Genomic DNA, 55,196 nt, shown 5'->3' on the forward strand with positions numbered 1-55,196 from the left:
TTGCGAAACACGCGTTAGCGGGCGCGGGCCGCCTTGGTGAACTTGCGGACCACCATGTCGCGCTTCAGCCGCGAGATATGGTCGATGAACAGGACGCCGTTCAGATGGTCGATCTCGTGCTGGAGGCAGGTCGCGAGCAGGCCGTCGGCCTCGACGCTGTGTTCGGCCCCCGTCTCGTCGAGATAGCGCAGGGTGATGCCGGCCGGGCGCTCCACCTCGGCATAATAGTCGGGGATCGACAGGCAGCCTTCCTCGTAGACGGAGCGGGCATCGGTCGTTGACAGGATCTCCGGATTGATGAAGACCTGCGGCGCCTTCGGCTCGCCTTCCTTGGCAAGGTCGATCACCAGCAGGCGCCGGGGCACGCCGACCTGGATCGCCGCGAGCCCGATGCCGGGCGCGTCGTACATCGTCTCCAGCATGTCGGCGGCGAGCGCCTTCACCTCCGCGTCGATCCGCTCGACGGGAGCGGACACCTGGCGCAGCACGGGATCGGGAAGGATGATGAGCGGCTTGATCGTCATTCCGGCTCCTTAGCCGATCTCGCCGCGCGTGGGAATTCGCAACCGCGGCTTTTTTTGCCGCTCACGGGCGCACGTCCTGCGACCCGCCACGGATGTTCATGGTTTGATCTCGATTTTCCCGTCGAAGACTGCTAGGCTCGTCTCATGTCCGATCTTGCCCTCCTTCTTGACCGAACGCTTCTCGTCGTCGGCGGCCATGCCGTCAGCACCGGCGCAGCCCTCCTTGCCGCGCTCGGCGTGCTGCTGCTTCTCGCCGGCATCGGCGCGCTCCGGCGGCGCGCGGGCGGCTCCCGGATCGACGCGATGCTGGCGCAGCAGGCCGAGTTGCAGGGCCGGCTCGCCGCGCTTGCCGAGGTTTTTGGCGCGCGCCAGTCGGAGCTGAACCGTTCGATCGGCGAACGGCTCGACGGCATGAGCGCCCATCTCGGCCAGTCGATGCACGAGCAGACCCGCGCCACCCACGACAATCTGAGGCGCCTGCAGGAGCGGCTCGCCGTCATCGACAACGCGCAGACCAATATCCAGGCGCTTGCCCGCGACATGGCCGGCCTGCAGGCGATCCTTGCCAACAAGCAGGCGCGCGGCGCCTTCGGCCAGTCGCGCATGGAGGCGATCATCGCCGACGGCCTGCCGATCGGCGCTTACGGTTTCCAGCAGCCGCTGTCGAACGGCACCCGTCCGGATTGCCTAATCCGCATGCCGAACGGCCAGCCGCCGCTGGTGATCGACGCGAAATTCCCGTTGGAGGCCTGGAACCGGATGCGCGAGGCGCGCGAGCCGGACGGGATCCGGGCGGCGCAGCAGCAGTTCCGCCGCGACATGGACGTGCATATCCGCGATGTCGCGACGAAATATCTGCTGCCCGGCGAAACGCAGGAGACGGCCTTCCTCTTCGTGCCCTCCGAATCCGTCTTCGCCGATCTCCACGAGCATTTCGAGCCGCTGATCCTGAAGGCACAGCGCGCCCGCATCGTCATCGTCTCGCCCTCGCTCCTGATGCTCGCCGTCTCGCTGATCCAGTCGATGATGCGCGACCAGCGCATGCGCGAGCAGGCACACCTGATCCAGGCCGAGGTGGCGCGGCTTTCGGAGGACCTGGCGCGGCTCGACGAGAGGGTGCGCAAGCTCGGCGGCCATTTCGCCGCCGCGCAGAAGGATGTCGACGAGATCCTCGTTACCACCACCAAACTGAAGCGCCACGGCGCGCGGATCGCGGCGCTCGAACCCGATGATGGCGAGGCACCGCCGCCGCGCGCCGAGGCCAGAGACCCGCGCGCGCCGTTGAAGCTTCGGGTGGTTGACGAGGACTGATCGGCCCGTCACTGTCCGCCGCGACCCACACGCGGATACGGAAGCCCCCATGATCACTGTCTTCGGCTCCATCAACATGGACCTCATCGCCAACACGCCCCGGCTGCCGAAGCCGGGCGAGACGCTGGCCGGCACCGGCTTTTCCACCGCCGCCGGCGGCAAGGGCGCCAACCAGGCGCTGGCGGCGACCAGGGCAGGCGCGCGCGTCGCCATGGTCGGCGCGGTCGGAGGGGATGCCTTCGCCGAGGGCGCCCTGGCGCTGATGCGAGAGGCTGGCACCGACCTTGCCGGCGTGCGCCGCGTCGGGGCCCCGACCGGCACCGCCCATATCCTCGTCGGCGGCGACGGCGAGAACGTCATCATCGTCGTCGCCAGCGCCAACGGCCTGGTCGACGCGGCGGACGCGGAACGGGCCGTTGCGGCGCTGACGCCGTCCGACACGATCATGCTGCAGCTCGAAGTGCCGGCCGAAGCGGTCGAGGCGGCGCTCTCCGCCGCCCGCCGCGCCGGCGTGCGCTCGATCATCAACATCGCGCCGCTGACGCCGGAGGCGGCCCGCCTTGGACGCCTCGCCGACATCGTCATCGCCAACGAGACCGAGTTCGAACTGCTGGCCGGACGGCAGGACCTCGACGCCGCTTCGCGCCGGGCGGCGATGCAGGCGCTGCACGACGAGACCGGGCGCACCGTCATCGTCACGCTCGGCGCGGACGGGGCGATCGCCATCCATGAGGGCGACGTCATCACCGCCGCCGGGCTTGCGATCGAACCGGTCGACACGGTCGGCGCCGGCGACACGTTCTGCGGCTATCTCGCCGCCGGCCTCGATGCCGGGCTCGACTTCGCCCAGGCGCTGAGGCGCGCCGCCGTTGCCGGCTCGCTCGCCTGCCTGAAGCCGGGCGCGCAGCCGGCGATCCCGCTTTCGGCGGATGTCGACGCGGCACTTCAAGGCTGAGCCGCGATCGCGGCCCCGTCAGATCGCCGCGAGCCGCTCGGTCAAGAGGTCGAAGAACCCCTGGTCGTCGATGAAGCGCATGACCCGGGCGTTTTTCGGCCGGTCGGTGACGTGCCACCAGTCGACGACCGTCATGCCGAGCGTCAGCGGCGAGGCGGTCTCGATCTCGACATTGCAGTCGCGGCCCTGAAACAGCTCCGGCTTCAGCAGGTAGGCGATCACGGTCGGGTCGTGCAGCGGCCCGCCGTCGGACCCGTATTTCTCCACGTCGAAACGCTCGAAGAATTCGAGCATTTCGGCGAGCGCCAGCGCCGGCTTCGAGCCGAGCGCGCGGATCTTCGCCACCCGGGTCTTCAGCGTCAGCACGCGATGGGTGAGATCGAGCGGCATCATCACGATCGGGATACCGGCGGCAAGCACCCTGGCCGCCGCCTCCGGATCGACATAGACGTTGAATTCGGCCGCCGGCGTGATGTTGCCGCCCTCGAAGAAACCGCCGCCCATCATCACCAGTTCGCGAATGCGCGCCGCAATGTCGGGCGCCTTTTCCAGCGCGAGCGCGATGTTGGTCAGGGGCCCGAGCGTGCAGAGCGTCACCGTTCCCTCCGGTTCGCGCCTCAGCGTCTCGACGATGAAATCGACGGCATGACCCTCGGCGAGCGGCATCGAAGGCTCGGCAAGCTCCGGGCCGTCGAGCCCCGTCTTGCCATGCACGTGCTCGGCAGTCACCAGCGGGCGGGCGAGCGGCCGGTCGGCGCCGGCGAAGACCCGGACGTCGGTGCGTCCGCACAGTTCGCAGAGGATCCGCGCATTGCGCGCGGTCAGCGCCAGCGGCACGTTGCCGGCAACGGTGGTGATACCGAGAATGTCGAGCTCCGCCCGGCTGCCGAAGGCGAGCATGATGGCGGCGGCGTCGTCCTGCCCCGGGTCTGTGTCGATGATGATCTTGCGGGGCGCGGCCATGTCCTGTCCTTCCTGGGTCTCTCGGCGCGCGACTATGATTTCAACCGCCCGATTGCGCAAGCGGCTTGCGATCGCTGCCGCGCGTCACCATATTGGCGCCGCCGGATGCTGCAGCGCGGGTCCGGAAACGGTCGCTTGGTTTGGCAAGGACGTGACGATGAGCCGGATGACGCCCTTCAGCAGCCCCCTTCTCGTGGGCTTCGACGCCATGGAAAAGACCCTCGAGCGCATTGCCAAGGGCAGCGACGGCTACCCTCCCTACAATATCGAGCGCATCCGGGCGGACCTGTCGCGGGGACTGCCGGAAAAACTCAGGATCACGCTCGCCGTCGCCGGTTTCTCCGAGGACGAGCTAGAGGTGACGACCGAGGAGAACCAGCTCGTCATCCGCGGGCGCCAGAGCGATGCCGGCGAGCGGGACTATCTGCATCGCGGCATCGCCGCGCGCCAGTTCCAGCGCATGTTCGTGCTGGCCGACGGCATGGAAGTGCTCGGCGCCGAGCTTCGCAACGGCCTTCTCTCTGTCGATCTCGTCCGTCCCGAGCCGTCGCGCATGGTGAAGAAAATTAACATTTCCGTCCCAGAGTAGGCCCATCGGCGGGGCAGATCCCGCCGGCTGCCACGGAGCGAGACTCATGGGATTGAAGGATGTCACCGCACCTTGTTCAAAGCGGGACCTGGCGCATCTCGGCGCTGGTGAAGTCGGATACATTCGCAAGATCAGCGGTGACGACGTCAGCCGCTGCTTTCCCGAGGCGCCCGACCTTGATCCGGGCATCGATCTCTGGGCGCTGTTCGGCGCCGACGGCACTCCGATCCTCCTGACCGACAACCGGTCGAGCACCTTCTTCAAGGCGGCGGAAGACGACCTTCGCACCGTCAGCCTGCACTGAAATTTCCCCGACAGTCAGATCCGCGTGAAGGTCAGATAGGCCGAAGCGCGGCCTTCCCGGCGCGCCTTGGCCTCGTAGCGCGTTCCAGGCCAGCCGGAAAAGGGCGTGCGCCAGTCCGCCGCACTTGCCGCGCGCCAGTCGAAGGCGGCGTGGTCGCGGCCATGCAGCAGCGTCCAGTTGACATAGGTGTCGATGTCGGAGGCGAAGCAGAACAGCCCGCCCGGCTTCAGCACGCGCGCGAAGCGATCGAGATTGACGGCGGAGACGAAACGGCGCTTCCAGTGCTTCCGCTTCGGCCAGGGGTCGGGGTAGAGAAGGTCGATCTGGTCGAGGCTTGCCGGCGGAAGCCAGTCCAGCACCTCGGTCGCGTCGTCGTCATGAACGCGGATGTTGCCCGGCGCCTCCGCCTCCACCCGCGCCACGAGCTTCGCCATCGAATTGACGAAGGGTTCGACGCCGATGAAGCCGGTCGAGGGCTCCAAGATGGCGCGATGCATCAGATGCTCGCCGCCGCCGAAGCCGATTTCCAGGCGAAAGCGCGCCATCGGGCGGTCGAACAGGGCATCGAGCGAGGCGGGTGCCGGCGCGGCAAGATCGAGCTTCAGCGCCGGCAGCAATGTCTGCAGGTTCGCGGCCTGCTGCTCGCGCAGCGGCTTTCCCTTACGCCGGCCGAAGAAGGCCTCGGTCGCTCGGCGTGCTCTCGTCTCGGTCATGTCTGTCCTGTCGCTCCCGGGCTTTCGGCCATCGCCGTCGAATAGGCGCCGGGCGCGGCGCTGTAAAGTCCCCGGGCCGGCTCGCGCCCCTGGGGACCTTCGATCGCGGGCGGCCGTCAGGCCGCCTTCAGCGCGTCCTTCAGCGGCTTGACCAGGTCGAGCTTCTCCCAGGAGAAGGAACCGTCGCGGCCGGCCTTGCGGCCGAAATGGCCATAGGCCGAGGTCTTGGCATAGATCGGCTTGTTGAGATCGAGATGCCGGCGGATACCCGACGGCGAGAGGTCGATCACCTTGCGGATCGCCGCCTCGACCTCGTCCTCGGAGACTTTGCCGGTGCCGTGCAGGTCGACATAGATCGACAGCGGCTGGGCGACGCCGATCGCATAGGAGAGCTGGATCGTGCAGCGCTCGGCGAGGCCGGCGGCGACGACGTTCTTGGCAAGGTAGCGCGCGGCATAGGCGGCCGAACGGTCGACCTTGGTCGTGTCCTTGCCGGAGAAGGCGCCGCCGCCATGGGGGGCGGCACCGCCATAGGTGTCGACGATGATCTTGCGGCCGGTCAGGCCCGCATCCCCGTCCGGTCCGCCGATGACGAACTTGCCGGTCGGGTTGATGTACCAGTTGCAATCCTCGGCAATGTCGAGATCGGCGAGCGCCGTACGGATATAGGGCTCGACGACGCTGCGCACGCGGGCCGAATCCCAGCTGTCGTCGAGATGCTGCGTCGACAGGACGATCGAGGTGACCTCCTTCGGCTTGCCGTCGACATAGCGCACGGTGACCTGGCTCTTCGCATCGGGCCCGAGCAGGGCGGCGTCGCCCTCGCCCTTCTTGCGGGCGGCGGCGAGCAGCTGCAGGATCAGGTGCGAATAGTAGATCGGCGCCGGCATCAGCTCCGACGTCTCGCGGCAGGCATAGCCGAACATGATGCCCTGGTCGCCGGCGCCCTCGTCGCCCTGCTTGTCGGCGGCGCTGTCGACGCCCTGCGCGATGTCGGCCGACTGCGAGTGCAGAAGCACGTCGATGCGGGCGGTCTTCCAGTGGAAGCCGGCCTGTTCGTAGCCGATGTCGCGGATCGCCTTGCGGGCCGCCGACTTGAACTTGGCCGGATTGATGACGTCGTTGCCGTTCTTGTCCTTCTTGAGCAGGCTCGGCGGCAGGCGCACCTCGCCGGCGATCACGACGCGGTTCGTCGTCGCCAGCGTCTCGCAGGCGATCCGGACGCTCCACGGATCGACACCCGTCTTTGCCGCCTCGCGATAGACCAGATCGACGATCTCGTCGGAAATCCGGTCGCAGACCTTGTCAGGATGACCTTCGGCCACCGATTCACTCGTAAACAGGTAATTGGCGTGCATGCGGGAGTTCCCTCAAAGAAGAATGGCCACGAAGTGGTAGTGATTCCGGCGCTGGAACACAAGCGAAGAACGACATAAATATATCTTTATGTCGTGATCGGACAACAGCGCATTCCGGCCACCTCCGGCACAAAAAAGGCGGCCACCGGCCGCCTTTTTCCAAGCGATGCTTGCGCGAAGCCTATTCCGCGTCGCCCTCGGCGCCGATCGCCTTGACCAGTTCGACGATCTTGCGACGGACCTTCGGGTCGGTGATCTTGACGAAGGCGCGGTTGAGCTGCAGCCCTTCCGAGGAGGACAGGAAGTCGACGACATAGTTCGAGCTCGAGGCCTCGGCCATGCCGGTCGCCACCGTTCCGGCCTCGCCCGGCGCATCCTCGAAGAAGAAGGAGACGGGAACGTTCAGGATGGCGGAAATGTTCTGCAGCCGGCTCGCGCCGACCCGGTTCGTGCCCTTCTCGTATTTCTGGATCTGCTGGAAGGTGATGCCGAGGCTCTCGCCGAGCTTTTCCTGGCTCATGCCCAGCATCGTGCGGCGCAACCGGATCCGACTGCCGACATGAATGTCGATCGGATTGGGTTTCTTCTTGTTCTCGTTCATGGCGTCGTCCTATCACGCATGGTTCACGTTCTGCCGTCACCCGGATGCCGCGCCCGCGGGCGCCACAATCTGAACATGCGGTCGGGCGAAAATCCCTGCCAACATAGGTGATGATCGGTTGCGGTCGCCACTATGCAATTTTAGGGGTTTTTGGTCAATTCTCCTTATAAATAAAACCAATGCGGGAAAAGATCGCAACCAAGAGCAGGATCACGCCGATCGCCAGCGCGATGCGATTGCGCGGTACACCGGAAAAATGCAGCGCCTGCCGGCCGGGGATCGCCACGTCGACATAGCCCTTGACGTCGAGGGCCAGCCCGTCGACCACCTCGCCGCGTCCGCCAAGGACGGCGGAGATGCCGCTGTTGGCCGCGCGCAGCAGCGGAAGCCCCGTTTCGACGGCAAGCAGGCGCGCCTGCTGGAAATGCTGGTACGGCCCGGGCGTGCGCCCGAACCAGGCGTCGTTGGTCACGTTCAGGAGCGCCGTCGCCGTCGCGGCGTCGTCGCCGATCTCGTTCGGGAAGATCGCCTCGTAGCAGATCAGCGGATAGAGCGTGCGCCCGCCCGGGAGCGTCAGCGGCGTGCGCGTCGCGGCCGGCGAAAAGCCGCCCGGCATGGCGACGGCATCGAGCCCGAGCGCTTTCAACCACGACGCGAGCGGCAGGTATTCGCCGAAGGGCACGAGATGCACCTTGTCGGCGGCGCCGATGATCTGGCCCTGGTCGTCGATGACGTAGATCGAATTGTAGTAGCGCGGCACCTGCCCTGCCCCTGCGTCCTCGGCGCGCACCGCGCCCGCGATCAGGATCTGCCCCTCGTCGAGGACATCGGCGATCCGCTGCAGGCCGCTTGGATTCTCGGTCAGGATGAAGGGGATCGCCGTCTCGGGCCAGATGATGATCGACGGCTTCGGCTGCCCCTCGGGCGGGGCGGCGGCGGACAGCGAAAGATGCGCCTCGAACACCGAGGCACGCTCGCCGTCGTCGAGTTTCTTCGACTGGTCGATGACGGGCTGGACGAGGCGCACGGTGACAGCCGGATCGGCGGCGGCGGGAGCCGCACTTTGCAATGTGTAGATCCCGTAGCCGACATGGGCGACCAGAAGCAGCGCCGCGAGGGCCAGCAGGCTCCGGCTCTTGCGGCCGCCGACGAGAAGGGCCGGCGCGGCGAAGACGAAGACCGCGAGCGTGTTCATCGCGAGCGAGCCGACGAGGCCGACGGACTGCATCAGCAACGGGCCGGGCATGGCGAGATGGCCGACGGCATTCCATGGAAAGCCGGTGAGCAGGATGCCGCGCAGCCATTCGAAAAGGCCGAAGGAGAAGGCGAGCGCCGCGATCCGCCCGGCACCGTCCGACCAGAGCAGGCGCGCCAGCGTGACGGCAAAGGCGAAATAGAGCGCCAGCAAGGCCGGCAGGCCGAGGACCGCGAGCGGCAGGGCCCAGGCGAAATCCTCCGCCTCCACCAGAAGCGCGTTGCCGAGCCACCAGAGACCGCCGAGGAAATAGCCGAAGCCGAAGGCCCAGCCGAGCAGAAGCGACGGCAGAAGGCGTCGCAGCGCACCGCCGTCGGGATCGCCCGACGCCCCGTCGATCAGAAACACCAGGAGCGTGAAGGAAACGAAAGGCGCGAGAAAGAGATCGACCGGCGGCAGGGCGAGCACGGCAAGGAGGCCCGCCAGGAAACCCACCAGGCAGCGCCCGCCGCCCGACATCAACATCAGCCTGCCCGAAAGCGATTCCATCAAAGCCCCTTGTGCCGCCCGGTCCGCTCCCGTCAAAAACGGAACCACCGGAGACGCTCCGCCCTTCGTCCCGACCGCCCTGCCCCGCACCGGCGCCCCTCACCGGACGTGTCGAGACCGATCACCCGTCCGGCGTCATCGCCGGGCGGTCGCCCGACAGGGAGACACGCGCCGGTCCGATCACCGAATCGGCCGCGCGCAGTCTTCCAAAAAAGCGGGCTCTTGTCGCGCGGCGTGACGCCTCTTTTCGCCTCCGGCGATTACCGCCACCGATTCAGGGCCTTTCAGGTTCGTTGCCGACCCGACAGGCTCTCCGCTTTGTTGGCGTCATCCGTCTTCTCGGGAGAACCGGACTCCGCTTATCCCGGCACACTCCGGAGCATGACCGACGGAGGCTGGTTCACCGGACCTGCTCTATCTCTCTGTTCTAACGTATTGTCCGGCGGTCAAGCCCGATCCGGACCTGACGGGAAATGTCCTAATGCGCGGACTGAGACGGTTCGTCGGCGATGGGCGGCACGGCGCTTTCGGCGACGTCCGGCGCGTCGGCACCCGGGCGGGACGTCCGGCGGCGGCCGAGCAGGCGCTTGCGGATGATGCGCACGCGCTTCAGGCGGCGCGTATCGGCATCGAGCACCTGGAACTCGAAGCCCGGCACGGCCTGCACCATCTCGCCCCGTGCCGGAATGCGGCCCAGCGTGGCGAAGATCAGTCCGCCGAGCGTATCGACGTCCTCGATCTGCTGGCTGACGTCAAAATCCGGGCCGACCACGGCGACGACATCTTCGAGCTCCGCCCGGGCGTCGGCGATGAAGACGTCCTCGGCGCTGCGGACGATGCGGACCTCGTCGTCGTCATGCTCGTCCTCGATGTCGCCGACGACCATCTCGACGATGTCCTCGAGCGAGGCAAGGCCATCGGTGCCGCCATATTCGTCGATGACGAGCGCCATCTGGATGCGGGCGGCCTGCATGCGCTGCATCAGGTCGGAAGCAGGCATCGACGGCGGGACGTAGAGGACCTGGCGGATGATGCCGGCCTCCTCGACCGTCAGCGACAGGTCGACCCGGGCGAGGTCGAGGCCGATTTCGGCGGTTCCCGCGGGGCCGCCGATCGCCTGCTTGGTGACGTAGCTCAGCAGGTCGCGGATATGGACCATGCCGCGCGGATCGTCGAGACTGTCCGAATAGACCGGCATGCGCGAACGCCCCGACTGTTCGAAGACACGCATCAGTTCCCCGAGGCTGATCTCCTGGTCGACCGCCTCGATGTCGGCACGCGGCACCATGACGTCCTCGACGCGCACGTCGCGCAGGCGCAGGATATTGTTGAGCATGGTGCGCTCGCCGGGGGAGAAGACGGTATTGCTCGCGGCATCCGTCATCAGGGCATCGGCAAGGTCTTCCCGCAGCGTCGCGGGATTGGCGCTGCGCCAGATGCGCGCCGCGCGGCCCCAGAAGGACAGTCCGTTCCGCGCGACAGGCGTCTCCGGCCTGTGCGCGGTGATACTACTGCCGCCCTCGTCCGCGGGCTGGTCCTCGGACCCGCCGCGATCAGCCGACACCGGCTGCGATCTCATCTCGTTCATCGTTCCAAACAATTCAATCGAACCGGAAGCAGGCTCGAAACACCCCTTCTCCGGCTCATCCGGGGAGCCGGCCGGACGCGCCTCCGGCCGATCTCGACGGCCCGGCACACGCCTTGGTGGGTGGCGCGTGCTAGTCCGCGTAAGGATCAGATAGACCAAGACCGGCCAGAATTCCAGTCTCCAGCCCTTCCATTTTCTCCGCCTCGGCCTCGTCCATGTGATCATAGCCGAAAAGATGGAGGAAACCATGCACCAGAAGATGGGTCAGATGCGCCTCGAACGGCTTGCCGAGCTCGTCGGCCTCGCGCAGCAGGGTTTCGCGCGCGAGGATGATGTCGCCGAGCATCGGGCCGGGCATGCCCCCCGGCGTGACAGGAAAGGCCGGGAAGGACAGAACATTGGTCGGCTTGTCCTGCTGGCGCCATTCTGCGTTGATGGCGCGGATCGAGGCATCGTCGGTGAAGACGAGCGAGACCTCCGGCGGCTGCGGCGGAAACGGTTGTCCCTCATGCGCCGCGATGTGCCGCGCGGCCGCGCCGAGCACGCGGGCGGCCAGCGCCTCCAGCGCCGCCTCGGGCGGCCAGCCTTCGGATTCGACGCTGATCTGGATGTCGAGCGCGGCCATGGTCAGCGGGCGCCCGGTCAGCGGGAACCGCTTTCGCCGTCGACCGGCACGGCGCCGTCGGCCTCGTAGGCGCGTACGATGCGCGCGACCATCGGATGGCGCACCACGTCCTGATCCTTGAAGCGCACCACCGAGACGCCCTCGACCTCCTTCAGGATGCGCAGCGCCTCCACAAGGCCGGACGTGACGCCGCGCGGCAGGTCGACCTGGGTCGGATCGCCGGTGATGATCATGCGGCCGTTCTCGCCGAGACGGGTCAGGAACATCTTCATCTGCATCGAGGTGGTGTTCTGCGCCTCGTCGAGGATGACGGCGGCGTTCGAAAGCGTGCGGCCGCGCATGAAGGCAAGCGGCGCGATCTCGATGACGCCGGCGGTGATCGCGCGCTCGACCTTGTCGCCCGGCATCATGTCGTAGAGCGCGTCGTAGAGCGGCCGGAGATAGGGATCGACCTTCTCCTTCATGTCGCCGGGCAGGAAGCCGAGCCGCTCGCCGGCCTCGACGGCGGGGCGCGACAGCACGATGCGGTCGACCGTGCCGCGCTCGAGGAGCTGGGCGGCATGGGCGACGGCGAGATAGGTCTTGCCGGTGCCGGCGGGCCCGACGCCGAAGACGAGTTCGGACCGCTCCAGCGCGCGGATATAGGCATCCTGCGTCGGCGTGCGCGCGGCGATCGTCTTCTTGCGGGTGGAGATCTGGGCGAGGTTCAATTTTGCCTTGCGCTCCATCGTCGGAAGCTGCAACTGGTCGTCGGCGGCGACCGCCATGCGGATCGCGCCTTCGACATCGGAAACGTCGATCGCCGCGCCGGCCTGCAACCGGCCATAGAGATAGTCGAGCGCCTTGCGTGCCTGGTTGGTCGCCAGCACGTCGCCGCTGATCGCGACCGAATTTCCGCGCGGCCGGGCATCGATGTTGAGCCGCTGCTCGATCAGCTTCAGGTTCTGGTCGAACTGGCCGAACAGCTCGCTGGCGAAGCGATTGTTCTCGAACGTCAGGACGAAATGGCTGGTCTCTGCGGCCGGGGATTTCGAAGGGCGCGATGAAGTCGATACCAATTCGTGTCCGTTCAAGCGGTCAGCTTTCCTTTTGCTGGGCTCCGGCGCTGACCACATCGGCGGACAGGCTGTTCGGACCGGCACCCGTGATTCGTACCCTGACAATGTCTCCGATTTGCGATGCTTTTGCATCAACAAACACGGATTGCAGCCACGGCGAGCGGCCGATCATCTGGCCGTCCATCCGCCCCGGCTTTTCGAGAAGCAGGTCGATCTCGCGACCGATGCAATCCCTGGCGAAGGCCTGCTGCTGCGCCATCAGCAGCGCCTGGAGCCGCTCGAGCCGCTCCGCCTTCACCTCTTCGGCGAGGTGGCCGGGCAGATCGGCGCCGGGCGTCCCGGGCCGTATGGAATATTTGAAGGAATAGGCTTGCGCGTAGCCGACCGCCTCGATCAGCCTGAGCGTCGCCGCGAAATCGGCCTCCGTCTCGCCGGGGAAGCCGACGATGAAATCGCCGGAGAGCGCGATGTCCGGGCGGGCGGCGCGGATGCGCTGGATCAGCGCGACATAGTCTTCGGCCGTGTGGCGCCGGTTCATCGCCTTCAGGATCCGGTCGGAGCCGCTCTGGACCGGCAGGTGCAGGTAGGGCATCAGCGTTTTAAGATCGCGATGGGCCTCGATCAGGCTGTCGTCCATGTCGCGCGGATGGCTGGTGGTGTAGCGCAGCCGCGCCACGCCCTCGATCCGCGACAGCCGGCGCAGCAGGTCGCCGAGGCCGAGCGCGCGTCCGCTTGCATCCGTGCCGTGCCAGGCATTGACGTTCTGGCCGAGCAGGGTGATCTCGCGCACGCCGGCGGCGGCGAGCCGCTCCGCCTCCGCCACGACCTGGTCGAGCGGCCGCGACACTTCCGCGCCGCGCGTGTAGGGAACGACGCAGAAGGTGCAGAACTTGTCGCAGCCTTCCTGCACCGTCAGGAAGGCGCTGACGCCGCGCTGGCGCGTGACGGCGGGCGCTGCCGCCGGCAGGTGCTCGAACTTGTCCTCCGGCGGATACTCGGTCTCGACCACGCGCTCGCCGCCCCGCGCGCGCTTCAGGAGATCCGGCAACCGGTGGTAGGTCTGCGGGCCGACCACGAGATCGACGGAGGGCGCGCGCCGCAGGATCTCCGCGCCTTCGGCCTGGGCGACGCAGCCGGCGACGCCGATCGTCATTTCCCGGCCGTTCGCGGCGTTAAGCTTCTTCAGGTCGCGCAGGCGTCCGAGCGTCGAATAGACCTTCTCCGCCGCCTTCTCGCGGATGTGGCAGGTGTTCAGCAGGACGAGGTCGGCCTCCTCCATCACCTCGGTCGGCTGGTAGCCGTCCTTCGCCAGCGCGTCGCCCATGCGCTGGGAATCGTAGACGTTCATCTGGCAGCCATAGGTCTTGATGAAGACCTTGCGGTTCAACGACGCGGCCTGACGCTCGACGAGAAGGGTGGACATGTCCTTTGTCATAGCGGTTCCATAGAGCAAAGACGCTCGGATTTGAAGCGGTTTTCGCCCGCTCACCAGCCGCCGCGCAGCATGCGCAGGAGCATCATACGAATGCGCGCGGCGACCGTCTGGCTGAGGTCCTTGCGCTTCGTCTCGGCGCGGCAGTCGACGGCCTCGCCGAAGGACACGTCGACGTCGATCGCGCCGGTCCTGAGCAACCCCATAAGATGGGGCACGAGCGGCACGTCGCCCGGCCAGCCGGCGAGCGGCCGGTGGTAGCGCCCCATCGCCATGCCGTGCACGCGGGTATAGGCGATCGCCACAGGCTGGACATGGACGACGCCTGCGGGCGACAGCGGCACGGCGGCCGCGGCCGCGCCGAAAAGCGAGGTCTTGACCTCGAGCAGGCGGTTGCCGTCGGAGGTCGTCCCCTCGGGAAAGAGCACGACGACCTCGCCGTCGGCAAGCCTGCGGCCGATCTCGTTCACCTGGGCGCCGGTGGCGCGCCGCTGCTCGCGTTCGATGAAGATCGAGGCCTGGAGCCGGGCGAGGATGCCGAAGACCGGCCAGTCGCGCACCTCCGACTTGGCGATGAAGACGACGTCGAGGATCGCGCCGAGCACGATGATGTCGATCCAGGCGACATGGTTGGCGGCGATCAGCAGCGGCCGGCGCGGGTCGGGGACGCCGTGCATATGGACGCGGATGCCGAGGAAGACGCAGGCGAGCCTGTGCCACCAGCGGGGCAACAGGCGCCGCGCCTTCAGATTGAAGCGCAGGAAGACGAGCTGGAAGGGCAGCAGCAGCAGGGTCCAGACGAGGAGCGCGGCGCCGGTGAGGCAGGCCCGGAGCACGAGGATCACCCGCGCCCTCCCGTACCGCCGGCACTCGACCCCGCGTCGTTCAACGCTCGTCCTTCTTCAGCGGCACGCCGTAGAGTTCCAGCCGGTGGTCGACCAGGCGGAAACCGTGCTCGCGGGCGATCCTTTCCTGCAACGCCTCGATCTCGGCGGAGCGGAACTCGATGACGACGCCGGTCTTGAGGTCGATCAGGTGGTCGTGATGCTCCTCCGGCACGGTCTCGTAGCGCGAGCGGCCGTCGCGGAAATCATGGCGCGCGATGATGCCGGCATCCTCGAACAGTTTCACCGTGCGATAGACGGTGGAAATCGAGATGCGCGGATCGATCTTGACGGAACGGCGATAGAGCTCCTCGACATCCGGATGGTCGGCGGAATCCTCGAGCACGCGCGCGATCACCCGGCGCTGTTCCGTCATCCGCATGCCGCGCTCCAGGCAGAGCTCCTCCAATGTCTTGTCGCCGTCCGCCGTCACGAGACCGGTCTCCCTTCGAAGCGCCTTCCGCATCGCAACTAGCGAAGATCGTGCCGCATGACAAGCGCCGCCGTCCGGGCGCCGCCGGCCCCGGCATAATAGGCCCGCCGCCGCCCCGCCGTCTCGAAACGCAGGCGCCCGTAGAAGGCGATCGCGCCTGCATTGGTCTCGTCGACCTCGAGGAAGATCTCCTCGGCATTGCGCGCGCGCGCCTCGCGCATCGCCGCCAGCATCAGCCGCCAGCCAAGTCCGGTGCGCTCGACGCGCGGATCGGTGGCGATCGACAGGATCTCCGCCTCGCCGGCAACCGCGCGCGCCAGCACGAAGCCGCCGGTCATGTCGTGGAGGATGGCGTTGGTCTGTCGGGCGACGAAGCCGAACACCGTCTCCTGCGACAGGAGCCCGTGCAGTTCGTCCTCGCTCCAGCCGCGGGGAAAGCGCGCATGGTGCAGCGCCGAGACCGGGCCGACATCGACGGGGCGCATGGCGAAGACGTCGAAGACCGGCTTGCGGATGAAATAGTCGGTGACCGCCATCGCCTCAGGCCCGCGCCACGGCGAAACCGTCCTGCGGCCGGGCGTCCGGCCCGCGCAGGTAGAGCGGCGACGGCCGCGCCTCCGCCGGATCGGCGAGCGCGCCGAGCCTTGCGACGGCGGCGATGTCGAAAATGTCGGGTTCGCGCCCGTCGGCAGATGCAGCGCCCGCCATCAGCGCCGCTCCGGAACCCGTGATCACGCCGTCGAAGCCGGAATAGGCCGCGCGCGCCGCCTCGACCGGCAGGAGGACCGCATCGCTTACGGGACGGCCGGCCGGATCGAAGGCCTGGCAATAGAGTTCGGCGCGGGCCGGATCCATGACCGCAAGGACCGGCCGCGCGCCCTGGGCCTGCCGCGCCATGTCGGCCAGCACGGCGAGCGTCGTGACGCCGACCACGGGAACGCCGAGCGCGACGCCGAAGCCGCGTGCCGCCGCGACGCCGACACGGATGCCGGTGAAGGAGCCCGGACCGACGGTGACGGCGATCCGGCCGATGGCCGACAGCGTCAGCCCGGCATCGGCCAGCGCCGCCTCTATGAAGCCCGTCAGCATCTCGGCATGGCCGCGGCCGATCACCGCGCCGTGCTGCGCAAGGATGCGGTTGCGTTCGGTGTCGTGGACGGCAGCGAAGCAGCCGGGGCCGGACGTGTCGAGGGCGAGAAGACGCATGGCGGTGAACGAAGCGGGGCGCGATCCGGTCCGAAACCCGATCCCCGCCCCCAGACTTTCCTGTTGGATCCTCTTGGCCGGTGTATCGTCCCGGCCGCGCTCCCTGCTCTAGCCGAGGCCGGGGCGGCCTGTAAACCGCCCCGGCACGGATGTCAGACGGCTTCGACCGTCTGCACTTCCGGAATGAAGTGGTGCAGGAGGTTCTGCACGCCGTGCTTCAGCGTCGCCGTCGAGGACGGGCAGCCCGAGCAGGCGCCCTTCATGTTGAGGAAGACCGTGCCGTTGCGAAACCCCTTGAAGGTGATGTCGCCGCCGTCCTGGGCGACCGCCGGGCGCACGCGGGTTTCCAGCAGTTCCTTGATGGTCGCGACGATCGATTCGTCGCCGGCCTCGAAGAATTCGCCTTCCGCGTCGAGCGCGTCATGGCTGCCGCCGGCACCGCCCATGATCGGCGCGCCGGACATGAAATGCTCCATGATCGAACCGAGGATCGCCGGCTTCAGGTGATGCCACTCCTGGGCCTCCTTCGTCACGGTTATGAAGTCGTAGCCGAAGAACACGCCGGCGACGCCCGGAACGGCGAAGAGCCGTTCGGCGAGCGGCGACTCCTCCGCTTCCTCGACGCTGCGGAATTCGGCCGTGCCCTCTTCCATCACCACCTTGCCGGGCAGGAATTTCAGCGTGGCGGGGTTCGGCGTCGCTTCGGTCTGGATGAACATGATGGTCTCCGTGTCGACCGGCGCGCGGGATGGGGCGCGGTCATTTAGAATAATTCAAAACTATATATAGACCCAGGCGCGGCCGACATCAAGGTGGCGGCGACGCGGCTCAGCTCAGCGCGTCGATGTCTTCGTCCGTCAGCTGGTCGGGGATGACGGTGACGGGGATCGGGAAGGCGGCGGCCTTGCCGGAGAGCGAGGAGACGAGCGGCCCCGGCCCGTCCTTGGCCGAGCCTGCGGCGAGCACGAGGATGGCGATGTCGCGATCCTCCTCGATCAGCGCGTGGATCTCCTCCAGCGCGCCGCCCTCGCGCACGACGGTTTCGGCCTCGATGCCGATCGTCTCGCGCACCGTCTGGGCGATCTTGGCGAGCGTCGCCTCCGCCTCGTCCATCGCCTCGGCGCGCATGATTTCCTCGACCCCCAGCCATTGCTGGAAGTCGCCATTGGCGATGACGTAGAGCAGGACGAGGCCGCCGCCGGAATTCTTCGCCCGCATGCCGGCATAGTGGACGGCGCGTTCGCATTCCGGCGTGTCGTCGATCACCGCCAGGAATTTCCGGCGGTGACCTTCCAGTCGCGAGAGTCGGGTCGATACCATGCGGGCGAGATTTACACCGCCGCCCGCCGCCCGCAAGGCCTCTTTTTCGCCATCATCTCAGAAAGCCGACGATGTCGCGCACCTCGTTCATCGTCTTTTCCGCCCGCGCCCCGGCGCGCTCGGCGCCGTCGCGCAGGATGGCGTCGATATGGCGGGTGTCGTCCATCAGGCGGCGCATCTCGGCCGTGATCGGCGAGAGCGTGGCGACGGCGAGATCAATCAGCGCCGGCTTGAAGACGGAGAACTGCTGGCCGCCGAATTCGGCGAGCACGTCCGCCTTGGTCCGGTCGGAGAGTGCGGCATAGATGCCGACGAGATTGTCGGCCTCGGGACGGCCGGCAAGACCCTCCGTCTCGCCCGGCAGCGCGTCCGGATCGGTCTTGGCCTTGCGGAACTTCTTCGAGATCGCGTCGGCATCGTCCATCAGGTTGATGCGCGACAGGTCGGACGCATCCGACTTCGACATCTTCTTCGTGCCGTCGCGCAGGCTCATGACACGCGGCGCCGGCCCGCCGATCAGCGGCTCGACCGGCGGGAAATAGGCATGCACCGGCTCCTCGCCGACGACGATGTCGACGCCGAGGCCGGTGCGGCGGATGTGCTCGGAGAAGTCGATGTTGAACTTCTGGGCGATGTCGCGCGTCAGTTCCAGATGCTGCTTCTGGTCGTCGCCGACCGGCACATGGGTGGCGCGGTAGACGAGGATGTCGGCCGCCATCAGGCTCGGATAGGCGAAGAGACCGAGCGAGGCGTTCTCGCGGTCCTTGCCGGCCTTGTCCTTGAACTGGGTCATCCGGTTCATCCAGCCGATGCGGGCGACGCAGTTGAAGATCCAGGCGAGCTCGGCATGCTGCGGCACGGCCGACTGGTTGAAGACGATGTGCTTCTTCGGATCAATGCCGGAGGCGATGAAGGCGGCGGCGATCGAGCGGATCTGGCCCTTCATGTCCTCGTGGACGAGCTGCGCCGTCAGCGCGTGCAGGTCGACGACGCAGTAGATGCAGTCGTGCTCGTCCTGGAGCGCGACGAACTTGCGGATCGCGCCGAGATAGTTGCCGAGATGAAGGTTGCCGGTCGGCTGGACGCCGGAAAAGACCAGCGGCTGGAACTCTGCCATGATGTCCTCGTCAGGCGTGGGGGCGGGCCGCTCCCCGGATGATGCTGGCGGCGCTTATGCACGGCCCCCTTGGCGCAATCAAGGCCCTTCGGGCTCCGCCGGTTGAAGCAGGTCCCAATGATTGCCGAAGGGATCGGAAAAGACGGCGACGCTGCCATAGGCTTCGTGGCGCGGTTCTTCGAGGAAGCTGACGCCGCGGGCGCGCATCGCCGCATGGTCACGCACAAGATCGTCGGTGAACAGGAAGAAGCCGACGCGGCCGCCGGCCTGCCGGCCGATCGCCGCCTCCTGTTCAGGCCCGACCGCCCGTGCCAGCAGCAGCGCCGTCTCGCAGGCACCCTTCGGCCGGACGACGACCCAGCGCTTTCCTCCGCCCATCTCCGTGTCCTCGAGAAGATCGAAGCCGAGCGCGCCGCAATAGAAGGCGATCGCGGCATCGTAGTCGGGCACGAGCAGCGCGACGCGGGCGATCCTCTGCCTCATGCGCCCGCCGCCGGATCGGCGGGTTCCGCCGGCCGGGCCTTGCGCTTCAGGTTGCGCCTCAGCATCCGCGCATCGGCGGCCCCCGTCAGGAAGCAGAGGCCGAAGTAGAAAACCATGGCACCGCCGATCAGCGCCATCAGGGCGGCAAGCTGCGTGACGAGCGAGGCCTCGGGCGTCAGCCAGCCGGAGAGCCGGCCGGAGGCGTATTGCAGGGCGAACGCCATGGCGACGGTGACGGCGAGCATGCGCGCGACCCTGCCGGCGAGCGCCGCCTCCCATTGCCAGTGGCCGCGCTTCACCAGCATGACAAACAGCGCGATCGCCGTCAGCCAGCCGGACGCCGCCTCCGCCGTGGCAATGCCGCGCTCGGCGAAAAGGGGAAAGAGCGTGACGGCGAGCACGCAGTTGACCGCGACCGAAAGTCCGGTGATCACCATCGGCGTGCGCGTGTCCTCGCGGGCGAAGAAGCCCGGATTGAGCGCCTTGATCGCGACGAAGGCCGGCAGGCCCATGCCGTAGATAGCGAGCGTCCCGCCGACGACGGCCGTCGTCTCGACGCCGAAGGCGCCGCGCTCATAAAGCACGCGGACGATCTCGTCGGAGATCACCCAGAGCGCGCCCGCCGCCGGCAGCGTCAGGAACAGCACGAATTCCATCGAGCGGTTCTGCAGGTTTTCCGCTTCCCTGACATGGCCCGCGCGCAGGGTGCGCGCCAGTTCCGGCAACAGCACGACGCCGACGGCGATGCCGACGACGCCGAGCGGAAGCTGGTAGATCCGGTCGGCATATTGCAGGGCCGCGATCGCGCCGTCCTTGGTCGAGGCGATCATCTGGCCGATGATCTGGTTGATCTGGGTGATGCCGCCGGTCGCCGCCGCCGGCAGCGCCAGCCAGAGCAGGCGCTTCACGTTCGGGGTCATGCGCGGCCGGCGAAAGCCGATCGACATGCCGGCCTGGCGCACGCCCGCATAGAGCACCGCCATCTGCAGCAGGCCGGCTGCGAGAACGCCGAAGGAGAGATACCAGGCGGTCTGCAGCGGATCGGCGCCGGTCCAGAGCCCGTAGCCGAGCGCGCCGATCAGCACGAGATTGAGGAAGACCGGGGCGACGGCAGCAGCAAAATAATGCTGCAGCGAGTTCAGCATGCCCGACAGCATCGCCGTCAGCGACATGCAGGCGAGATAGGGAAACATCACCCGGGAGAGCGCGACGGTGACGTCGTATTTCTCCGGATCGCCGGCGAAACCGGGCGCGATGATCGTCATCACCAGGAGCGGCATCGCCAGTTCCATGAGGATGGTGAGGATCAGGAGCACCGAGAAGAGGACGCCGAAGACCTCTTCCGAGAAGCGTTTCGCGCCGTCATGCCCGTTCGCCTCGATCTCGCGGGCGAAGAGCGGCACGAAGGCGGCGTTGAAGGCGCCCTCGGCGAAGAGCCGGCGAAAGAGGTTCGGGAAGCGGAAGGCGGCATAGAAGGCGTCGGCATAGGGACCGGTGCCGAGCGCGGCGGCCATCAGCGTCTCGCGGCCGAAGCCGAGCAGGCGGCTGCCGAGCGTCGCGCCGCCGACCGTCATGAATTTGCGGACGAGGCTCATCGGCGGCCCTTCACTCGTCGGCCCTCGCCCGCTTCTGCGCCGTCCGCGCCGCTGCCTCCGGGGCGATGACGCCGGAGGGCATCGACTCGCGCGCCGCATCCGCCTCGCCCGCCATCACATGCCGCAGCCGCGCGGCGATATGGCCGTGCCGCGTCTCGCCGATGACCTTCTGGCCGAGGAGATCGGTGACGTAGAAGGTGTCGATCACCTTCTCGCCGAAGGTGGTGATGTGGGCGGAGGCGATGTCGAGCGAGAGGTCGGAAAGGACGGCGGTGATCTCGGACAGGAGGCCGGTGCGGTCGAGGCATTCCACCTCGATCACGGTGAACTTGTTGGAAAGCGTGTTGCTGATCGTCACCGCCGGCGGCACGACGAAGGCGCGCGAGCGCTTGCGGTTGCGCGCCTTGCTGGCGATCACGTCGGGAAGCCGCTTGCTGCCGGAGAGCACGTCCTCGATCATCTTGCCGATGCTCGCCGCCCGGCGCGTCTCGTCCTCGTCGACGGAAAATTCGCGGGTGACGAGGATCGTGTCGAGCGCGCGGCCGTCGCAGGTGGTGAAGATCTGCGCGTCGACGATGTTGGCCCCCGCGGCGGCACAGGCGCCGGCGATGACGGTCAAGAGCCGCGGATGGTCCGGCGACAGAACGGTGATCTCCGTGATCGCGTGGAACTCGTGGGTCCTGACCATGGTCGAAAGCGCCTTGCCGGCCTTGTCCGCCTCGCGGATGAAATGGGCGTGGCGGATCTGGTCCTCCAGCGGCACGGAGAGCAGGTAGGGCTGGTAGTGCAGCTTGGTGTAGGTCTTGCGGTCCTTCTGGCTCCAGTCGCGCAGCGCGCCGTAGAGCAGTTCGGTCGCGTGCTTGGCGCGCTCCTTGCGCGGCACTTCGGAAAAGCCGCCGGAGATCATCAGCTCGGTTTCATAGTAGAGCGTGCGCAGCAACTGGCCCTTCCAGCCGTTCCAGACGCCGGGACCGACGGCGCGGATGTCGCAGACGGTGAGGATCAGCAGCATCTTCAGCCGGTCGAGCGACTGGACGCGCTCGGCGAAGTCGACGATCGTCTTGCGGTCGTTCAAGTCGCGGGTCTGCGCCACCATCGACATGGTGAGGTGCTCCTGGATCAGCCAGGCGACCATCTCGGTCTGCTTCGGCGTCAGGCCGAAGCGCGGGCAGAGCTTTCGCGCGACCCGGGCGCCGCCGGTCGAGTGGTCCTCGGGCCGGCCCTTGGCGATGTCGTGCAGCAGCACGGCGACATAGAGCACCTCGCGGTCCTCGACGCCCGGCATCAGCTTGACGGCGAGCGGATGGGCCTCCTGCTCCAGCCCCTGGTCGACCCGCGACAGCACGCGCACCGTGCGCAGCAGATGCTCGTCCATCGTATAGTGATGGTACATGTTGAATTGCATCAGCGAGACGATCTTGCCGAAATCCGGGAGAAAACGGCCGAGCACGCCGGACTCGTTCATCCGCCGGAGGATCAGCTCCGGATCGCGCCTCGACGTCAGGATCGACAGGAAGAGGCGGTTCGCCTCCTCGTCCTCGCGCAGTTCCGCATTGATGAGGCCGAGGGAACGGGTCACCTGCTTCAGCGCCTGGGGATGGAATTCCAGCTTGTTGATGTCGGCGATGTGGAAGAAGCGGATGAGGTTGACCGGATCGCGCCGGAAGACATCGGGGCTTGCAAGCGCGATGCGGCCGCGGTCGTCGATGAAGTCGAGCGTGCCGGCGATCTTGCGGGCGCGGTTGGTGAAGCGGCTGATCACGCCCGTCAGGCCCGGCAGGTCCTTCGCCTGCTGGTCTTCCAATGCCGCGCAGAAGATGCGGGTCAGGTCGCCGACATCCTTGGCGACGAGGAAATAGTGCTTCATGAAGCGCTCGACCGCGGTCAGGCCGGGATGGTCGTTGTAGCCGAGCGCCTCGGCGATCTCGCGCTGGATGTCGAAATGCAGCCGCTCCTCGGCCTTGCCGGTCAGGAAATGCATGTGGCAGCGCACCGCCCAGAGGAAATCGTCGGACTTCATCAGGAGCCGGTATTCCTGCTTCGACAGGACGGCGAGCTTGACGAGGTCGGCGGAATCCTTGACCCGGTAGAAATACTTGGCGATCCAGAACAGCGTGTGCAGATCGCGCAAGCCCCCCTTGCCCTCCTTGACGTTCGGCTCGACGAGGTAGCGCGTGTCGCCGGCCTTGCGGTGGCGCTCGTCGCGTTCCGCGAGCTTCGCGGCGATGAATTCGGGGCCGGAATGGCGCACGATGTCGTGGTCGAAGCGCGCGACAAGCTCGTCGGCAAGCGGCCGCGCGCCGCAGATGTAGCGGCATTCGAGGATCGAGGTGCGGATCGTCATGTCGCCGCGCGACAGGCGGATGCATTCCTCGATGGTGCGGGTGGCATGGCCGACCTTGAAGCCGAGATCCCAGAGAACGTAGAGCATGAACTCGATCGCCGGCTCGGCCCAGGGCGCCTTGGCCTGCGGCAGCAGGAACAGGAGATCGATGTCGGAGCCGGGCGCCAGCGTGCCGCGACCGTAGCCGCCGACGGCGGTGACGGCGATGCGGGCCGCGGCCGGCGCATGGGCGGCATCGAAGACATGGTGGAGGACGAAATCATGCAGCACCGTGATGAGCTGGTCCTGCAGCCAGGAGATCCGCTCGGCGCAGAGCAACCCGCCGCCGTCCTCGAAGAGGAGCGCGCGGGCACGGGCGCGGCCCTCGAGATTGGCCTTGCGCAGCGCCTCGAGCAGCGCCTTGCGCATCGGGTCGCGCTGCTCGGCATGGGCGGACGCGATGAAATCGCATTGCGCGCGCAGGGCGGCGATGTCGATGATGGCGTGTTCTGACGTCTGCGCTTTCGTCATCGGGGGACGACCATGATCCTGTGCCAATGGCTTGGCGACCCGCTGCGTCTGCATGGGCTTTCAACCTTGATGCCGGAGGAAGTGCGCCTGACTTAGGCGCAGACGGCGAAAAATGCGACCCCTTCCGGGAAAGAAGGCCGCATCTTTCCTATAGCCCTCAAGGATTGCCAAGTTGTTTCTTCAGCGCGTAAAGGGCGTCAAGCGCCGCGCGCGGCGTCATCTCGTCGGGATTGAGGGCGGCCAGCGCCGTCTCCACCGGCGAGGGTCCCTTCGGCGCCGGCGTTTCCTCCCGCCGCGCGGCGACCTGGAACAGCGGCAGGTCGTCGACGAGCCGGCGTGCCGGGTTCTTGCGTCCCGCATCCTCGAGCATGGCGAGCACGTCGCGCGCGCGGGCGACGACGGAGGGCGGAAGCCCGGCAAGGCGGGCGACCTGGATGCCGTAGGAGCGGTCGGCGGCCCCGGGGCCGACCTCGTGCAGGAAGATCACCTCGCCGTCCCATTCCTTGACCCGCATCGTCACGTTGGAAAGGCGGGCGAGCTTTTCCGACAGTGCCGTCAATTCGTGGAAATGGGTGGCGAAGAGCGCGCGGCAGCGGTTCGCCTCGTGCAGGTGCTCGACCGCGGCCCAGGCGATCGACAGGCCGTCGAAGGTCGCCGTGCCCCGGCCGATCTCGTCGAGGATGACGAGCGAGCGGGCGGTCGCCTGGTTGAGGATCGCCGCCGTCTCGACCATCTCGACCATGAAGGTCGAGCGGCCGCGCGAAAGGTCGTCGGAGGCGCCGACGCGGGAGAAGAGCCGGTCGACGATGCCGATATGGGCCTCGGCGGCGGGCACGAAGGCGCCCATCTGGGCGAGGACCGCGATCAGCGCGTTCTGGCGCAGGAAGGTCGACTTGCCGCCCATGTTCGGGCCGGTCAGCAGCCAGATCGCCCCTTCCGCCCGGCCGCTCGCCGGCGTCAGGTCGCTGTCATTGGCGACGAAGGCATGGGCGCCCTGCCGTCGCAGCGCCTGCTCGACCACCGGGTGGCGGCCGGAAGCGATGCGGAAGGCGGTGGAGCCGTCGACGACCGGACGGCAGTAGTCCTCGTCGGCGGCAAGCACCGCGAGCCCGGCAGAGACGTCGATGACGGCGAGCGCGCGCGCCGCCGCCTTGATCGCGCCGGCGTGCCTGCCGACCGCGCCGGAAAGCGCCTCGAACATGTCGAGTTCGAGCGCCAGCGCCCGGTCGGCGGCATTGGCGATCTTGGTTTCGAGCTCGCTCAGCGCCGTCGTGGTGAAGCGCATCGCATTGGCCATCGTCTGACGGTGGATGAAGCGGCCGGGATTGCCGGTGACCGCCTCGGCATTGCCGGCCGTCACCTCGATGAAGTAGCCGAGCACGTTGTTGTGCTTGATCTTCAGCGAGCGGATGCCGGTCTCCTCGGCATAGTCGTTCTGTAGGCCCGCGATGACGCGGCGCGAGCGGTCGCGCAGCGCCCGCATCTCGTCGAGCTCGGCATCGGCGCCCTCGCGGACGAAGCCGCCGTCGCGCTTCAGGAGCGGCAGGTCGTCGGCAAGCATCGCGCCGAGCGTTGTCCTGAGGTCGTCCGGCAGCGCGCGGATTTCGGCAAGCGCCGCGTCGATCTCCGCCGGCGGCTCCGACCCGTCGAAACGGGCAAGCACCTCGGCGGCGGCGTCGAGGCCGGCGCGGATGGCGCCGAGATCGCGCGGCGAGCCGCGCCCGAGCACGATGCGGGAAAGCGCCCGCGGCATGTCGGGAAGGCGCTTCATCGCGTCGCGCAGGTCGCCCCTCAGCCCTGCCTCGCCAAGGAACCAGGAGACGCTGTCGAGGCGTGGCGCGATCGCCGCCGGATCGGTCAAGGGCGACATCAGCCGCTCGGTGAGCAGCCTTGCGCCGCCGCCGGTGACGGTGCGGTCGATCGCCTTCAGCAGCGTGCCGTTGCGGTCGCCGGAGGCGGTGCGCACCAGTTCGAGGCTCGCCCGCGTCGCCGCGTCGATGAAGAGCGTCGAGGCGCCGCTTTCGCGCTCCGGCCGGCCGAGGGCGGGACGGGCGGCGATCTGCGTCTTCTCGACATAGGCGATCGCCGCCGAGGCCGCCGCGATCTCGGCGCGCGAGAAATTGCCGAAGCCGTCGAGCGTCGCCACGCCGAAATAGCGGGCGACGCGGCCCTCGGCCGAGGCGCTGTCGAAGATGACGGCCGGCTGCGGCACCGCCGTGCGGCCGAGCATGTCCATCACCGGGCGCAGCTCCGGGTCGTGGAAAAGGCTGTCGGCAAGGATCAGCTCGCGCGGCTCGATGCGCAGGATGTCGGAGAGAAGGCGGCCCTCCGCCGTCTCGGCGAGGCGGAAGATCCCGGTCGAAATGTCGATCCAGGCGAGCGCGAGCTGCGGCTCCGCGCCGCCGCGAATGCGGGCGAGCGCCATCAGATAGTTGGGCTCGGCCGGCGAGAGCAGCTTTTCCTCGGTGATCGTGCCGGGGGTGACGAGGCGGACGACGTCGCGCTTGACCACGGATTTCGAGCCGCGCTTCTTCGCCTCCGCCGGATCCTCGATCTGCTCGCAGACCGCGACGCGGAAGCCGAGGACAATCAGCTTCTGCAGGTAATCGTCGGCGGCATGGACCGGCACGCCGCACATCGGGATGTCCTGCCCGAGATGCTGGCCGCGCTTGGTCAGCGTGATGCCGAGCGCGCGCGACGCGTCGACCGCGTCGTCGAAGAACAGCTCGTAGAAATCGCCCATCCTGTAGAAGAGCAGCGAGCCGGGATTGGCCGCCTTGATCTCGATATACTGCTCCATCATCGGCGTCGCCTGCGCGCGGCTTTCCGGCAAGAGCACGTCGCGGGACGGATCGGAGGATGTCGGGACCTGTTCTGTCACGGCAGGGATACTATTCCAAAAAAACAGGTGCGACCCTAGCCGCCCGGCGCTAGAACACAACACTGAAGAGGTGCCGGAGGACAGGCGCCCACAGAAAAGCCGGAGGGACCATGGCCGACAAGCAGGAACGCATGCGGGTTGCCGCGCAGGAGGCGCTCGACTTCCATTCGCAGGGCCGGCCGGGCAAGCTCGAGATCTCGCCGACCAAGCCGATGGCGACGCAGCGCGACCTGTCGCTCGCCTATTCGCCCGGCGTCGCCGTTCCGGTCCTTGCCATCGCCGAGGATCCGGCGACCGCCTACGACTACACGACGCGCGGCAACATGGTCGCCGTCATCTCCAACGGCACCGCCATCCTCGGCCTCGGCAATCTCGGCGCGCTCGCCTCGAAGCCGGTGATGGAAGGCAAGTCGGTCCTCTTCAAGCGCTTCGCCGACGTCGATTCGATCGACCTCGAGGTCGATACCGAAAACGTCGAGGAATTCATCAACTGCGTGCGCTTCCTCGGTCCCTCCTTCGGCGGCATCAATCTCGAGGACATCAAGGCACCGGACTGCTTCATCATCGAACAGCGTCTGCGCGAGATCATGGACATTCCGGTGTTCCATGACGACCAGCACGGCACCGCGATCATCGCCGCCGCCGGGCTGATCAACGCGCTGGCGCTGACGGGGCGCGACTTCAAGACGACGAAGCTCGTCTGCAACGGCGCCGGCGCGGCCGCGATCGCCTGCGTCGAGCTGATCAAGGCGATGGGGTTCTCGCCGCAGAACGTCATCCTCTGCGACACCAAGGGCGTGATCTACAAGGGCCGCGAGGAGGGCATGAACCAGTGGAAGTCGGCCCATGCCGTCGACACGCCGCTCAGGACGCTCGCCGAGGCCATGGAGGGCGCCGACGTCGTCTTCGGCCTGTCGCAGAAGGGCGCCTTCGCCGAGGAGATGATCCGCGCCATGGCCGACCGGCCGATTATCTTCGCGATGGCCAATCCCGATCCGGAGATCACGCCGGAGGAGGTCGCCGCGATCCGCGACGACGCGATCATGGCGACCGGGCGCTCGGACTATCCGAACCAGGTCAACAATGTGCTCGGCTTTCCCTACATCTTCCGCGGCGCGCTCGACGTGCGCGCCTCGACGATCAACGACGACATGAAGATCGCCGCAGCGAAGGCGCTCGCCTCGCTCGCCAAGGAGGATGTGCCGGACGACGTCGCCGCCGCTTACCAGGGCAACCGGCCGCGCTTCGGGCCGCAATACATCATCCCCGTGCCCTTCGATCCGCGCCTGATCTCGGCGATTCCTGCAGCGGTAGCGAAGGCCGCCATGGACAGCGGCGTCGCCCGCAAGCCGATCACCAACCTCGAAGCCTATGGCCGGCAGCTCTCGGCGCGGCGCGACCCGATCGCCTCGACGCTGCAGCGCATCTTCGAGCGGGTCCGCCGCCAGCCGAAGCGCGTCGTCTTCGCCGAGGGCGAGGAGGTGCAGACGATGCGCGCCGCGCTCGCCTACGCCAACCAGCAGCTCGGCACCGCTCTGCTTCTCGGGCGCGAGGAGACGATCCGCGAGGTCGCCCACCGCGAGGGCGTCGACCTCGACCGGCCCGGCATCCAGATCGTCAATGCCCGCATCTCGAGCCGTGTCGGCGCCTATATCGACCATCTCTATGCCCGCCTGCAGCGCAAGGGCTACCTCTTCCGCGACGCGCAGCGCCTGATCCACAACGACCGCAACCATTTCGCAGCCTCGATGGTGGCGCTCGGCGACGCGGACGCGATGGTGACGGGGCTCACCCGCAACTATTCGACGGCGCTCGAGGATGTCCGCCGCGTCATCGATCCGAAGCCCGGCCACCGCGTCATCGGCGTCTCGATCGCGCTCTGCCGCGGCCGCACCGTGCTCGTCGCCGACACCGCGGTGCACGACATGCCCTCGGCCGAGGAGCTTGCCGACATCGCCGAGGAGGCCGCCGGCCTCGCCAGGCGCCTCGGCTACATGCCGCGCGTCGCCATGCTCGCCTATTCGACCTTCGGCCATCCCTCGGGCGAGCGCTCGGAACGGGTGCGGGAGGCGGTCAACATCCTGGAACGCCGCCGCGTCGATTTCGAATTCGACGGGGAGATGGCGGCGGACGTGGCGCTGAACGCGAGGATCATGGAGCAGTATCCGTTCTGCCGGCTCTCCGGCACGGCGAACGTGCTGGTCATGCCCGCCTTCCACTCGGCGTCGATCTCGACGAAGATGCTGCAGGAACTCGGCGGCTCGACCGTGATCGGCCCGCTGCTCGTCGGCCTCGACAAGTCGGTGCAGATCGTCTCGATGGGGGCGAAGGACAGCGACATCGTCAATCTGGCGGCGATCGCGGCCTACAATGCCGGGGCCTGATCCCGTCGCCACGGCGCGGCCTGCCGGAGCATGTCCCGCCCCGTCCGGATCGGGTTCGACGTCGGTGCGATGCGCCGTAACGGAGTGACGGGGCATATCCGGTGAACCCGTGTTCGCCGGATATGCCCTTGAATCTGCCCGGGGATGGACGTGGAACCCGGTCATCCGGGAAAGACAGACGCGCACAACGGCGCCGAGAGCCCGTCTGGTTCAGAGTGAACCTGACCGGCTCAAGGCCCGGCGGGCGCGGGTTCAGCTGGCGAAACGTCCGGCATCGGCGCCGTAATAGTTGAGGTAGCGGCCGGAAATGCTGGTGATCGGCAGGACGACCAGTACGTCCGTCGTGTTGAAGGCCCGGTCGACGACCGCGCCGCGGCCGATCATGGCGCCGAGCCGCAGGTAACCCTTGATCAGCGGCGGCAGCACGGTCAGCGCCTTGCGGGCATTGACGGCCTCCGCCGGCATCAGGTCCATGGTGCGGAAGAGTTCCGGACGGGCCGCGACATCCCATTCCGGCGTGACGGCGGCGTGGTGGTGCAGGAAGGAGAGCGCCAGCGCGTGCTCTTCCGGGATCACGCCGGGAAGCGAACCGCAGCCGAACATCGCCTGCACGCCGTATTTCAGCGCATAGGCCCAGTTGCCCTGCCAGAGCAGTTCGACGGTGCGCTTGGTGCGATAGGCGGGCAGCACGCAGGAGCGCCCGAGCTCCATGAAATTCTTGTCGGGATGGCGGGCGAGCAGCGCATCGATGCCGAACTCTCCGGCGGAGTAGAACCCGCCGTGGTCGCGGGCGACGTCTTGGCGCAGCAGCCGGTAGGTGCCGACGATCTGGTCCTCCGGGTCGCCGGCGATCGCGGTGTCGAGCACGAGCAGATGGTCGCAGATCCCGTCCCAGCGATCGATGTCGCGGCGTCGGCGGGCGGAGTCCGCGTCGACCTCGGCCTTCATCTCCTCGACGAACACGCGGTAGCGCACGGCCTGGGCCGCGTCGATTTCGGTGGCGGTGCGGGCGATCCGGGTTTCGAGCGTACCGATGCGGCCGAGCACCCCGGCGGCGGGCGGAGTAACCCTCCCCGTCTCGGCCGGCTTCCGGTTCGGTATCGCCAGAACGGCGTCCATCGGCTCGACTGTCATCGCATCACCCCGCCTTATGTCGCTTTCCGGCTTAAACCAGTTTTTTGCGACAGCATAGTGACACGGCGGGACCGCGCGACGCAAATGCGCGCATCAGCCCCTAGTTGCAAGCAACCGGTCGACCTCGGTCATCAGTTGTCTTGGATCGGCGGGCTTGGTCATGACGCAGTCGGCGCCGGCGGCGTAGAGCTCGCGGCGCTTTTCAGGCCGCGTGTCCGAGGTCAGCACCAGCACGGGGCGGTGGGGCCGCCCCTCCTCCTCGCTGGCGCGCAGCCGCGCGAGCATCTCGAAACCGTCGCCGCCCGGCATGTTGAGGTCGGTGATGATCAGCTGCGGCTCGATGCGGTTGCGCATGTGCGGCTGATCATAGAGCGCCTGGGCAAGCGCGCCGAAATCGTTGACGACGCGCACGTCATGGCCCGCCCGTTCGAGGACGGACCGCACCAGCAAGGCGACGACCGGATCGTCCTCGGCGATCAGCACGCCGGCCGGCTCGGGCGCCTCCACCGGCGGCAACACGTCGCGCAGCACCGGACGGTTGTCGTTGATCGCATCGCGAACCTCCATGCCGCGCATGCGGCCCTTCAGCACGTCGATCAGCGATTTTTCACGCAGGGGCCGGATGAGCCAGGCGTCGTAGCCGTCCATCTGGTTGATCGGCCGGCCGGTGCGCTCCTCCGGATTGATCAGGTAGGTACGGCGCAGCTTCTGCTCGGCGAGCGCCGGCTGGAGCTGCAGCAGGCGGTGAAACTGGGCGGCATGGCGGTGGTCGACGATGATGTCGGTGAGGTCGAGGCGACCGGACAGGGCCCGCGCGGCGATCAGCTCGGCCTGTTCGGCGGTCGCGACGCTGAAGCACGCGCCGCCGAGCGTGGTGACGGTGGCGGCGAGCGCCGCCGAGGCGGGACCCTGCGGCGCGATGACGAGAACGGCGGAGCCGGCGAGCACACCCTCGCGCGACCTGGCGGCCTCGGCGATATCGGCGCCCGCCACGGGGAAGCGGATCTCGAAGCGGCTGCCCGCGCCCTCGCGGCTGCTCGCCGTCAGCGTGCCGCCGAAAGCCTCCATGATCCGCCGCGAGATGGCGAGGCCAAGCCCGGTGCCGGCGGCGCGCTGGTCGTTCGGGCCCGCTTGCTCGTATTCGTCGAAGACGCGCGCGAGTTCGCCGGCGCTCATGCCGGGGCCCGTATCCTCGATGGCGATGACGACATCGCCGCCGTCGACGCGGGCATGGACGGAGACGCCGCCGGCATGGGTGAACTTCACCGCATTGCCGATGACGTTGAACAGAACCTGGCGCAGGCGCGGCGCGTCGAAGGTCATCAGGCCCGGGACGCCGGCCTCGACGCAGGCGCCGATCTCGATGTCCTTCTCATGGGCGCGATGGGCGAGCATCTCGACGACGTTCTCGATGATCTCGCGCAGCCGCTCCTCGGCGGGACGAAGCTGGAACCGGCCGGCCTCGATCGAGGAGAAGTCGAGAAGGTCGTCGACGAGCTGGACCAGCGCATGGCCCGACTGGCGCATCCCGGCGAGGTAGTTCTTCTGCTCGGGCGTCAGCCGGGTCTGGCTGAGGAGATGGCTCATGCCCAGGATGCCGGCGAGCGGCGTGCGGATGTCGTGGCTGACGGTGGCGAGCAGGCGCGATTTCGCCCGGCTTGCCGCCTCGGCGCGCTTGCGCGCCCGCTCGGCCTGGGCGTTGCGCAGCGTCTCCTCGGTGATGTCGCGGGCGATGCTCTGCACCATGAAGCGGCCATGGGCGCCGTCGCGGACGATCACGTCGTGCCAGTCGAAGATCTTGCGGCCGTGCAGGCTGTCGATCGCCACGCGGAAACGGTGCTGCTGGCCGACATTCTCGAAGACGATGCCGATCGCCTCGCAGGTGAGCCCGCGCGGCGAGAGCCAGCCGGTCATCTCGCAGAAGACGGAGTTGGCCTCGACGATCTTGCCCTCGTTGTCGCGGATGACCGCGATGTCGCCGAGCGCGTCGTGGATGGTGGAGAGGAGATGGGTCGCCTCGCTGCGCTCCCATTGCCGGTCGCGCACGCTCTCGCCCGGATCGCGGCCGATCGCCAGGCCCGCCTCGTCGGCGCCCTTCTTCGGCTGCCAGCCGCGCAGGATGAAGATGACGCCGGCAATGCCGGCGAGCGCGACCCCGCCCGCCATCATGTAGACGCTGGCATCGATGCCGCTGCCGAGAAGAAGGGCGGAACCGATCAGGCCGCCGCCGGCGAGCGCCGGCTTCAGGGCGGGATACCTGTCCTCGTCCGGCCGGTCCTCGTCGCGGGCGAGCGCTTCGGCGGCCTCGCCCGCAGGCACGATCGCGTCATAATCCAGCGCGCCGCCCGGCAGGGGCGCCCGGACGCCGAACTCGGTTTCGATGCGCTGCTGAAGTTTGAATAGCTCGCTCATGCTTCCGGAATATCATGCGAACCCTTCCAATTCGCTTCCGCGCATGGTTACGGTTTTATCGATTTTTGTTTTTGCCGGCCACGAATTCGTCGAGGACGACCAGCGCAGCGCCGACCGAAATGAAGCTGTCGGCGAGGTTGAACACGGCAAACGACCATGTTTCGGTATGAAACAGCACGTAATCGACGACGTAGCCGAGCAGCAGCCGGTCGACGATGTTGCCGAGCGCGCCGGCGATGATCATGGCGTAGCCGAGATGGGCAAGCACCCGCTCCGCCGGCGTGCGGCCCCACAGCCAGACGACGAAGGCGACGACGAAGAGGCGCAGGCCGACGATGAACCAGCCCTCCATGCCCGACAGCATCGAGAAGGCGACGCCGTAATTGTGGGTACGGTAGAGCGCCAGCATCGGGATGACCGGCACCACCTCGTTGAAGGGCAGCAGCGCCTCGACCGCCGCCTTGATCGCCTGGTCGGCGATGACGGCGACGAGGATGAAGATCACGGCCGTGCGCGGGCGCGACAGGAAGGGTATCGTCATCGGCGGCGCTCCAGCGTCAGGAGATGGCGGCGGGCCTCGAACAGCATCAGGCCGGTGGCGATGGCAAGGTTCAGGCTGTCGGCGCGGCCGGCCTGCGGAATGCGGGCGAGCGCATCGGCATCGGCAGCGAGATCGTCCGGCAGTCCCGCCTGCTCGTTGCCCATCAGCAGCACGACCGGATGGCCGCGGTAGTCGATTTCGCGGTAGTCCTTCGCGCCGGCCAGATGGGTGGCGACGACCTGCGCCCGCGTCGCCCGGTGCCAGGCGACGAACTCGGCCGCCGTGGCGCGTGCAACCGGAACGGCGAAGACCGAACCCATCGTGGCGCGCACGGTCTCGAGCGCGTAAGGATCGGTCGTCTCGCCGACGAGGATGACGCCGGCGGCACCGGCCGCGTCGGCGGTGCGGATGATCGTGCCGAGATTGCCCGGATCGCGCACCCGGTCGAGCGCCACATAGGTCTCCTCCAGCTTCGGCCGGCAGGCGGCGAGCGGCAGGAAGCGCTGCTCGAAGACGCCGACGACGCTCTGCGGATTGTCGCGCCGCGTCAGCGACACCAGCACCTTTTCGCTCACCTCGAGAACGAGGGCGCCGCGCGCGACGGCGCGGGCGGCCGCCTGCTGCACGGCGGGCTTCTCCTTCGCCGTCTTGGCGTAGATCAGCGTGCGGATCGTCCAGCCGAGATCAAGCGCGTCGATGACGAGCTTCAGCCCCTCGGCGATGAAGGAACGGCTCTCGTCGCGCGCCTTCTTCTGCGACAGCGCCTTGATGTCCTTGATGATCGGGTTGGCGAGGCTGGTCACCTCCTTGACCTGCCCGACGCGACCGGACGCGCCGTCCCTCGACTGATCGTTCATTGCGGCATCCATCGGCTGAAAAGGGAGGTGGAGAGCGCGCGTCCGCGCTGCGTTCCGGAAAGGCCGGCCTCGCGCAGCAGCAGTTCGCCCGATTCGACGACCCCGCCCCGCCCGCGCATCGTCTCGCGCATCAGTTCGTGGATCGAATAGAAGCTGGCGCGGATCGAATAGGCGGTCAGCACGAGGCCGGCGGCGTCGGACTTCAGGAGTTCGCGGCAGACGTCGAGCATCAGCGGCAGGTGCTCGAACAGGTGCCAGACCTCGCCGTTCGGGCCGCGGCCGAATTTCGGCGGGTCGGTGAGGATGATGTCGTAGCGGGTGCCGCGACGCTCCTCGCGCAGGAGGAACTTCATCGCATCCTCGCAGATCCAGCGGACCGGCAGCGCCTCGTTGCGCCCGAGCGCCTGGTTCTCGCGTCCCCAGCCGATCGCCTTCTTCGAGGCATCGACATGGGTCACCTCGGCGCCGGCCCTTGCCGCCACCAGCGAGGCGACGCCGGTATAGCCGAAGAGGTTGAGGACGCGCATCGGCCGTCCGGCGGCGGCGATCGTGTCGGCGAGCCAGCGCCAGTGGGCGATCTGCTCCGGGAAGACGCCGACATGACGAAAGGACGTGAAGCGGCCATGGAAATCGGCGTCGAGCAGCCGCATCGGCCAGGTCTCGCCGAGCGCCTCCCTCGGGAAGCGCCAGCGGCCCATGCCGTCCTCGTCGGTGTCGCCGGTGAAGACGGCATCCGCCCTTCCCCAGACCTCGGGGCCGAGGGCCTTCGGCCAGAGCGCCTGCGCCTCCGGGCGCACGATCCGCAACGGGCCATACTGCTCCAGCTTGACGCCGTCGCCGCTGTCGATCAGGTGGTAGCCGTCTGAGGCGGCCGTCTCCAGGATGACCGGAACACGCTCCAAGGGACGTTCCCCCTCGCGGCGCAACAGCGTGCGCGGTGCGGCTTCCGACGTCTCGCCCCTCGCGCCGGAGGTCGCCTGCGGCTTGCGCTCCACCGGCCTTGCGGCGCCCGGCCGCGGCCCGCGGCGTCGATCTTTCTCGGTCACGATCGTTCCAGTTTCGAGACAAACCCTGAAGGCGAAGCCCATAGCATTGCTCAATGCCATGGCAAAGCCGTTTCCGATCTGCGATAGAGGAGGATGGGAGTTCGCACGGCAAAGGGAGGCTACATACCATGGATATGAACGGAGAAGAGCGCATCGGCGCGCCGCGCGCGGTCGTCTGGCAGGCCCTCAACGACCCGGAGGTGCTGAAGGCCTGCATCCCCGGCTGCCAGAGCCTGGAAATGTCCTCGCCGACGGAACTGGCGGCGACGGTGAAGATCCGGATCGGGCCGGTCTCCGCCTCCTTCACCGGCAATGTCCTGCTCTCGAACCTCAATCCGCCGGAGAGCTACACGATTTCCGGAGAGGGCAAGGGTGGCATCGCCGGCTTCGCCAAGGGCGGCGCCGACGTCCACCTGGTCGACGAAGGGGCCGAGACGCTGCTGCAGTACACGGTCAAGGCCGAGATCGGCGGCAAGCTGGCGCAGCTCGGCGCACGGCTGATCGATTCGACCTCGAAGAAGCTCGCGCAGCAGTTCTTCGCCGATTTCAACGCCAGGGTCAGCGCCATGGCCGCCGCCGGCTGACGGCGCACCGGGAGGCGTGCCGGCGTCAGGCAACAGGCGTCAGGCGAAGAGCTGGCGCAGGTGGTCGTTCAGGAAGACGCCGTGGGGATCGAGCGACTGGCGCAGCGCCCGGAACTCGCCGGCGCGCGGATAGAGCGCGGTCACGTCGTCGTGGCCGAGGAAATGCAGCTTGCCCCAGTGCGGCCGGGCGCCGAACTGGCGCAGGATATCGTCGACATCCTTGAGATAGGCCCAATAGTCGAGGCCAGGCTGCCCCGACACCGAAAGCGTGATCGACTCCTGCTCGAAGAAGGGACTGATCCAGCCCCGGTCGCCGGCAGTGAAGCGGTACTCGATCGGGTAGATCGCGTCCGGATGCTTTTCCAGCATCAGCCTGCGCACCTCGATGCAGGCCTGCTTGCCGTATCGCAGCGGAACCGCATATTCGAGCTCGTGGAAGTTGGGCACGTATTCGATCGGGTAGATTTCCGAGGAATAGGCGATCGTCTCGAAGCCGTCCTGCATCGGCGGCCGGTCGGTGATGTCGATCACCTTCATCTCGCAGACGTCGTCGAGCCGGTCGGTGGTCGAGACGGAGGACGTGTCGGGCAGGCAGTAGCAATGGCGGCTTTCCGGCGTCGGGCACCAGAAGAAGCCGAAATGGCGGTGGCTGGCGGCGAGATCGTCGTGTTGCTCCATGCATTCGTCGAAGGTGCAGCGCCAGAGCTTCTCATGCAGGTTGTAGCTTTCCATCGCCTGCAGGGTGATCTCCGAGATCACGCCGAGCATGCCGATCGAGACCCGCGCGGCGTCGAGCAGGTCGGGCGTCGATTCGTCGGCAACGAGGATCGAGCCGTCCGGCTGGACGAGCCGCAGGCCGACGATCTGCGAGGCCATGTTGCCGAGCGCGATGCCGGTGCCGTGGGTGCCGGTCGTCAGCGCGCCGGCGAGCGCCTGGCTGTCGATGTCGCCTTGGTTGATCAGCGACAGGCCGTTCGACTTCAGCACCTTGCCGAGCTGGTTGATCGTCGTCCCGGCACGCGCGGTGACCCGGCGCAAAGCGCTGTCGACCGAGACCACGCCTTGCATCTCCGACAGGGTCAGGTGCAGGCCGGAGGTGAGCGCGACCGGCGTGAAGGAATGGCCGGAGCCGGCGCAGCGCACAGCAAGCCCCTCAGACGCGGCCTCGGCAACCATCTGCGCCAGCATCTCCTCGCTGGTCGGCGCGCCCCTCTGCCGCGGGATGCAGGACTGGTTGCCGACCCAGTTGCGCCAAAGGCCGCCTTTTTCCAGCATGATCGCTTTCCTTCCTCGGTTTGGTGGGATCAGACCGCCGTAAAGGCGTTGTCGACGAAGAGATGGGTGCCGCTGACGAAGCTCGCCTCGTCGCTGGCGAGGAAGAGGGCGGCGCGCGCGACCTCGACCGGCTCGCAGAGCCGGCCCTGCTGCGCGGCGATGGCGGCGTCGGAGACATCGATGCCGTATCGGCTGAGGCCCGCGATTTCGCGCCGGCCGTGGTCGGTGGCGATGAAGCCGGGGCAGACGGCGTTGCAGCGGATGCCGCGATCGCGGAACTCGACGGCGATGGCGCGGGCGAACATGTGGCAGGCGCCTTTGGTCGTGTCGTAGAGCACCTCCATCGGTGTCGCCGCGACGGCGGAGATCGAGGAGGTGCAGACGATGCTGCCGCCGCCGGCAGCGATCATGCCGGGCAGCACCGCCTTGGTCATCAGGAACATCGAGCGGACATTCACCGCCATCAGCCGGTCCCACTCCGCCTCCTCCGTTTCGAGAAACGGCCCGACGGCGAGGATGCCCGCATGGTTGAAGAGAACGGTGATATTGCCGAAGGCCGCCTCGACGGCCCTGACCGCCGCGGTCACCTCGCCCGAGACCGAGACGTCGGCCGGCGCGAAGACCGCTTCGCCGCCGGCGGCGCGGATCGCCTCGGCCACGGCGGCCCCACGGCTCGACGGAAGGTCGACGATGCCGACGCGCGCGCCTTCCGCGGCGAAAAGCTCGGAGGCTGCAAGGCCGCAGCCGCCGGCGCCGCCGCTGATCAGGGCCACCTTGCCCGTGAGCCGTCCCGCCATGCGAAGCCTCCTGTCCGTGCCACGACACGCGGAGCGCGCGGCGATTCCTCCCGCGCAACAGACTAAGCGCAGAGGAACGGCACTGTCGACCCCGCCCGGCCGGGAAATCCCGGCGGCCGGCGGAATGCGTCAGGCGGCGGTGGAGGTCTGGTCGTCGCAGAGGAAGGCGTAGATCGCCGGCGCGGACTGGGTGGCGCGCAGCTTCATCACCATGTCGGGATCGCGCAGAATGCGCGCGATGCGCGACAGCGCCTTGAGGTGATCGGCGCCCGCGCCCTCGGGCGCAAGCAGCAGGAAGACGAGGTCGACCGGCTGGTCGTCGAGCGCCTCGAAATCGACCGGCTGGTCGAGACGGGCGAAGAGGCCGAAGATCGCGCCGAGCTGCGGCAGCTTGCCATGCGGGATGGCGATGCCGTTGCCGACCCCGGTCGAGCCGAGGCGCTCGCGCTGGAGCACGACGTCGAAGATCTCGCGTTCCGACAAGCCGGTCAGCTTGGCGGCCTTGGCCGAAAGCTCCTGGATGAGCTGCTTCTTCGAGTTGGCCTTCATGGCCGGAATGATTGCGTCCTGCTGCAGTAGACCTGCCAAGCCCATTCGCCTGTCCTCGTTCGCCGGACGATCCGGCCGGGGCTTGTCCCCTGCCGGATCGGTCCATGTTCCTTCTGGAACCGCTGCCGCCTGCCGGAGCGAGCGGCAGGCACGGCCCGCGGTCCGCCGCTAGCCCTTGATGTTGGCTGCGTCGATCCAGCCGATGTTTCCGTCATTGCGCCGGTAGACGATGTTCAGCTGCTCCGTTCCCGGGCTGCGGAACATCACCACCGGCTCGTCCGTCATGTCGAGCGCCATCACGGCGCTGGCGACGGACATGGTGCGCAACTGCTTCGTCGTTTCCGCGACGATGGTCGGCGCATAGTCGTCCGGGACCTCCTCGTCCTCTTCCGGCAGCGCGTCCATCACCGTGTAGGCGATCTCGGCCGGGGCGACCTGCCCGTGGCCATTGTGGTGATCCTTCAGCTTCCGCTTGTAGCGGCGCAGCCGTTTCTCGATGCGCTCCGAAGCTCCGTCGAAGGCGATCTGGGGATCGTTCGCCTCGCCGCTGGCCTGCAGCACCGCCCCGGTGTCGAGGTGGAGCTTGCAATCCGCGACGAAACGGGAGGCGGACTTGTCCACCGTCACCAGACTCGAATAGCCTCCGTCGAAATACTTGGTCACCGCCTGCGCGATCTGCTCTTCAATCCGCAGACGGAACGCTTCGCCGATTTCCATATGTTTTCCGGATACACGCACACTCATGGAGTTTCCTCTCTTTCGTGATTTGCATATCCACTTTAAGCCAACCGGCCCTCGCGTCCAAGCACTTCCGATCGCGCGGAGACGTCGCAGGACCCTCCCCGGGGCCCTGCGCCCGATGCGGCGCCGTTGGGCGAGGCGACCTATAGTGCCGCCCCGGCGATGTCAAGCGACGGCAGGGGAATTCGCCATGGTCGCCGGCGAAAAGCCGCAGGCGGCCGTGGCCTCGAGACCTCAGACCAGCGCCGCCTTCGCCAGCGCCCGCTTTTCCCGCCGGCGCTGGACCGAGGAGGGAATGTTCATCGCCTCGCGATATTTCGCGACGGTGCGCCGGGCGATGTCGACGCCCGACTGCTTCAGCGTGTCGACGATGTCGTCGTCCGACAGCACGCCATCCGCCTTCTCCTGGGCGATCATCGCGCGGATGCGGTGGCGCACGGATTCGGCGGAGTGGCCGTCGCCCCCTTCCGCCGAGCCGATCGACACGGTGAAGAAATATTTCAGCTCGAACAGGCCGCGCGGCGTCAGCATGTATTTGTTGGAGGTCACGCGGCTGACGGTCGATTCGTGCATCTTGATCGCGTCGGCGATCGTCTTGAGGTTCAGCGGCCTGAGGTGATCGACGCCATGCACGAGGAAGGCGTCCTGCTGGCGGACGATCTCGGTCGCCACCTTCATGATCGTCTTTGCCCGCTGGTCGAGGCTGCGTGTCAGCCAGTTGGCGTTCTGCAGGCATTCGTTGAGGAAGGCATGCTCGCCGCTCGCCTTCGGCATATGGCGGGCGACGGTGGCGTAGTAGTCCTGGTTGACCAGCACCCGCGGCAGCGTGTCGGCGTTGAGCTCGACCGCCCAGGCGCCGTTCAAGGCCGGTCGGACGAGGATGTCCGGCACGATCGTCTCGAACGCGCCGGTCTCGAAGCCGGTGCCGGGCTTCGGATCGAGCGTGCGGACTTCCGCCAGCATGTCGACGAGATCCTCCTCGTCGACGCCGCAGATCTTGCGCAGGCTGGCGAAATCGCGCCGCGCCAGAAGGTCCAGATTGTTGACGAAGGCCTGCATCGCCGGGTCGAGCCGGTCGCGGGCGCGCAGCTGGATCGACAGGCATTCGCTGAGCGAGCGCGCGAAAATCCCCGGCGGATCGAATTCCTGCAGCCGGGCGAGCACGCGCGCGACATCGGCCTCCGCCGCGCCGAGCCCGGCGGCGACGTCTGCAAGATCGACATGCACGTAGCCGGCATCGTCCAGGTGATCGACGAGCCTCTGGGCGATCAGCCGGTCGGCGGCGGCGGGAACCGCAAGCGGCAACTGCTGGTCGATGAACTCCCTGAGCGTCACCCGGCCGGCGACGAACTCCTCCAGATCATAGCTTTCACCGGACGAGAGATCGCCGCCGGCCATCGACTTCCACTGGCCGGTCAGTTCCGGCGCGTCGGCGCGCAGCGGGCCGCTGTCGTCGGGAAAGACATTCTCGAATTCGGCGCCGAGCGTGTCGGTCAGCCGGTCTGAGGTGGCGGCTGTGGCGCTCGTATAGACATCGGCCTCGATGCCGAGCGGCACATGCGCCTCTTCGCGCGGATCCTGGTCGCGCTGCGCCATTTCCTCGCGCGCCAGCCGGTCCGAACCGCCCGGCAGGTCGTCATTGGCGGCGAAATCGAGAAGCGGATTCTTCTCGACCTCCTGCTCGATGAACTGGTTCAGTTCGAAATGCGTCATCTGGAGCAGCTGGATCGACTGCATCAGCTGCGGCGTCATGACCAGCGATTGACTTTGCCGCAGGAAAAGGCTGGTGGACAGAGCCATCTGGACGCGAAACTCCCCTCGACTGCGGAGACGCGTTCCCCGTCTGCGCGGGCTTCCGAGCGCTTTCTCCAACTGGCCCGAAAATTGCTTATTAATCGGGTTTGGTCAAGTTCAAAGGCGGGAGACGCTGACTTTTGCCGCAGCGAGCGACGATCCGGCAGCATCGGGCCCAGTGCCCAAAAGAAGGCCATATCCGACGGCGGCCTTCCGCGACACGAGCGAAACCGGGCAGGACGCGGAAGACCCGCCGCCACAGCCGCGCCGCTTGTTTGCACTGCAACACAACCTGTATGGCGCGAAAATTGCCCAGTTTTCCGATTGCGTCAAGCCCTGTCACGATCGCGTCATGCGCGCATCGCCGTCAGAGGCTGAAATTGTCGCCGAGATAGAGCCGGCGCACGTCCGGATTGGTGACGATGTCGTTCGCGCGTCCATGGGTCAGCACCTCGCCGGCATGGATGATATAGGCACGGTCGATAAGGCCGAGCGTCTCGCGCACATTGTGATCGGTGATCAGGACGCCGATGCCGCGCGAGGTCAGGTGCCGGACCAGCGTCTGGATATCGGCGACCGAAATCGGATCGACGCCGGCAAAGGGTTCGTCGAGCAGCATGAAAGTCGGATCGGTCGCAAGCGCCCTGGCGATCTCGAGCCGGCGCCGCTCGCCGCCCGACAAGGCCACCGCTGCCGATGTGCGCAGATGCGCGATCGAGAATTCGCCGAGCAATTCGTCGAGCTTGGCCTCGCGCCGGTCGCGATTGCGGTCGTGCACCTCGAGCACGGCCCGGATGTTGTCCTCGACCGACAGGCCGCGAAAGATCGACGCCTCCTGCGGCAGGTAGCCGACGCCGAGCCGGGCGCGGCGGTACATCGGCATCGTCGTCACGTCGTTGCCGTCGATCTCGATCGTGCCGGCATCGACCGGAACGAGGCCGGTGATCATGTAGAAGCACGTGGTCTTGCCGGCGCCGTTCGGGCCCAGGAGGCCGACGGCCTCGCCGCGGCGCACGACGAGCGATGCACCGTTGACCACCCTGCGCGCACGGTAGGTCTTGGTCAGGCCGCGGGCGATCAGCGTGCCCTGGTAGCGGGCATGATCGGCGTCATCAAGGCCAGGGGCGGCGGCGGGCTGCGCGGAAGCGCGCTTGCGGGCAAAGGGAAAGGGCACGGGCGGGCTGCGTCAGTTCTTCTGGCGGGACTTCGGGTCGAGCTGGATCTTCACCCGGTCGCCGGCGCAGGGCTCGAGCCGCGCCTGCCCCGTCTCCATGTTGACGTTGAGGCGGCATCCTTCGAAGACGTTCTTGCCTTCCGAGAGCACGACCTTGTTCTTGTCGCCTAAAAGGACCAGCGTCTGCTCCGTCATGTTGAACAGGCCGGAATCGGCCGTTGCCTGCTGCGTGCCGGACTGCAGGAAGACACGGTTGCGCACCTCGATGCGGTCGATGTCGGCGCTGCCGCTCGACACCGACGCCCCGCCGGACTTGTAGAACACGGTCATGTCGCCGGCCTGGAGCGTCGTCGTGCCCTGCACCACCTTCACATTGCCGCTGAAGGTCGCCTTGCTTTCGGCGTCGCGGATCTCGAGCTTGTCGCTCTCGATCTGGATCGGCTGGTCGTTGGAAAGCTCCAGCCCCTTCATCCGGCCCTGCGTCGCCTGGGCGGCGGCGGGGGAGACGAGCGCGAGCCCGAGCAGGCCGGCAAGGCCGAGACGCGCGACGGGGAGAAGTCGGGAAGGATGGGCCATGGGAATACCGCTGCTCTAGTCCGTGTTGGTCTTGAAATCGGTGTCGATCGGCTCGTTCTTGCGGATCGTGCTGGGATCGACATTCACCCGCACGTTCCCCTCGAAGGTGACGACACGCCCCTTATCGGTCATCGCCATGCGCTGCGCCACGATCGAACCGCCCTTCATGCTGATGGCGATCGGCTCGCGGCTCTGCATCGCGCCGCCGTTGATGTCGAGATAGGCCGACTTGAAATCGGCGTTGACGCCGTTGTTGAGCGAGATGGTGAAGGGCGCGTTCATGTCGAGCGTGTTGGCGCCGCGGTCGTAGATGCCGCTCAGGGCGTCGACGGTCGCGATCAGCGTGTCGTTGACCGGCATCTGCGCCCGGATCGTCTCGAGCGTGATCATGTCGGGATCCTCGACATCCTGCAGCGCGCGCTCGGCGCGCATGGAATAGCTGATGCCCTGCTGGTTGCGGCCCGAAATCGCCGGGTTCTGCATGACGATCTTGCCGTTCTCGATCGTGGCGCCCTCGACCGACACGCCCTCCGGCAGGAAGGCCCGCACGAAGGACACCGCGACGAAGATCACGGCGATCACCAGTGCCGCCAGTGGCAGCAGGATCTTCAGGCGCCGCACCCGTGCCGAATGGCGCGTGGCATCCGCATAGGCGCCGAGGCGCAGGCCCGGAAGACCGGCCCGCGCGATCGGGGCATGGGAAAGCGGTGTCTGATTGAGCATGGAAAGATATTTCTGCCGGACGCCTCGTTGTCGACTATATGAGGTTTTTTTGCCGCGACACAATGGAGCGGCGAAAATCTTTGCGGTCGGGCGGCGCCCGCCAAGAGGCCGGCCTTCCCGTCGTTGCGCAATGTAGCATATAGGGAATGCCTGAATCGATGATGAAAGGGTAAGGCCCGATGGACATGCTCGCGATCGCCGACCGGCAGGCGCTGCGCCGGAAGCTCACCTTCTGGAGGATCGCCGCCATCGCCGTGATCGCCGCGGCCGGCATCGCGATCTATGCCTTCGCCGGCGCAAGCGGGCAGCGCGGCTCCTTCAGTGCCCATATCGCCCGCATCACGCTTGCCGGCGTGATCCAGGACGACCGCGACTTGGTCGCCCGCATCGACCGCATCGCCGGAGACAGCGCTGTCAAGGCGCTGGTCGTCACCATCTCCTCGCCCGGCGGCACGACCTATGGCGGCGAGGTGATCTACAAGGCGCTGCGCCGCGTCGCGGCGAACAAGCCTGTGATTGCCGACATCCGCACGCTCGCGGCCTCGGCCGGCTACATGGTGGCGCTCGCGGGCGACGAGATCGTCGCGGGCGAAACCTCGATCACCGGCTCGATCGGCGTCATCTTCCAGTATCCGCAGGTCAAGGACCTGCTCGACCGGCTCGGGATCTCGCTGGAGGAGATCAAGTCGGCGCCGCTGAAGGCCGAGCCTTCCCCCTTCCATCCGCCGAGCGACGCGGCCAAGGCGGTGATCCAGGCGATGATCGACGACAGCTTCGCCTGGTTCGTCAACCTCGTCGTCGAGCGGCGCAAGCTGCCGCGCGAGGCGGTGCTGCCGCTTGCCGACGGGCGCATCTTCACGGGGCGCCAGGCGCTGAAGGCCGGGCTCGTGGACAGGCTCGGCGGCGAGGAGGAGATCCGCGCCGCGCTTCAGGCCCGCGACGTGCCGGCGGGCCTGCCGGTGATCGACTGGGACCCGCGCCCGACCGGCCTGCCCTCGCTGGTCGGCGGACTGGCGAAGGATCTGGCCAAGGCATTGGGATATGACGCTTTTCCGCTTTCCGAAACGCTCGAAAGACTGGGCCGCGAGAAGTTGTTTCTTGACGGTCTCGTTTCCGTTTGGCAGGTTGCCCCGATCAGGAGCGTGGATTGAAACCACGCGGGCGGGGCAGAAGAATTCGTCGCATTGAACGGACGCATCTTGGCGCTATGTTGAGCCCGTCGCCTGAAGCGCCCCTCAACGATATCCAGGCTTGAACCGGAGGAAGCAACAGTGATCAAATCGGAACTGGTGCAGATCGTCGCGGCTCGAAACCCGCACCTGTACCACCGCGATGTCGAGAATATCGTCAATGCGGTGCTCGACGAGATCACCGATGCGCTGGCCGCCGGCAACCGGGTGGAGCTGCGCGGCTTCGGCGCGTTTTCCGTGAAGAACCGGCCGTCGCGCTCGGGCCGCAATCCGCGCACCGGCGATTCCGTCTTCGTCGAGGAGAAATGGGTTCCCTTCTTCAAGACCGGCAAGGAACTGCGCGAACGCCTCAATCCCGGCCAGGACGACAAGGACGAGGAATAGGCGCGCAAGGACGATGCACGGCTGTCGTCGCGGCCATGGGCCGGGCGACGCCGCCGCATCGGGCGCGGCCGGCGGCAATCGCGGCCGGTGACGGCGGGTTGCTCTCGTGCCGACCTATCGGCGCGGCACGGGTGGCGGCGCGGCATGCGTGATGAAAAGGGAAAGGCCCCATATGGTGAGAAAGCTGATCAACCTCGTGATCCTCCTGCCGATCGCGATCGTGCTGATCGTGCTCTGCGTGGCGAACCGTCAGCCGGTGACGCTGGCGCTCAATCCCTTCGAGCCGCAGGACAGCCTCCTGTCGCTGACGGCGCCCTTCTTCGCCTTCGTCTTCGGCGGCCTGATCGTCGGGCTCATCATCGGCTCGCTCGCCACCTGGTTTACCCAGGGCAAGCACCGCCAGCGCGCCCGGCGCCATGCGACGGAAGTGTCGAAATGGCAGGGCGAGGCGGAACGCCAGAAGAGCCGGGCCGACAAGGTCGCCTCGCAGGCGCTGATCCCGACCCGCTCGGTCTGATCTACGCGCCATAGATAGAAAAGGCCGGCAGCTCCTGCGAGCCGCCGGCCTCTCTCGTTGTCCGGAGCCGAAGCGGGTCGCCTCGGCCTGCGCGTTCTCCCGGAAAGATCTCGCAGAATGGGCAGGGCTCGGCAAAAAGGGCCTGCGTGGAAACGAAGATCCGGGGCATTTCCGCTGAAAGCGGAATCACCCCAGATGCTCTACGCTCCTGTTCCGGCCGCAGATGTCCAGCTCAGGCGATGCCGCTTCAGCTGGACATGCGCCACGGCATAGGCGCGTGAGCGTCGCGTCACGCTTCAGGCGGACGGGGTCGCGTCGGTCTCAGCACCCGCGGTCGCCTTCGGGCCGCCCTTGGCGACGCCGACCATGGCCGGGCGCAGCACCCGCTCGCCGATCGTGTAACCGGCCTGGACGACCTGCACGACGGTGTTGTTGGCGACCTCCGCGTTCGGGATCTCGAACATCGCCTGGTGGAAGTTCGGGTCGAACTTCTGTCCGACCGGCTCCAGCTTGCGCACGCCGTGACGCTCGAGCGTCGAGAGCATGGAGCGTTCGGTCATTTCGACGCCCTCGATCAGCGCGGCGAGGCCGGCATCGGCCGCCTCGCGGGCCTCGGCCGGAATTGCCTCCAGCGCGCGGCGCAGATTGTCCGACACGGACAGCATGTCGCGGGCAAAGCTCGCGACCGCGTAGGACTTGGCATCCTTGACGTCGCGCTCGGTGCGCCGGCGCAGATTGTCCATCTCGGCGGCAAGGCGCAGATAGCGGTCGCGCATCTCGGCCGCCTCGTTGCGGGCGGCCTCGGTCGGATCGGGTTCGGCGGCAGGCGTTTCGGCCGCGGTCGCTTCGGCATCGACAGGGGCGGCCGCGTCGGGGGTCTCGGCCGCGTCGGCTGCGTGCTTCTTGATGTCGTCGGTCATGACGGTCTCCGCATTCGTCTTGTCATTCGTGCTGTCACGGGCGTGCTGTCACGGGGTGCTGCGGATATCGAGGTTCACCGCCGAAAAATCAAGGGTTCTTTGCCGGGCGGCGGGAAAAGCCGGCGCTCAGCGCGACAGCCGCGAAACGAGCTGCGCCGTGTAGTCGACCATCGGCACGATGCGGGAATAGTTGAGCCGCGTCGGCCCGATGACACCGACGGCGCCGATGATCCGGTCCTCGCCGTCGCGATAGGGCGCGACGATCAAGGACGAGCCGGAGAGCGAGAACAGCTTGTTCTCCGAGCCGATGAAGATCCTGACGCCCGAGCCGCTTTCGGCGAGATTGAGGATCTCGATCAGGCTGTCCTTGCGCTCGAGATCGTCGAAGAGCAGGCGCAGCCGGTCGATGTCCTCGGTTCCGGCGAGCCCCTCGAGCAGGTTGGCGCGGCCGCGGATGATGAGCTGCGTCGGCTTGCCGTCCGTGTTGTCCCCGGCCCAGATCGCCAGTCCCTGCTCGACGAGGGCCTGCGACAGCGCGTCGAGCTCCCGGCGCACCGTACCCTTCAACTGCTCGACCTGGCGGCGCACCTCGTCCAGCGTCTGCCCGCCGAGATGGGCGTTGAGGAAATTGGCGGCCTCGGTCAGTTGCGACCCCGTGACGCCGGCGGGCAGCTCGATGATGCGGTTTTCCACCTGGTCCTGCTCGCCGACGAGCACGGCAAGGGCCTTGGTCGGCCCGAGGCGGATGAACTCCACATGGGTCAGCACCGGATCGCTCTTCGCCGTGATGACGATGCCGGCGCCGCGCGACATGCCCGAGAGCATCTGGCTCGCCCCGGTCAGCACCGATTCCACCGTCTGGTCGCGCTCGCCGCGCATCTGCCGCTCGATCGAGGCGCGCTCCTCGGCGGAGAGATCGCCGACCTGCATGAAGGCGTCGACGAAGAAGCGCAGGCCCACCTGGGTTGGCAGGCGGCCGGCGCTGACATGGGGGGAATAGATCAGGCCGAGATGCTCGAGGTCGCTCATGACGTTGCGCACCGAGGCCGGAGACAGCGACATGGGCAGAACGCGCGACAGGTTGCGCGACCCCACCGGCTCGCCGCTTTCCAGATAGCTTTCGACGATGCGCCGGAAGATCTCCCGCGACCGCGCGTCGAGTGCGCCGAACCCTTCCATCATTCCGGGCCTTCCGCTTGCCATCTGGCGTTATCGTCTCCTTCGCCGTTATCGTCACGAAAATATAGGCATTTCACGGGGCGCGATACAAGGGATTCGCACCTGTTGCGCAAAGGCGATCGCTTTCTTTCGGCGGATCGCGCCCAAGTTTCCACGAGATCATTTCCCTTGCGCGCCGAGTTGGGCTAGAAGGCACGCGAACACGGCCAAGCGCGTCCTGCCTCGCAAGCCCCGCCCCCGGCCGTCGATCGTCAATGCCGCGGCGGCCCCGTCGGCGCATGCGAACAGGCCGCATGCGGGGGACACGCCGCATCCACAGGGAGCATGTCATGCGGCCGTCCGGCAGAAAAACCGATCAAATGCGCAAGGTGTCCTTCGAGCGCAACGTCTCGAAGCACGCCGAAGGGTCCTGCCTCGTCAAGTTCGGCGACACGCATGTGCTCTGCACCGCGAGCCTGGAGGAGCGCGTACCGCCATGGCTGCGCAACGGCGGCAAGGGCTGGGTGACGGCGGAATACGGCATGCTGCCGCGCGCCACCGGCGAGCGGATGAAGCGCGAGGCGTCCTCGGGCAAGCAGAGCGGGCGCACGCTGGAGATCCAGCGGCTGATCGGCCGGTCGCTGCGCGCCGTCGTCGACCTGCCCGCGCTCGGCGAGCGGCAGATTTCGCTCGACTGCGACGTGATCCAGGCCGACGGCGGCACGCGCACCGCCTCGATCACCGGCGCCTGGGTGGCGCTTCACGATTGCCTCAAATGGATGGAGGCGCGCAACATGGTCAAGGTCGAGAAGGTGCTGAAAGACCATGTCGCCGCCGTCTCCTGCGGCATCTTCGCCAGCCAGACCGTGATCGACCTCGACTATCTCGAGGATTCCTCGGCCGAGACCGACGCGAACTTCGTCATCACCGGCTCGGGCGGCATCGTCGAAATCCAGGGCACGGCGGAAGGCAAGCCGTTCACGGAAGAGGAATTCGCCGCGCTGATGGGCCTCGCCAAGGCCGGCATCGCCGATCTCGTGGCGCTGCAGAAGCAGGCGATCGGGGCCTGAGGCCGTGACGGCGCTGGAAGGCGTTCTCGAATCGGCGCTCTATGCCGGCGATCTCGATGCCGCCGAGGCGTTCTACGGCAGCGTGCTCGGGCTGGAGCGGGTGTCGCGCGCGGGCGACCGGCATGTCTTCTTCCGCTGCGGGGCGGGCATGGTGCTGATCTTCAATCCGCGGGAGACGGAGAAGGCCCCGCCCGAAGGCGCCCTCCCCGTACCAGCGCATGGAAGCCGCGGACCCGGCCATCTCTGCTTTCGGGTGGACCGGTCGCAGATGGACGCGGTGGTCGTCAGGCTCACCTCCGCCGGTGTCGCGATCGAATCGGATCTTCTCTGGCCGAACGGCGCCCGGTCGTTCTATTTTCGCGATCCGGCCGGCAACAGTCTCGAATGCGGCGAAGCCCGCCTCTGGAATATCGAACAGGATGGAACGCATGCGCAGGCTTGAGGGAAAGACGCTGATCGTCGCCAGCCACAACGAAGGCAAGATCCGCGAGATCCGCGACCTGATCGGCCCGCTCGGCTTCTCCGTGCGCTCGGCCGCCGATCTCGCCTTCGAGGAGCCGGAGGAAACCGGCACCACCTTCGAGGAGAATGCGGCGATCAAGGCGCTCGCCTCGGCCAAGGCCTCCGGCCTGCCGGCGCTGTCGGACGATTCCGGCCTCGTCGTCGACGCGCTCGACGGCGCGCCCGGCGTCTACACCGCCAACTGGGCCGAACGGGAGGACGGGACGCGCGACTTCCGCATGGCGATGGACAAGGTGGAGCAGGCGCTCGCCGAACGCGGCGCGACGCAGCGCGCCGAGCGCACCGGCCGCTTCGTCAGCGTGCTCTGCCTCGCCTGGCCGGACGGGCACACGGAATTCTTCCGCGGCGAGGCGGAAGGCCATCTCGTCTGGCCGCCGCGCGGAGAGAAGGGGTTCGGCTACGATCCCGTTTTCGAGCCGCTCGGCCACGCCCAGACCTTCGGCGAGATGGAGGCGGCGACCAAGCACGGCTGGAAGCCCGGCGATGCCGAGGCCCTGTCGCACCGCGCCCGCGCCTTCAAGCTCTTCGCCGAGACCTGCCTTGCTGCTTGAGACGGGATCGAGGGACGGAATGGCCCGGGTGACGCAGCTGGCCGATCCGGCCGATCCGGGGTTCGGCGTCTACGTGCACTGGCCGTTCTGCGCGGCCAAGTGCCCCTATTGCGACTTCAACAGCCATGTCCGCCACCAGCCGGTCGACCAGGTGCGCTATGTCGCGGCCTTCCTGAAGGAGATGGACGAGGCGCGCCGCCTCTCCGGGCCGCGCACGGTCACCAGCATCTTCCTCGGCGGCGGCACGCCGTCGCTGATGGATCCGGCGACGGTCGCCGCCATCCTCGACGGCATCGCGGCACGCTGGGCCGTGCCCGCCGGCATCGAGGTGACGATGGAGGCCAACCCCTCCAGCGTCGAGGCGACGCGCTTTCGCGGCTACCGCGCCGCCGGCGTCAACCGCGTGTCGCTCGGCGTGCAGGCGCTGAACGACCGCGACCTCAAATTCCTCGGCCGGCTGCATGACAGGGCGGATGCGCTGAAGGCCGTGGCGCTCGCCCGCGAGATCTTTCCGCGCATGTCCTTCGACCTCATCTACGCCCGGCCGGACCAGACGGTCGAGGCCTGGGAGGCGGAACTGAAGGAGGCGGCATCCTACGCCGTCGACCATCTGTCGCTCTACCAGCTGACCATCGAGGAGGGCACGCCCTTCCACGGCCTGCACAAGGCGGGCAAGCTGATCGTTCCGGACGGCGACCAGTCGGCGGCGCTCTACGAGGCGACGCAGGCGATCACCGCCGCGATCGGCATGCCAGCCTACGAAGTGTCGAACCATGCGGTGCCGGGCGCGGAAAGCCGGCACAACCTCACCTACTGGCGCTACGGCGACTATGCCGGCATCGGTCCCGGTGCCCATGGCCGGCTGACGGCCGCAGGCGACAAGATCGCCACGGAAACGGAACGCCGGCCGGAGACATGGCTCGCCTATGTCGAGGAATTCGGCCATGGCATGACCGTGCAGGAAATCCTCGGCGAGGAGGAACAGGCCGACGAACTGCTTCTGATGGGCTTGAGGCTGCGCGAGGGCGTCGATCTCGCCCGCTGGCAGAGCCTGTCGCACCGCGATCCCGATCCGGCGCGCGAGCAGTTCCTCATCGACCATGGCTTCGTCGAGAGGCTCGGCAATTCGCGCCTCCGCTGCACGCCGGCCGGCATGCTGATCCTCGACGCCGTGGTCGCCGATCTCGCCTGCTGAGGCAAGCCGCCGGCGGCCGGCCGGGCGTTTCCGCTAGGCCGCGGGATGCGATGCGGACGCAATGCGTCTCAGCCGGAACCGCCTGATGACGTCGGACGGCGGATCGGCAGGAGGGCGTGCAGCCGGGCGTCTCTCAGCCAGAGACCGCCCCAGATCATCACGCCGAGATAGAGGCCAAAGAGCGTGTGGCTGAAGGCCGGACTGCCGACCCGCAGATGCGTCGCCATTGCGCCCCCGAGATAGCCGGTCAACACGATGGCACCGAGACACGCCGTACGCGGCACAGCATAGAGAACGGTGGCCGCCAGCGTCAGCAGGCCGAGAAGCCGGGCCATAGCGGCATCGGAAGGATAGCCGAGGGCCGCCAGCGTTTCCGTCACCGGCGCGATCGGCACCATTTTGACCGCACCGTCGAGGACGAGAAAGGCGATGACGAGACCGCTGGCAAGGCGGCCGGCGATGCGCATGCCCTTCGGCGTTTCCTCGTCCCCAGCCATGGTCGCGCTTCCGCCCGGCGTCACAGCGTCTTCGCCAGTGCGGCGAGCTGATCGGCGCAGATGCCCCAGCCCTCGTGAAATCCCATCTCGGCATGGGCCCTGGCATCCTCCACCTTCCAGTGGCGGGCGCGGGCGGTGTAGCGGGTCTTGCCGTCCTCCTCCTCGAAGGTGACGATTCCGGTGAAGAAAGGCTTGTCGGTCGGCACCCATCCGGCGGTATAGGCATCGGTGAAGACCAGACGCTCGTTCTCGACCACCTCGAGATAGACGCCCTCGTTCGGAAAGTCCTGCCCCTCCGGCGAGCGCATCACCACACGGCTCGTGCCTCCGACCCTCGGATCGACCGCGACGCTCGCGATCGACCAGGGCGCGGGGACGAACCACTGTTTCAAAAGGTCCGGTTCGGTCCAGCAGCGATAAAGAGCTTCGCGCGGCGCGTCGATCAGGCGGGTGAGGACCAGTTCGCGGTCATTGGAAGGCGTGGGCTCGGACATCGGCAGTCTCCTCTTTCACGGGATGTGACTTCCCAAGGACGTGGCTCAGGGCGTTGCGCCGACATCGGCGCCGGAAAAATCTCCGACCGGGACGGCCGATCCCGCGAGCCGGTCGAGATGCAGGCGGATATGGGACGCCTCGGCCGCGGTGGTCGCGAGCGCGATCGCCCGGTTGAAGGCGATGCGCGCCTCCGGCCCGCGCCCGAGCGCCATCAGCAGGCCGCCGCGCACGCCGTGGAAATAGAAATATCCCTCGAGTGCCGCGGCCAGCGGCTCGACGAGGGCAAGCGCCGCGCCGGCCCCCTCGTCTTTCGAGACCGCGACCGCCCGGTTGAGCGTGACGACGGGCGACGGTTCGAGGCGTTCGAGCACGCGATAGAGAAGGGCGATCTCGCGCCAGTCGGTCTCCCCTGCCGTGCCGGCCCGCGCATGCAGCGCCGCGATCGCCGCCTGGATCTGGTAGGGACCGGGCCGGCGATGGCGCAGCGCCTTGTCCACCAGCGCAAGGCCTTCGGCGATCATCGGCCGGTTCCAGCGGCTGCGGTCCTGGTCCTCGAGGAGGACGATGCCGCCCTCGCCGTCGAAACGCGCATCGGCGCGGGATTGCTGCAGCAGGCAGAGCGCGGCAAGGCCCATGACCTCCGGTTCCGCCGGAAAGAGCCGCAGCAGCAGCCGCGAGAGCCGGATCGCCTCCTGGCAGAGGTCCGCGCGCCGCGCGAGGGGCGCGGCACCCCTCGAATAGCCCTCGTTGAAGATCAGGTAGATCATGGCGGCGACGGCGGCGAGCCGCGCGCTGCGCGCCGGCGCATCGGGCGTGTCGAAGCCCGCGCCGGCGGCGGCGATGCGCGCCTTGGCCCGGGTGATGCGCTGCTCCATCGCCGCCTCGCTGACGAGGAAGGCGCGGGCGATCTCGGCGACGCTGAGGCCGCTGACGATGCGCAGCGCCAGCGCGATCTGCTGGGTCGCCGGCAGATGCGGGCTGGCGCAGACGAAGAGCAGCCGCAGGATGTCGTCGCGATAATGGGACTGGTCGAGCCGGTCGGCCATGTCGGCCTCGGCATCGCCGAGATCGGAGAGCTGATCCTCCGGCGGCAGCGCCGTCGTCCGCGCGGTCTTGCGGATGCCGTCGACGCCGCTGTTGCGGCCGGCGAAGATCAGCCAGGCGGTCGGGTCGCGCGGCGGGCCGTTCAGCGGCCAGCTTTTCAGCGCCCGGAGGCAGGCGTCCTGGAAGGCCTCCTCCGCCCGGTCGAGATCGCGGAAATAGCGCATCAACGCGCTCACCGCGCGCGGTCGCGCCGAGGTCAGCGCCGGCTCGATCCAGAGGCGCTCGCTCATCGGGGACGATCGTGCGTTGCGAGGTTGCGCGGTTTGAAGATCGCGACCGGGCGGATCTCGTAGGCGCCCATGCCGGGATTGGCAACGGCGAGGTCGCGCGCGGCCGCGATCGCCTCGTCCAGCGAGGCGCAGTCGACGACGAAGAAGCCGAGAAACTGCTCCTTCGTCTCGGCGAAGGGACCGTCGAGCACGACGACCCCGTCCTTGCCCTTGCGCAGCGTCGTCGCCGCCGTCGTTGGCAGGAGACGCGCCACGGGCCCGAGCCGCCCGGCGGCGGCAAGGCCGTCCTCGACCGCCGCGAGCCGCGCCATGACCGCGTCGTCCTCCTCCTTCGACCAGGCCGCGACCGCATCTTCGTCGTTGTAGCAGAGGATGGCATACAGCATGGATCACTCCCGTCCCTGGCCCCCGTCTCCCAAGGACGCGGCCTTGACCTTGTAGCCGACAGGACCGAGCGAAAAAAAGAGCGGCATGCGAAAAGGCCGCCGGGCATGCCGGCGGCCTTCGGACAAGGAGGAGCCGATCCTATTCGTTGATCAGCCGCTTCAAGAGTTCGATCTCGTGCGACAGCTTGGTGTCGCCGGCGATCATGTCCTCGATCTTGCGCACGGCATGCAGAACCGTCGTGTGGTCGCGCCCGCCGAAGCGGCGGCCGATCTCCGGAAAGGAGCGCGGCGTCAGCGCCTTCGCCAGATACATGGCGATCTGGCGCGGCTTGACGATGACGCGGGTGCGCCGGTTCGACACGAGTTCCTGGCGCGAGACGTTGTAGTGCTTGGCGACGACGCGCTGGATGTCCTCGATGCGGACGCGGCGCGGCTCGCCGGCATTGACGAGATGGCCGAGCAGTTCGTCGACCCGCTCGATCGACAGCGACGGTTCGAACGAACGGCGGAAAAGAAGCTGGTTGAAGGCGCCTTCGAGCTCGCGGCCGCTCGAGGTGACGTTGCGCGCGACATGGACGAGGATCTCGGCCGGGATGTCGATCGAAGCGTCCTCCTCGCGCGCGGCGGCGAGCCGGCGCCTCAGGATGTCGAGGCGCATCTCGTAGTCCGGCGCGTCCATCTCGATCGCCACGCCGCCCTGAAGGCGGGAGCGCACGCGCGGATCGAGCGACTCGAGCTCCCAGGGGGCGCGGTCGGCCGCGACCACGACCTGCTTGGCGCTGTCGAGCAGCATGTTGAGCAGGTGGCAGAACTCGTTCTGGATCGACTTGCCCTGCAGGAACTGCATGTCGTCGATGACGAGCAGATCGATGTTGCGCAGCGTCTCCTTGAGCGACAGCGCGTCGTTGTCGCGGATCGCGGTGGCGAAGCGCCACATGAAATACTCCGCCGTCAGGTAGACGACGCGCGGCATGCGCGGGCTGCGCACGGCGGCATTGGCGATCGCCTGCAGCAGATGGGTCTTGCCGAGGCCGACGCTCGAATGGATGAAAAGCGGATTGAAGCGGACGGCGGAGGCGCCGGCTTCCGCGATGGTGCGGGCGGCCGCGAGCGCGACGCGGTTCGACGCACCCTCGACGAAGCTCTCGAAGATGTAGCGCGGATCGAGCGGCGAGCCGAACAGCGGGCCGCCCGCCGGCGGCGCGGATTTCGGCGCGACCGGCGCTGCGGCGGGAGCGGACGCCGTCTGGGCACCGGACGGGCGGCGCGCCTGGACGGCCGGCGGCGTTTCGATCAGCGGCATCTGCTCATCGGCCGTGTGCGGGCGGTTGCCGCGCGCCGCGGTGCGGACGACGACCTCGACCTTGAGGATCGCCGCATCCTCCTCCTGGAAGAGGCCGGTGATGATGTCGAGATAGCGGTTGTTGATCCAGGACTTCAGAAAAGTGGTCGGAACGGAGAGACGCACGGCGCTGCGCGAAGCCGAATGCAGCTTCAGCCGGGCAAACCAGCTCGCATAGACATCCGGGCCGACCTGGGCCTTCAGCCGGGCGCTGACCCGCTCGAACAGCATCTGGCCGGCGGTGTGGCCGGGATCCGGCATGGCAGTGGCATCGTCCTGCCGGAAGGCGCCGCTGCCGTCCTCCGCACTGTTGAGCACGGGTCGTTGATCCCGTGCACCTGCCGCAAACCCTGTCATCGTCCGCATTCTGCCGCCTTCCAACTCAATCATCACGGGGGCCAAGGCTGATCGCCTCCGCCGGCTTTTCACACCAAGCCGCGTACAACACACCTTGCAAGCATGCCGCGCCGCGGCTTGCGCTCTCTCCGGCCGGTGCGCCACGCACCTGCC

General features: G+C 67.6%; 53 protein-coding genes and 1 pseudogene. 13 read left to right on the forward strand and 41 right to left on the reverse strand.

Features of this window, described 5'->3' with window-relative positions:
• Positions 1-14 precede the first annotated feature (14 nt).
• Positions 15-524 (reverse strand): peptide deformylase, encoded by a 510-nt coding sequence (gene def / locus ACEVQ6_RS02025; RefSeq protein ID WP_374887214.1) that lies wholly within the window; start codon positions 522-524, stop codon positions 15-17.
• 144 nt (positions 525-668) lie between these two features.
• On the opposite strand from def, the gene ACEVQ6_RS02030 reads away from it, so the two are divergent.
• Positions 669-1,835 (forward strand): DNA recombination protein RmuC, encoded by a 1,167-nt coding sequence (locus ACEVQ6_RS02030; RefSeq protein ID WP_374887215.1) that lies wholly within the window; start codon positions 669-671, stop codon positions 1,833-1,835.
• A gap of 49 nt (positions 1,836-1,884) precedes the next feature.
• Positions 1,885-2,790 carry a ribokinase gene (locus tag ACEVQ6_RS02035; RefSeq protein ID WP_374887216.1) on the forward strand — a complete coding sequence of 302 codons (906 nt, stop codon included), beginning with the start codon at positions 1,885-1,887 and terminating at the stop codon, positions 2,788-2,790.
• 18 nt (positions 2,791-2,808) lie between these two features.
• Here the strand turns inward: ACEVQ6_RS02035 and ACEVQ6_RS02040 are convergent, their stop codons facing one another.
• Positions 2,809-3,753: a nucleoside hydrolase gene (locus tag ACEVQ6_RS02040; RefSeq protein ID WP_374887217.1), complete on the reverse strand. Its 945-nt coding sequence runs from the start codon at positions 3,751-3,753 to the stop codon at positions 2,809-2,811.
• A 157-nt stretch (positions 3,754-3,910) separates the two neighbouring features.
• Here ACEVQ6_RS02040 and ACEVQ6_RS02045 point away from each other — a divergent pair, with 157 nt between their 5' ends.
• Positions 3,911-4,342 carry an Hsp20 family protein gene (locus ACEVQ6_RS02045; protein WP_374887218.1) on the forward strand — a complete coding sequence of 144 codons (432 nt, stop codon included), beginning with the start codon at positions 3,911-3,913 and terminating at the stop codon, positions 4,340-4,342.
• Between the two features lie 46 nt (positions 4,343-4,388).
• Positions 4,389-4,646 (forward strand): BQ00720 family protein, encoded by a 258-nt coding sequence (locus tag ACEVQ6_RS02050; RefSeq protein WP_374887219.1) that lies wholly within the window; start codon positions 4,389-4,391, stop codon positions 4,644-4,646.
• Between the two features lie 14 nt (positions 4,647-4,660).
• Here the strand turns inward: ACEVQ6_RS02050 and trmB are convergent, their stop codons facing one another.
• From trmB to mutS, 19 genes are all read right to left on the reverse strand, one after another.
• Positions 4,661-5,359, reverse strand: coding sequence for a tRNA (guanine(46)-N(7))-methyltransferase TrmB (gene trmB / locus ACEVQ6_RS02055; RefSeq protein WP_374887220.1), 699 nt, complete (start codon positions 5,357-5,359; stop codon positions 4,661-4,663).
• Between the two features lie 116 nt (positions 5,360-5,475).
• Positions 5,476-6,717, reverse strand: a complete 1,242-nt coding sequence (metK, locus tag ACEVQ6_RS02060) for a methionine adenosyltransferase (protein ID WP_374887221.1) — start codon at positions 6,715-6,717, stop codon at positions 5,476-5,478.
• 181 nt (positions 6,718-6,898) lie between these two features.
• The gene (locus tag ACEVQ6_RS02065; protein WP_374887222.1) at positions 6,899-7,318 is read right to left on the reverse strand and encodes a helix-turn-helix domain-containing protein; all 420 of its coding nucleotides are present in this window, start codon (positions 7,316-7,318) and stop codon (positions 6,899-6,901) included.
• Between the two features lie 154 nt (positions 7,319-7,472).
• Entirely contained in the window at positions 7,473-9,062 is a 1,590-nt protein-coding gene (gene lnt, locus ACEVQ6_RS02070; protein ID WP_374887223.1) for an apolipoprotein N-acyltransferase, read from the reverse strand.
• Positions 9,063-9,540: 478 nt separating this feature from the next.
• Positions 9,541-10,650, reverse strand: a complete 1,110-nt coding sequence (locus ACEVQ6_RS02075; RefSeq protein WP_374887224.1) for a hemolysin family protein — start codon at positions 10,648-10,650, stop codon at positions 9,541-9,543.
• 130 nt (positions 10,651-10,780) lie between these two features.
• Positions 10,781-11,275 (reverse strand): rRNA maturation RNase YbeY, encoded by a 495-nt coding sequence (gene ybeY / locus ACEVQ6_RS02080; RefSeq protein ID WP_374887225.1) that lies wholly within the window; start codon positions 11,273-11,275, stop codon positions 10,781-10,783.
• Between the two features lie 17 nt (positions 11,276-11,292).
• On the reverse strand, positions 11,293-12,348 hold the full coding sequence (locus ACEVQ6_RS02085) for a PhoH family protein (protein ID WP_374887226.1): 1,056 nt from the start codon (positions 12,346-12,348) through the stop codon (positions 11,293-11,295).
• Between the two features lie 4 nt (positions 12,349-12,352).
• Positions 12,353-13,768 carry a tRNA (N6-isopentenyl adenosine(37)-C2)-methylthiotransferase MiaB gene (gene miaB, locus ACEVQ6_RS02090; RefSeq protein ID WP_374887227.1) on the reverse strand — a complete coding sequence of 472 codons (1,416 nt, stop codon included), beginning with the start codon at positions 13,766-13,768 and terminating at the stop codon, positions 12,353-12,355.
• Positions 13,769-13,818: 50 nt separating this feature from the next.
• Positions 13,819-14,610 (reverse strand): lysophospholipid acyltransferase family protein, encoded by a 792-nt coding sequence (locus tag ACEVQ6_RS02095; protein WP_374887228.1) that lies wholly within the window; start codon positions 14,608-14,610, stop codon positions 13,819-13,821.
• Between the two features lie 40 nt (positions 14,611-14,650).
• The gene (locus tag ACEVQ6_RS02100) at positions 14,651-15,031 is read right to left on the reverse strand and encodes a Fur family transcriptional regulator (RefSeq protein ID WP_374887358.1); all 381 of its coding nucleotides are present in this window, start codon (positions 15,029-15,031) and stop codon (positions 14,651-14,653) included.
• An 89-nt stretch (positions 15,032-15,120) separates the two neighbouring features.
• Positions 15,121-15,618, reverse strand: a complete 498-nt coding sequence (locus ACEVQ6_RS02105) for a GNAT family N-acetyltransferase (protein WP_374887229.1) — start codon at positions 15,616-15,618, stop codon at positions 15,121-15,123.
• A 4-nt stretch (positions 15,619-15,622) separates the two neighbouring features.
• Positions 15,623-16,288, reverse strand: coding sequence for a tRNA (adenosine(37)-N6)-threonylcarbamoyltransferase complex dimerization subunit type 1 TsaB (tsaB, locus tag ACEVQ6_RS02110; RefSeq protein WP_374887230.1), 666 nt, complete (start codon positions 16,286-16,288; stop codon positions 15,623-15,625).
• A gap of 152 nt (positions 16,289-16,440) precedes the next feature.
• On the reverse strand, positions 16,441-17,007 hold the full coding sequence (locus ACEVQ6_RS02115) for a NifU family protein (protein ID WP_374887231.1): 567 nt from the start codon (positions 17,005-17,007) through the stop codon (positions 16,441-16,443).
• Positions 17,008-17,116: 109 nt separating this feature from the next.
• Complete coding sequence (locus tag ACEVQ6_RS02120) at positions 17,117-17,608, reverse strand: universal stress protein (RefSeq protein ID WP_374887232.1); 492 nt, start codon at positions 17,606-17,608, stop codon at positions 17,117-17,119.
• A 52-nt stretch (positions 17,609-17,660) separates the two neighbouring features.
• Positions 17,661-18,725 carry a tryptophan--tRNA ligase gene (gene trpS, locus ACEVQ6_RS02125; RefSeq protein ID WP_374887233.1) on the reverse strand — a complete coding sequence of 355 codons (1,065 nt, stop codon included), beginning with the start codon at positions 18,723-18,725 and terminating at the stop codon, positions 17,661-17,663.
• Positions 18,726-18,803: 78 nt separating this feature from the next.
• On the reverse strand, positions 18,804-19,208 hold the full coding sequence (locus ACEVQ6_RS02130) for a VOC family protein (protein WP_374887234.1): 405 nt from the start codon (positions 19,206-19,208) through the stop codon (positions 18,804-18,806).
• Positions 19,205-20,803, reverse strand: a complete 1,599-nt coding sequence (murJ, locus tag ACEVQ6_RS02135; protein ID WP_374887235.1) for a murein biosynthesis integral membrane protein MurJ — start codon at positions 20,801-20,803, stop codon at positions 19,205-19,207. The genes ACEVQ6_RS02130 and murJ overlap by 4 nt, the downstream gene beginning before the upstream one ends.
• Positions 20,804-20,813: 10 nt before the next feature.
• Positions 20,814-23,657, reverse strand: a complete 2,844-nt coding sequence (locus ACEVQ6_RS02140; RefSeq protein WP_374887236.1) for a [protein-PII] uridylyltransferase — start codon at positions 23,655-23,657, stop codon at positions 20,814-20,816.
• Between the two features lie 157 nt (positions 23,658-23,814).
• The gene (mutS, locus tag ACEVQ6_RS02145) at positions 23,815-26,460 is read right to left on the reverse strand and encodes a DNA mismatch repair protein MutS (protein ID WP_374887359.1); all 2,646 of its coding nucleotides are present in this window, start codon (positions 26,458-26,460) and stop codon (positions 23,815-23,817) included.
• Between the two features lie 188 nt (positions 26,461-26,648).
• On the opposite strand from mutS, the gene ACEVQ6_RS02150 reads away from it, so the two are divergent.
• Positions 26,649-28,922, forward strand: a complete 2,274-nt coding sequence (locus ACEVQ6_RS02150; RefSeq protein ID WP_374887237.1) for an NADP-dependent malic enzyme — start codon at positions 26,649-26,651, stop codon at positions 28,920-28,922.
• A 252-nt stretch (positions 28,923-29,174) separates the two neighbouring features.
• On the opposite strand, the gene ACEVQ6_RS02155 is transcribed toward ACEVQ6_RS02150, so the two are convergent.
• The 5 genes from ACEVQ6_RS02155 to ACEVQ6_RS02175 all read right to left on the reverse strand — a co-directional run bounded on the left by ACEVQ6_RS02155 (position 29,175) and on the right by ACEVQ6_RS02175 (position 34,954).
• Complete coding sequence (locus tag ACEVQ6_RS02155) at positions 29,175-30,041, reverse strand: GNAT family N-acetyltransferase (RefSeq protein WP_374887360.1); 867 nt, start codon at positions 30,039-30,041, stop codon at positions 29,175-29,177.
• Positions 30,042-30,149: 108 nt separating this feature from the next.
• Positions 30,150-32,468: a hybrid sensor histidine kinase/response regulator gene (locus ACEVQ6_RS02160; RefSeq protein ID WP_374887238.1), complete on the reverse strand. Its 2,319-nt coding sequence runs from the start codon at positions 32,466-32,468 to the stop codon at positions 30,150-30,152.
• Positions 32,469-32,523: 55 nt separating this feature from the next.
• Positions 32,524-33,009, reverse strand: a complete 486-nt coding sequence (lspA, locus tag ACEVQ6_RS02165; protein WP_374887239.1) for a signal peptidase II — start codon at positions 33,007-33,009, stop codon at positions 32,524-32,526.
• Entirely contained in the window at positions 33,006-33,866 is an 861-nt protein-coding gene (locus tag ACEVQ6_RS02170) for a TrmH family RNA methyltransferase (protein WP_374887240.1), read from the reverse strand. Before ACEVQ6_RS02170 ends, lspA begins: the two co-directional genes overlap by 4 nt.
• Positions 33,863-34,954 (reverse strand): class I SAM-dependent methyltransferase, encoded by a 1,092-nt coding sequence (locus ACEVQ6_RS02175; protein WP_374887361.1) that lies wholly within the window; start codon positions 34,952-34,954, stop codon positions 33,863-33,865. The genes ACEVQ6_RS02170 and ACEVQ6_RS02175 overlap by 4 nt, the downstream gene beginning before the upstream one ends.
• 86 nt (positions 34,955-35,040) lie before the next feature.
• Between ACEVQ6_RS02175 and ACEVQ6_RS02180 the strand changes: the two genes are divergently transcribed.
• Positions 35,041-35,496, forward strand: coding sequence for an SRPBCC family protein (locus ACEVQ6_RS02180; protein ID WP_374887241.1), 456 nt, complete (start codon positions 35,041-35,043; stop codon positions 35,494-35,496).
• 39 nt (positions 35,497-35,535) lie between these two features.
• Here the strand turns inward: ACEVQ6_RS02180 and ACEVQ6_RS02185 are convergent, their stop codons facing one another.
• The 8 genes from ACEVQ6_RS02185 to lptC form a co-directional block, all read right to left on the reverse strand.
• Positions 35,536-36,771, reverse strand: coding sequence for a D-arabinono-1,4-lactone oxidase (locus ACEVQ6_RS02185; RefSeq protein ID WP_454951681.1), 1,236 nt, complete (start codon positions 36,769-36,771; stop codon positions 35,536-35,538).
• A 29-nt stretch (positions 36,772-36,800) separates the two neighbouring features.
• Positions 36,801-37,568: an SDR family NAD(P)-dependent oxidoreductase gene (locus ACEVQ6_RS02190; RefSeq protein WP_374887242.1), complete on the reverse strand. Its 768-nt coding sequence runs from the start codon at positions 37,566-37,568 to the stop codon at positions 36,801-36,803.
• 129 nt (positions 37,569-37,697) lie between these two features.
• Entirely contained in the window at positions 37,698-38,162 is a 465-nt protein-coding gene (gene ptsN / locus ACEVQ6_RS02195; protein ID WP_374887243.1) for a PTS IIA-like nitrogen regulatory protein PtsN, read from the reverse strand.
• A gap of 123 nt (positions 38,163-38,285) precedes the next feature.
• Positions 38,286-38,861, reverse strand: coding sequence for a ribosome hibernation-promoting factor, HPF/YfiA family (gene hpf, locus ACEVQ6_RS02200; protein WP_374887244.1), 576 nt, complete (start codon positions 38,859-38,861; stop codon positions 38,286-38,288).
• Between the two features lie 231 nt (positions 38,862-39,092).
• The gene (gene rpoN, locus ACEVQ6_RS02205) at positions 39,093-40,658 is read right to left on the reverse strand and encodes an RNA polymerase factor sigma-54 (protein WP_374887245.1); all 1,566 of its coding nucleotides are present in this window, start codon (positions 40,656-40,658) and stop codon (positions 39,093-39,095) included.
• Positions 40,659-41,019: 361 nt separating this feature from the next.
• Positions 41,020-41,826: an LPS export ABC transporter ATP-binding protein gene (gene lptB / locus ACEVQ6_RS02210; RefSeq protein ID WP_374887246.1), complete on the reverse strand. Its 807-nt coding sequence runs from the start codon at positions 41,824-41,826 to the stop codon at positions 41,020-41,022.
• 12 nt (positions 41,827-41,838) lie between these two features.
• A complete protein-coding gene (locus ACEVQ6_RS02215; RefSeq protein WP_374887247.1) occupies positions 41,839-42,402 on the reverse strand; it encodes an LptA/OstA family protein in 564 nt (187 codons plus the stop codon).
• 15 nt (positions 42,403-42,417) lie between these two features.
• The gene (gene lptC / locus ACEVQ6_RS02220) at positions 42,418-43,125 is read right to left on the reverse strand and encodes an LPS export ABC transporter periplasmic protein LptC (RefSeq protein WP_374887248.1); all 708 of its coding nucleotides are present in this window, start codon (positions 43,123-43,125) and stop codon (positions 42,418-42,420) included.
• A gap of 179 nt (positions 43,126-43,304) precedes the next feature.
• On the opposite strand from lptC, the gene sppA reads away from it, so the two are divergent.
• The 3 genes from sppA to ACEVQ6_RS02235 all read left to right on the forward strand — a co-directional run bounded on the left by sppA (position 43,305) and on the right by ACEVQ6_RS02235 (position 45,216).
• The gene (gene sppA, locus ACEVQ6_RS02225; protein WP_374887249.1) at positions 43,305-44,276 is read left to right on the forward strand and encodes a signal peptide peptidase SppA; all 972 of its coding nucleotides are present in this window, start codon (positions 43,305-43,307) and stop codon (positions 44,274-44,276) included.
• A 120-nt stretch (positions 44,277-44,396) separates the two neighbouring features.
• Positions 44,397-44,699: an integration host factor subunit beta gene (locus tag ACEVQ6_RS02230; RefSeq protein ID WP_374887250.1), complete on the forward strand. Its 303-nt coding sequence runs from the start codon at positions 44,397-44,399 to the stop codon at positions 44,697-44,699.
• A 172-nt stretch (positions 44,700-44,871) separates the two neighbouring features.
• A complete protein-coding gene (locus ACEVQ6_RS02235) occupies positions 44,872-45,216 on the forward strand; it encodes a DUF1049 domain-containing protein (protein ID WP_374887251.1) in 345 nt (114 codons plus the stop codon).
• Between the two features lie 296 nt (positions 45,217-45,512).
• Here ACEVQ6_RS02235 and grpE read toward each other — a convergent pair.
• Positions 45,513-46,169: pseudogene (gene grpE / locus ACEVQ6_RS02240) on the reverse strand (nucleotide exchange factor GrpE); the annotation flags it as partial.
• 93 nt (positions 46,170-46,262) lie between these two features.
• Complete coding sequence (hrcA, locus tag ACEVQ6_RS02245) at positions 46,263-47,318, reverse strand: heat-inducible transcriptional repressor HrcA (RefSeq protein WP_374887252.1); 1,056 nt, start codon at positions 47,316-47,318, stop codon at positions 46,263-46,265.
• 326 nt (positions 47,319-47,644) lie between these two features.
• On the opposite strand from hrcA, the gene rph reads away from it, so the two are divergent.
• The 4 genes from rph to hemW are packed head-to-tail and all read left to right on the forward strand — an operon-like array spanning position 47,645 to position 50,632.
• The gene (gene rph / locus ACEVQ6_RS02250; protein ID WP_374887253.1) at positions 47,645-48,364 is read left to right on the forward strand and encodes a ribonuclease PH; all 720 of its coding nucleotides are present in this window, start codon (positions 47,645-47,647) and stop codon (positions 48,362-48,364) included.
• A 4-nt stretch (positions 48,365-48,368) separates the two neighbouring features.
• On the forward strand, positions 48,369-48,806 hold the full coding sequence (locus tag ACEVQ6_RS02255; protein ID WP_374887254.1) for a VOC family protein: 438 nt from the start codon (positions 48,369-48,371) through the stop codon (positions 48,804-48,806).
• Positions 48,793-49,437: an RdgB/HAM1 family non-canonical purine NTP pyrophosphatase gene (gene rdgB, locus ACEVQ6_RS02260; RefSeq protein WP_374887255.1), complete on the forward strand. Its 645-nt coding sequence runs from the start codon at positions 48,793-48,795 to the stop codon at positions 49,435-49,437. Before ACEVQ6_RS02255 ends, rdgB begins: the two co-directional genes overlap by 14 nt.
• A gap of 19 nt (positions 49,438-49,456) precedes the next feature.
• Complete coding sequence (hemW, locus tag ACEVQ6_RS02265) at positions 49,457-50,632, forward strand: radical SAM family heme chaperone HemW (RefSeq protein WP_374887256.1); 1,176 nt, start codon at positions 49,457-49,459, stop codon at positions 50,630-50,632.
• Between the two features lie 68 nt (positions 50,633-50,700).
• Here the strand turns inward: hemW and ACEVQ6_RS02270 are convergent, their stop codons facing one another.
• From ACEVQ6_RS02270 to dnaA, 5 genes are all read right to left on the reverse strand, one after another.
• Positions 50,701-51,129 carry a DoxX family protein gene (locus ACEVQ6_RS02270; protein WP_374887257.1) on the reverse strand — a complete coding sequence of 143 codons (429 nt, stop codon included), beginning with the start codon at positions 51,127-51,129 and terminating at the stop codon, positions 50,701-50,703.
• A gap of 20 nt (positions 51,130-51,149) precedes the next feature.
• Positions 51,150-51,623, reverse strand: coding sequence for an SRPBCC family protein (locus ACEVQ6_RS02275; protein ID WP_374887258.1), 474 nt, complete (start codon positions 51,621-51,623; stop codon positions 51,150-51,152).
• A gap of 45 nt (positions 51,624-51,668) precedes the next feature.
• Entirely contained in the window at positions 51,669-52,958 is a 1,290-nt protein-coding gene (locus ACEVQ6_RS02280; RefSeq protein WP_374887259.1) for an RNA polymerase sigma factor, read from the reverse strand.
• Positions 52,955-53,344, reverse strand: coding sequence for a YciI family protein (locus ACEVQ6_RS02285; protein WP_374887260.1), 390 nt, complete (start codon positions 53,342-53,344; stop codon positions 52,955-52,957). The genes ACEVQ6_RS02280 and ACEVQ6_RS02285 overlap by 4 nt, the downstream gene beginning before the upstream one ends.
• Before the next feature lie 139 nt (positions 53,345-53,483).
• The gene (gene dnaA, locus ACEVQ6_RS02290; RefSeq protein WP_374887363.1) at positions 53,484-54,947 is read right to left on the reverse strand and encodes a chromosomal replication initiator protein DnaA; all 1,464 of its coding nucleotides are present in this window, start codon (positions 54,945-54,947) and stop codon (positions 53,484-53,486) included.
• Positions 54,948-55,196: the final 249 nt, after the last annotated feature.

This window comes from Ensifer soli, assembly GCF_041928815.1.
Classification (GTDB): Bacteria; Pseudomonadota; Alphaproteobacteria; order Rhizobiales; family Rhizobiaceae; genus JBHFEI01.

Excerpts from the sequence above, each read along its gene's own strand:
- def (WP_374887214.1), bottom strand. The coding sequence starts at position 524 with ATGACGATCAAGCCGCTCATCATCCTTCCCGATCCCGTGCTGCGCCAG.
- ACEVQ6_RS02030 (WP_374887215.1), top strand. The coding sequence starts at position 669 with ATGTCCGATCTTGCCCTCCTTCTTGACCGAACGCTTCTCGTCGTCGGC.
- ACEVQ6_RS02035 (WP_374887216.1), top strand. The coding sequence starts at position 1,885 with ATGATCACTGTCTTCGGCTCCATCAACATGGACCTCATCGCCAACACG.
- ACEVQ6_RS02040 (WP_374887217.1), bottom strand. The coding sequence starts at position 3,753 with ATGGCCGCGCCCCGCAAGATCATCATCGACACAGACCCGGGGCAGGAC.
- ACEVQ6_RS02045 (WP_374887218.1), top strand. The coding sequence starts at position 3,911 with ATGAGCCGGATGACGCCCTTCAGCAGCCCCCTTCTCGTGGGCTTCGAC.
- ACEVQ6_RS02050 (WP_374887219.1), top strand. The coding sequence starts at position 4,389 with ATGGGATTGAAGGATGTCACCGCACCTTGTTCAAAGCGGGACCTGGCG.
- trmB (WP_374887220.1), bottom strand. The coding sequence starts at position 5,359 with ATGACCGAGACGAGAGCACGCCGAGCGACCGAGGCCTTCTTCGGCCGG.
- metK (WP_374887221.1), bottom strand. The coding sequence starts at position 6,717 with ATGCACGCCAATTACCTGTTTACGAGTGAATCGGTGGCCGAAGGTCAT.
- ACEVQ6_RS02065 (WP_374887222.1), bottom strand. The coding sequence starts at position 7,318 with ATGAACGAGAACAAGAAGAAACCCAATCCGATCGACATTCATGTCGGC.
- lnt (WP_374887223.1), bottom strand. The coding sequence starts at position 9,062 with ATGGAATCGCTTTCGGGCAGGCTGATGTTGATGTCGGGCGGCGGGCGC.
- ACEVQ6_RS02075 (WP_374887224.1), bottom strand. The coding sequence starts at position 10,650 with ATGAACGAGATGAGATCGCAGCCGGTGTCGGCTGATCGCGGCGGGTCC.
- ybeY (WP_374887225.1), bottom strand. The coding sequence starts at position 11,275 with ATGGCCGCGCTCGACATCCAGATCAGCGTCGAATCCGAAGGCTGGCCG.
- miaB (WP_374887227.1), bottom strand. The coding sequence starts at position 13,768 with ATGACAAAGGACATGTCCACCCTTCTCGTCGAGCGTCAGGCCGCGTCG.
- ACEVQ6_RS02100 (WP_374887358.1), bottom strand. The coding sequence starts at position 15,031 with ATGCGGATGACGGAACAGCGCCGGGTGATCGCGCGCGTGCTCGAGGAT.
- ACEVQ6_RS02105 (WP_374887229.1), bottom strand. The coding sequence starts at position 15,618 with ATGGCGGTCACCGACTATTTCATCCGCAAGCCGGTCTTCGACGTCTTC.
- tsaB (WP_374887230.1), bottom strand. The coding sequence starts at position 16,288 with ATGCGTCTTCTCGCCCTCGACACGTCCGGCCCCGGCTGCTTCGCTGCC.
- ACEVQ6_RS02115 (WP_374887231.1), bottom strand. The coding sequence starts at position 17,007 with ATGTTCATCCAGACCGAAGCGACGCCGAACCCCGCCACGCTGAAATTC.
- ACEVQ6_RS02120 (WP_374887232.1), bottom strand. The coding sequence starts at position 17,608 with ATGGTATCGACCCGACTCTCGCGACTGGAAGGTCACCGCCGGAAATTC.
- trpS (WP_374887233.1), bottom strand. The coding sequence starts at position 18,725 with ATGGCAGAGTTCCAGCCGCTGGTCTTTTCCGGCGTCCAGCCGACCGGC.
- ACEVQ6_RS02130 (WP_374887234.1), bottom strand. The coding sequence starts at position 19,208 with ATGAGGCAGAGGATCGCCCGCGTCGCGCTGCTCGTGCCCGACTACGAT.
- murJ (WP_374887235.1), bottom strand. The coding sequence starts at position 20,803 with ATGAGCCTCGTCCGCAAATTCATGACGGTCGGCGGCGCGACGCTCGGC.
- ACEVQ6_RS02140 (WP_374887236.1), bottom strand. The coding sequence starts at position 23,657 with ATGACGAAAGCGCAGACGTCAGAACACGCCATCATCGACATCGCCGCC.
- mutS (WP_374887359.1), bottom strand. The coding sequence starts at position 26,460 with ATGATGGAGCAGTATATCGAGATCAAGGCGGCCAATCCCGGCTCGCTG.
- ACEVQ6_RS02150 (WP_374887237.1), top strand. The coding sequence starts at position 26,649 with ATGGCCGACAAGCAGGAACGCATGCGGGTTGCCGCGCAGGAGGCGCTC.
- ACEVQ6_RS02155 (WP_374887360.1), bottom strand. The coding sequence starts at position 30,041 with ATGGACGCCGTTCTGGCGATACCGAACCGGAAGCCGGCCGAGACGGGG.
- ACEVQ6_RS02160 (WP_374887238.1), bottom strand. The coding sequence starts at position 32,468 with ATGAGCGAGCTATTCAAACTTCAGCAGCGCATCGAAACCGAGTTCGGC.
- lspA (WP_374887239.1), bottom strand. The coding sequence starts at position 33,009 with ATGACGATACCCTTCCTGTCGCGCCCGCGCACGGCCGTGATCTTCATC.
- ACEVQ6_RS02170 (WP_374887240.1), bottom strand. The coding sequence starts at position 33,866 with ATGAACGATCAGTCGAGGGACGGCGCGTCCGGTCGCGTCGGGCAGGTC.
- ACEVQ6_RS02175 (WP_374887361.1), bottom strand. The coding sequence starts at position 34,954 with ATGGGCTTCGCCTTCAGGGTTTGTCTCGAAACTGGAACGATCGTGACC.
- ACEVQ6_RS02180 (WP_374887241.1), top strand. The coding sequence starts at position 35,041 with ATGGATATGAACGGAGAAGAGCGCATCGGCGCGCCGCGCGCGGTCGTC.
- ACEVQ6_RS02185 (WP_454951681.1), bottom strand. The coding sequence starts at position 36,771 with ATGCTGGAAAAAGGCGGCCTTTGGCGCAACTGGGTCGGCAACCAGTCC.
- ACEVQ6_RS02190 (WP_374887242.1), bottom strand. The coding sequence starts at position 37,568 with ATGGCGGGACGGCTCACGGGCAAGGTGGCCCTGATCAGCGGCGGCGCC.
- ptsN (WP_374887243.1), bottom strand. The coding sequence starts at position 38,162 with ATGGGCTTGGCAGGTCTACTGCAGCAGGACGCAATCATTCCGGCCATG.
- hpf (WP_374887244.1), bottom strand. The coding sequence starts at position 38,861 with ATGAGTGTGCGTGTATCCGGAAAACATATGGAAATCGGCGAAGCGTTC.
- rpoN (WP_374887245.1), bottom strand. The coding sequence starts at position 40,658 with ATGGCTCTGTCCACCAGCCTTTTCCTGCGGCAAAGTCAATCGCTGGTC.
- ACEVQ6_RS02215 (WP_374887247.1), bottom strand. The coding sequence starts at position 42,402 with ATGGCCCATCCTTCCCGACTTCTCCCCGTCGCGCGTCTCGGCCTTGCC.
- lptC (WP_374887248.1), bottom strand. The coding sequence starts at position 43,125 with ATGCTCAATCAGACACCGCTTTCCCATGCCCCGATCGCGCGGGCCGGT.
- sppA (WP_374887249.1), top strand. The coding sequence starts at position 43,305 with ATGGACATGCTCGCGATCGCCGACCGGCAGGCGCTGCGCCGGAAGCTC.
- ACEVQ6_RS02235 (WP_374887251.1), top strand. The coding sequence starts at position 44,872 with ATGGTGAGAAAGCTGATCAACCTCGTGATCCTCCTGCCGATCGCGATC.
- hrcA (WP_374887252.1), bottom strand. The coding sequence starts at position 47,318 with ATGATGGAAGGGTTCGGCGCACTCGACGCGCGGTCGCGGGAGATCTTC.
- rph (WP_374887253.1), top strand. The coding sequence starts at position 47,645 with ATGCGGCCGTCCGGCAGAAAAACCGATCAAATGCGCAAGGTGTCCTTC.
- rdgB (WP_374887255.1), top strand. The coding sequence starts at position 48,793 with ATGCGCAGGCTTGAGGGAAAGACGCTGATCGTCGCCAGCCACAACGAA.
- hemW (WP_374887256.1), top strand. The coding sequence starts at position 49,457 with ATGGCCCGGGTGACGCAGCTGGCCGATCCGGCCGATCCGGGGTTCGGC.
- ACEVQ6_RS02270 (WP_374887257.1), bottom strand. The coding sequence starts at position 51,129 with ATGGCTGGGGACGAGGAAACGCCGAAGGGCATGCGCATCGCCGGCCGC.
- ACEVQ6_RS02275 (WP_374887258.1), bottom strand. The coding sequence starts at position 51,623 with ATGTCCGAGCCCACGCCTTCCAATGACCGCGAACTGGTCCTCACCCGC.
- ACEVQ6_RS02280 (WP_374887259.1), bottom strand. The coding sequence starts at position 52,958 with ATGAGCGAGCGCCTCTGGATCGAGCCGGCGCTGACCTCGGCGCGACCG.
- ACEVQ6_RS02285 (WP_374887260.1), bottom strand. The coding sequence starts at position 53,344 with ATGCTGTATGCCATCCTCTGCTACAACGACGAAGATGCGGTCGCGGCC.
- dnaA (WP_374887363.1), bottom strand. The coding sequence starts at position 54,947 with ATGCCGGATCCCGGCCACACCGCCGGCCAGATGCTGTTCGAGCGGGTC.